Here is a 54742-nt window from a genome sequence, read left to right as displayed (position 1 = left end):
CGAGGTCACGGCGGCCCTGCGGTCGGTCCTGCGCGACCCGCAGCTGTCGATGACGTTCTGGTCGGCCGAGCGCGGCGAGTGGATCGGGGAGACCGGCCAGGTGCGCGCGCCCTTCGCGGAGGGCCGGGTCGAGATCCCGGTCCTGCGAGCCGACGGCCGCCTGTGCGCCGTGGTGAGCACCCGGGCGACCTCGCTCGCCGCCCGCCGCGAGGTGGAGGCGGCGGTCCGTCTCGCGGGCACCGTCATCGAGAACGCCGGACTGCGCGCGGTGGTGCAGGCCCAGGCGGAGGCCGTCGGCCGGGCGCACGCCCGCACGGTGCAGGCCGGGGTCGAGGAACGCCGCCGCCTCGAGCAGGATCTCCACGACGGTGCCCAGCAGCGGCTGCTCGGGGTCCTCACCCTGCTCGCGGTCGCCCGTCAGGGCGCCGCCGGCGGGGACGGGACCGCGGTCGACCGTGTCGAGCGCGAGGTGCGCAAGGCCCTGGCCGAGCTCCGCGACCTCGCCCATGGCCTGCACCCGACGGTGCTGACCCGCGACGGCCTCACCGAGGCGCTGACCGAGCTGGGGGAGCGGCTCGCCCTGCCGGTCGACGTCCGGGTCGGGGTGGGCCGGCTCGAGCCGGCGCTCGAGACGAGCATCTACTACGTGGTGAGCGAGGCCCTCACCAACGTCGGAAAGCACGCCGGGGCGGAACGGGCCTGGGTGCGAGTCGCGCCCGGTGACGTCGGGGTCGACGTGGAGGTCCGGGACGACGGCGTCGGTGGTGCCGACCCCACCGGTCGCGGCCTGCTCGGGCTGGCCGACCGCGTCGTCGCCCTCGGTGGTCGGTTCATCCTGCACAGCCCCGCGGGGGCCGGCACCCGCATCCGGGCGTGGGTGCCGTGCGGGTGATCCTCGCCGACGACGCGGCCCTGTTCCGGTCGGGGCTGGCGGGCCTGCTCACGGACGTCGGCGTCGAGGTCGTGGCCGAGGCCTCGGACGGACCGGGCCTGATGGCCGCGGTCGAGGCCACGGAGCCGGACGCCGTCGTCGTCGACATCCGGATGCCCCCGACCTTCGTCGACGAGGGCGTGGTGGCCGCCGAGCAGCTCCGGCGGACGCGGCCCCGGTTGGCGGTGCTGGTGCTGTCGGCCCACGTCGAGAGCGGCCTCGCGGTCCGGCTGCTCGGCGCCGGCTCCGGCCGGGTGGGGTACCTGCTCAAGGACCGCGTCACCGACGTCGCGGCCCTGCACCAGGCCCTCGTCCGCCTGCTCGACGGCCAGGCCGTCATCGACCCCGACGTCGTCTCCGGCCTGCTCGACCGCCGCGTCGCCCGCAGCCCGCTCGACCAGCTGAGCGGCCGCGAACGGGACGTGCTCCGGGCGATGGCCGAGGGTCGCTCCAACGCCGGCATCGCGGCGGTGCTGCACCTCAGCGAGCGCACCGTGGAGAACCACATCGCCCACCTGCTGACCAAGCTCGACATCGACGCCGATCCCGAGCACCACCGTCGGGTCCGCGCCGTGCTGCTCTGGCTCCGGGACGCCGCGCGGACGCACTGAGGGCTGGGTGCCAGCACCCATCCGAGGTCGGGTGCCGGCACACAGGCCCGCGCCCGCCGCTATCCCTAGCGTCGTCGTCGAGGGGATCGGCGGCGACGGACGGGGAGGGTGGACGTGTCCACCGTGATCATCAGTGTGATCGTGCTCGTGGTGCTGTTCTTCGTGGTCCGCGAGTGGCGGGCCACCAGGACTCCGCCCGCGCCGATCCTGGGTCGCCCCGCGGCGGTCCCGGCCCGCTCCGCCCGGACGCCGGGCCGACACCCCGCCTACGACGTCCCGGTCGGGAGCAGCAAGGACACCGTGCTGCGACGGCTCGGGGAGCCGAGCGGCGGTCGCTCCACCGGGGCGGACATCTTGCGGGGGTCCGAGGTCGTCGCCGGCTTCGGCAGCCTCGGCGGCGGATTCCTCCGGACCGAGTACTGGCTCTACGAGAACGCGCCGCGGGGACACGACACGAAGATCGTCATCAGCGCCCGCGGGGTGCTGGAGAGCCTCGAGGTCGTCCCGCACGCGGGCAACCCGCGGGGCGTGCCGCGTCACGTGATCTCGGCGCCGGACCGGCGGCAGCCGATGGCCGCCCGGTGGGCGGCGGACCGCGAGTCCGTGCTCGGCAACCGGGACGACACGGCCCGCGCGCTGGCGGAGTTCGCCGAGACCGCCGCCATCGAGGACGTCGAGCTGGGTCTCACCGACCGCCAGAAGGACCAGCGGTACGACCGGCCGCACCTCGACGCCGTCCTCGACGACCCCGGGCAGCCCGCGTGGATGCGCGCCCCCGTCGCGGTACGGGCCATCGGCCGTGAGCTCGACCGGCGCGGCGGCTTCTCGCTGATGCAGGACACCTACTACCGCGCCCGGGAGCTCAGCAGCACCCCCGGCCGTGTGAGCGTCGTCGAGCTGCTCTGGGACCGCATCGGCGACTGGGAGCGCTAGGCCCCGAGCATGACCTGCGGGTCGCCGGACCAGAACCTGTTCTCGATCACGAGCCGCGACATGCGCCAGGCCCCGTCGTCGCGGACGTAGGTCATGTCGTAGCGGTTGTCCATCGTGCAGTGGCGGTCGCGGACGCCGGGCGGGTGGTGGATGGCCTGGACGAGGGCCGTGACGCGGAACCCACCGGCCTCGGCGTGCAGGACGCGGACGTTGGTGACGCGGTGCAGCGTGTCCATGGGTCCGACGCTGGCCGCGACGCCGTCGAGGATGCCCCGGCGGCCCTCGAGGACGGGGAAGTCGATCCCCATGGCGCGGGCGGCGGGTCCGAAGTCCAGCGTGGCGTCGGTGGTGAACACCGGGCCGAGGATTGCGGGGTCGTGCTCGTCGATGCCGGCGGCGAAGTCGGCGAGCGCGGCGGCGATGTCCAGCCGGTCGTCGGCGGTGAGGGAACGGGTCGGGGTGGGGGTGGCCATGGAGGTGGTCCCTTCGGTCGATGGGGGACGGCGTCAGCCGTCGACGGTGGTCCAGGGGTCGTAGGTGGGGTCGGCGAGCAGGGCGTGCAGCCGCCGGCGGCGGAACCCGTTGTTGCCGCCGCTGAACAGCGGGTAGGCGAGGGCGTCCTGGAGGAGCCCGGCGAGGGGCAGGTGGTGGCCGTAGGAGTCCACGCCGATGACCCGCATGAGCTCCACCAGCGTCTGGACGGCCGCCTCGGAGCCGAAGATCTTGGTGTGGACCGACAGCTCCTCGGCGGCCGGCGAGCCGCTGTCCACCGCGGCGCAGGCCGCCCGGGTGAGGCCGCGGACGGCCTCGATCCGGGTCTTGACGTCGGCGAGCGCGAACCCCACGCCCTGGTGCTCGACCACCGGGACGAGTCCGCCGCGACGGTCGGTGCGCGCGAACCCGAGGGCGACGTCGAACGCCGCGCGCATCACGCCCGCGGCGCACGCGCCGATGAGGGCGCCGCCGAACGACGCCGCGACGATCCCCAGCCCGTCGCCGACCTCGCCGACCACGTCGGCGTCCGGCACGCGGACGTCGGTCAGGGTGAAGCGGGGCAGCAGGTGCGCGCGGTGGCCGAGCGGGTCGAGGAGCTCGGTGATCTCCAGGCCCGCGATCGGCCCCGGGACGAGGAGCACCGCGGTCGAGCGGCGCGGATCGGGGTCGTCGCCGGCGCGGCAGACGACGCTCATGAGGTCGGGCCCGGTGCCGTCCCAGCCCGTCGCGTGGGACACCCACTGCTTCTCGCCGCGGATCGTCCACCACCCGTCGGCGTACCGGGCCGTCGTCCGCAGCCCGACGTCGAGCCCGGTGCCGGGATCGGCCTGGTCGAGGTTGGCGGTGCCGCCCGGCTCGGACAGCGCGAGGGAGGCGACGGGGGTCCCGGACGTGGCCAGGAACGGGGGCAGGTACCGGGCGTGCTGGTCCGGTGACCCGGCGCGCAGCAGGGGGGTCAGGCCGAGGCCGGTCGAGAACAGGTGCAGGGCGACGCTCGGGTCGCCGGCGACGAGCTCCTCGGCCATCGCCGCGGTCGCGGCCGCGCCCGTCCCGTCGCCGCCGAGCGCCTGGGGGACGAGACGGCGCAGGAAGCCCGCCTCCACCATCTGGCGGTAGAAGGGGCGGGTGGCCCGGTAGCGCTCGGTCGCGGTGGGCAGGGGGTCGGTGACCTCGCGGACGTGGGCGAGGACGTCGCCGGCGAACTCGCGGGCCCGGGCACGGAGGGTCGCCTGGTCGTGGGGGAGGGCGGTGGCGGTCACGGCGGTGGTCCTCAGTGGCCCGCGCTCTGTCCGCCGTCGACGTGCAGGGTCTCCCCGGTCACGAAGGTGGCGGACTCGAGGTAGAGGACGGCGTGCACGATCTCGTCGATCTCGCCCATGCGGCCCACGGGGTGGAGACCGGCGTAGGCGTCGTAGGCCTCGACGGGGTGCATCGGGGTCTTGATGATCCCCGGCGACACGGCGTTGACGCGCACGCCGGAGCCCGCGCACTCGATGGCCAGTGACCGGGTCGCCGCGTCGAGCCCGCCCTTGGTGAGGGACGCGAGCACCGAGGGAACGGCGCTCATGGGGTGGTCGACCAGGGAGGTGGTCAGGGTGACCACGTGGCCGCGCCCCCGCTCGAGCATCGCCGCGACCGCGCGCCGGGTGATGCCGAAGAAGCCCGCGAGGTTGAGGCCGACCATCGCCGCGAAGTCCTCGTCGGTGGAGGCGGTGAAGGGCTTGGCGAGGAACGTGCCCGCGTTGTTGACCAGCGTGTCGACGTGCCCGAACCGCTCCAGCGCCGCGTCGACGACGCGCTCGGCGGTCCGGGGGTCGGTGAGGTCGCCCGGCACGGCGTGCACCTGCGGGTCGTCCGACGGCGCGATGCTGCGCGAGGTGGCGACGACCGCACAGCCGAGCTTGCGGTAGCCCTCGACGACGCCGGCGCCGATGCCGCGTGACGCGCCGGTGACGATGACGACCTTCTGGTCGGTCGCGTTCATGGTTCCTCCTCGGGACGTGCGGGATCGACCGGGCCGCCGGCGGGCGGCCCGGGGGTGTGCTCGGGATGGGGTGTCTCAGGCGCGCAGCGGGCGCGGGCCGCCGCGGTCCCACCGGCCGGACCGGCGGATCTCGCCGGCCGTCATGCCGAACTCGGCCTTGAGAGCCCGGCTCAGGTGCTCGGTGTCGGTGATGCCCCACCGGGCGGCGATCGCCGCGGCGGTGCGGCCGTGCAGCGACTCGTCGACGAGGTCGCGGCAGACCCGCTCCAGGCGTTGCCGCCGGATCCAGGCCGACAGGGTGCTGCCGGTGGGCGCGAGCACCTTGTGCAGGTACCGCACGGACACCCCGTGGGCCCGCGCGACCGACTCGACGGTGAGCCCCGGGTCGGACAGGGACGCCAGGCAGTGGGCGAGCACCCGGTCGGCGAGGTCGTCGCCCGCGCCCTGGGGCGCGATGTCCACCAGCTCGGCGATGACGAGCGAGACGATCGCGTCGGCGAGGTACTCCTTGCTCCGGCTCGCGGCGCCCAGGGTGCAGGCGTCGACCTTCGCCGCGAGCCCCTCGAACAGCGCGCCCACCACGTCACGGGGGCCGTGGTCGGTCCCGACGGCGACCGCCGTCCGCCCGGCGAGCGCGTCGGCGTGCGAGCCCAGCGCCGCGACCGGGACGGTGACGACGACCGCCTCGTAGGGCTCCCAGAACGTGACCTCGTAGGGCCGCGAGGTGACGTAGTTGACCAGGTCGCCCGGGCCGAGCAGGCCGTGCCGACCGTCCTGGGTGACGCCGGCCCGTCCCGTGCGGAGCAGGGCGACGGTGAGGAGGTCGGGGTCGTCGGGCTCGATGAGCCCGGGGCTCCGGGTCAGGACGCACGGGCTGCCGCTGACCACGCTGACCCCGACCTCGCCCGCCGCCGCGCTGCGCACCGAGCTGTGGAAGGTCCCGTCGGCGAGGGGCCGCACCCGCAGCGGAGCGAGCGAGCGAGCGAGGTGCGCGGCGAACCGGTCGCCGTCGTCGGCCTCCGCCACGGCGACCAGGCGGGCGGGCGCGGAGCCCGCCACGGTCCCTGAGCTCACGCGCCACCTCCTCGGCCGACCGGCCGGCCGCACGACCGGGCCGGTGGCACGACTGTAGGAGCGCCCACCCGCCCGCGGCCGCCACCGAGCGCACCGGCAGCCGCCAGATCGTGCACCCGACGGCGCCCGCCGCTCAGGAACTCGTGGCCCCCGGGTCCCCGGTGACCAGGGGGTTGTTGGGGCTGGCCGCGGGCTCGCCCGGAGCGGTGTCGGGGACGAACACCTGCCAGTCGCCGCTGACCATCGTCGGGTGCTCGACCAGCCGGGCGCCGTCGGCGTAGTAGGTCGCGCCCAGCACCATCCGGGGCTGGGTGGTGCGGTTGGCGCCGGCCGTGTGGCAGCAGAGCGTGTGGTGGAAGCTGACGTCGCCGACGGCGAAGGGCTCGTCGTAGAGCGGCACCCCGGCCCCGCGCAGGGCCTGCGCGACCCGCTGGTCGTAGGACGTCCCGACCTTGTCGAACGGCAGGTCGGCCAGGAGCTGCCAGGTGTCCATGCCCCGGGCGAACGACAGCGGTCCCATCGCCGCCGGCACGGGCTGCAGCGGCATCCAGGTCGAGATGACGTCGTGGGAGTCGAGCGGGAAGTGGTGCGCGTCGTAGTGCCAGGGGGTGCGGCCCGCGCCGGGCTCCTTGCACAGGGCGCTGTCGTGGTAGAGCCGCAGCGCGTCGACCCCGAGCAGCGCCGCGCAGATGCCGGCGACCCGCGGGGAGAGCACGGCGGCGCGCACCAGCGGGTCCTCGAGCCACATCATCTCGCGGGCCCGCAGCGAGGAGCCGCTCGCGTCGGCCAGCAGGTCGGTCAGGCGACGGCGCAGGACCTCGGCCACGCCCGGCGACACGACGCGGGGGAGGACGACGAAGCCGTCGGTGGCGAACGCCTCGACCGCGCCGGCCGGGACGTCGTAGGGCGCGGCCAGCTCGGCGACGACCGCCGCGTCGTCGGGCAGGGGACCGGGATCGGGCGCGGCGACCTCGACGAGGTTCACGCCGTCCGTGCCCGCCGTCCCGCTGTTGTCGGCCAGGGACATGTACCAGTCCCACCAGTCCTCGTTGTCCCGGTCCCACGCCCGGGCGACGTCGTGCCGGGCGCCGGCCGCCGTCTGGTCACTGAGGTGCGGGTTCGTGCTCACGCCGCCACCTCCCAGACGATCACGTCGACCTCCTGGTCGAACCCGTAGCGCCCGTCGGCCCGGCACCCGGCGAGGTACTCGCCGACGGCGCCCTCGGACTCCATGCGGTCGAGCGGCACCGAGTCGTCGAAGACGCACCGTTGCAGGAAGCCCTCGACCACCTCCCGGTCCGGGTGCCCGACCCGGTAGCGGATCGTGGTGGTGGACGGGACGGCGCCCGCGGCGACCAGCGCGTCGGTGACCTGCGCGGCCGACGTGAACGGGACCGCGTCCGGGGCGAAGGTGGCCCGGAACGCCTCGGCGAAGCGCAAGTAGTGCGACCCGGTGGTGGCGTGGACGACCGCGCCGAAGCCGCCGGGCCGCAGCGCCGCGTGCATCCGGGCCATCGCCGCGCCGATCTCGGCGGGCGGCACGGCGTACAGCGCGTGGGTCGCCCAGGCGGCGTCGAACCCGCCGACGTCCCCGGGCAGGTCCTGGATGCGGACCTCGTGCGTCCCGCCCACGACGAACGGCGGGCGCAGCACCGAGCCGGCCTCGTCGATCGAGAACCGCGAGGGGTCGAGCAGGTCGACCTCCACGCGCAGCCCGTCGACGGCCTCGGCGAGGCCGCGGCGCACCAGTTCGGCGGGGAACTTGCCGCTCCCGCAGGCGACGTCGAGCACGCGGACGCGGCCGCCGCGGGCGTGCCCACGGAGATCCGCCGCCCAGTCCCGCGCCGCGACCATCTGCCGGTAGTCCTCGAGCGCGAGGGCGTAGAACGCCTCCATGCCCGCCCGGCCCTCCTCGGCCCAGTGGGCGAGGCTCCGCTCTTCCGTCGTGCCGTGCTGGGGCATGGTCGTCCGACCTCCGTGGACAACCGCAGGGCCGGCATCGGGGTGAGCCGGCTCGCTCGCGGGCGATCCGAGCGAAGCACGCACCGTCGTGGTCCGCGACCGGAGCCGAGCGGGGTCTTCCTTCCTGACAGGAAGCCCTGTCAGGATGACGTCGTGGTCACCCGGGCCTTCCAGGGCGCGACGGCGGCGGAGCGCGTGTCGCAGCGGCGTGCGCGCCTGCTCGCCGCGGCCCTCGACGTGGTCGGCGAGCGGGGCGTCCGGGACTTCACGATGACCGCGGTGTGCCGCGCCGCCGGCCTGACCGAGCGCTACTTCTACGAGTCGTTCGCCCGCCGCGAGGACCTCCTCGAAGCGCTGTTCGACCGCGTCGCCGCCGACGCGCTCGACCTCGCCGTCCGGGCGGCCGACGCGGTGCCGCCGGCGCGGCTCGAGGACCGTGTGCACGCCGCGATCGGGGCGACGACGACGCTGCTCGGCGAGGACCACCGGGTGGCTCGCCTCTACCGCGAGGCGATCGGCCACCCCGAGCTGGCCGGACGCCGCCAGGACACGGTGGCGGCCTTCGCCGCCCTGCTGGACCGGCTGATCACCGACGCCCACCCCGACCTGCGCCGCGGGGACCTCCGGTTGAGCACGGTCGTGCTCACCGGCGGGGTCATGGACGCCGTCGGGGCGTGGCTGGACGGCCGCCTCGACGCGGACGTCGAGGCGCTCCTGACCCGCTGCGCCCGCCTCGTGGTGGCCGCGGCCGACCAGCACCGCGCGGAAGCGGCCCGTCCCCGGGAGGATCGATGACGTCCCTGCTGCAGCACCACGTCCAGCAGTACCTGGCGCACGCCGTGGGCCGGGTGCCGTCCACCCCAGGGCCGCTCGCGCCGCCGCCGCCGGGCAGCGGTCTGGAGGCGGTCCCCGGCGACTTCGGCGCACCCCTCGTCGGGCGGTCGCTGGAGTTCGCCGCCGACATGCTCGGCTTCGCCCGCCAGCGCTACGACAAGTACGGGGCCGTCTCGTGGACCGGGGCCTTCGGCCGGCCCATGGTCGCGGTGCTCGGCCCCGACGCACTGGGCCAGGTGGTGGTCAACAAGGACAAGTACTTCGGCAACGCCGACGGCTGGGGCTTCTTCATCGGGCCGTTCTTCCGCCGCGGCGTGATGCTGCTCGACTTCGACGAGCACCGCACCCACCGGCGCATCCTGCAGGAGGCGTTCACCCGCGACCGGCTCGCCGAGTACCTCGAGGTCATGAACCCCCGGATCCGGCGCAGCCTCGACGCCTGGACCACCGGCGACGGCGTCCGCGTCTACGACCGCATCAAGCAGATGACCCTCGACATCGGCACCGAGGTGTTTGTCGGTGACGAGCTCGGCCCGCGCGCCGACCGCGTCAACCGTGCCTTCGTCGCCACCGTGCACGCCGGCGTGGCCGTGGTCCGCGCGCCGGTGCCGGGCGGCTCGTGGAAGCGGGGCCTCGACGGCCGCAAGGTCCTCGAGGACTACTTCACCGCGCAGATCCCGGCCAAGCGCGCGGGCGAGGGTCGCGACATGTTCAGCGTGCTCTGCCGGGCCCGCAGCGACGAGGGCGAGACGTTCTCCGACGAGGACGTCGTCAACCACATGATCTTCCTGCTGATGGCCGCGCACGACACGTCGACGATCACGCTGTCGATGATGTGCTACCTGCTGGCGAAGAACCCGGAGTGGCAGGAGAAGCTGCGCGAGGAGTCGCTCGCCCTCGGCCGCGACGAGCTCACGGGCGCCGAGCTCGACTCCCTGGTCTCGCTCGACCTCGCGATGCGCGAGACGCTGCGGATGTACGCCCCGGTCGGCCAGCTCGCCCGCATCACGGTGCGGGACGCCGAGATCCAGGGTTTCCACGTCCCCGCCGGCACGCTGCTCTCGCTCGGCATCCACGCCACCCAGCGCATGGAGCCGTGGTGGGACCGCCCCGACGAGTTCGACCCCGACCGCTTCGCCCCCGAGCGCGCCGAGGACAAGTCGCACCGCTTCGCCTGGATGCCGTTCGGCGGCGGGGTCCACAAGTGCATCGGCCTGCACTTCGGCGGCATGGAGGTCAAGGCGATCATGCACGCCATGCTGCGGCGTTTCCGCTGGTCGGTACCCGACGACTACGTCATGCCCGTCGGCCTCACCACGGGCCCGACGCCCGCCGACCACCTGCCGCTGCGCCTCGAGAGGCTCTGAGCCCGGCGCGCCCGGTGCTAGCCGCCGCCCCGCCGGGACTGCCCGGGCGGGACGTCGGGCGGCCCGACGGCCCGCCCGTTCGCGCCGCCCCCGTCGCGGCCCGCCTGGCCGGGCGGGGTGTCCGGCGGGCCGACGGCGCGGCCCGGGGAGCCGTTGCCGCTGTTCCCCCCGCCGGGGCTCCCGTTCCCGCCCCCGCCCCCGCCGTTGTTCCCGCCGTTGCCGTTCCCGCCGTTGCCGTTCCCGCCGTTGCCGTTCCCCCCGCCCCGGCCGGCGTCGGCGGGGGCCCGGGACGAGGCGCCGGTCGCGGTCCCGGTGCGGGTGGCGTCCGGCCCCGGCTGCGCCGCGCCCGGCGCCGGCTCCGGGAGTGGTCCCGACGGCGACGGCGACCCCGACGGGATCGCGGCGCAGTACCCGTCGACGTTCGGCGCCCCGCCGGCGGCGCTGATCAGGTCGGCGAACGCGGGGTCGCCGCCGCGGGTCTGGCCGGCGGTCGACCAGGCCCCGCAGGCGGCCACCCGGTCCGCGTCGGACAGCGGGCTCCCGCGTCCGCTCCCGTCCGGCCTCGCGGCGGGGATCGTCGCCGGGACCGACACGGCGGGCGGTTGGTCGTGCAGCACCAGGGCCGCCGCCCCGGCCGCCACGCCCGCGGTGCCCAGGGCGAGGGCGAGGGCGGCGGCCAGCCCGGTCGGCGTGCGCCACCGGGCCGCCCGCGAGGGGGGTGCCGCCGCCGTCACGGGAACGGTCCCGACGCGCTGGGCGGTGACGAACGCGCTGACCGCGGCGGCCTCGCCGGCGAGCTCCTCGCGGTGCGCGGGTCCGGACGCCGCCGCGAGCAACTCGTGCAGCGGGCCGCTGCCCTCCCCGTCGAGGAGCGCCTCCGACTCCTCACGCGTCGGCCGCCCGCTCACGACTGCTCCTCCGCGTCGCCGGACGCCCGTCCGATCCGGCGGGCCAGGGTCTTCAGCCCCCGGTGGGCCGCCACGCGCACGGCGCCGGCCCGCTTGCCGAGGACGGCGCCGGCGGCCTCGGCGCTCAGCCCGACCACGGCGCGCAGCAGCACGGCCTCGGCCTGGTCCTGCGGCAGGGACCCGATGATCTCGACGGCCTGGGCGGTGGAGAGGGCCGCGATCGCCGCCTCGGCGGTGTCACCCGCGGCCGTGAGGTCGGCGAGCTCGGGGATCCCGTGCAGGCCGAGGGGCTCGGCCCGTCGGCGTGTGCGGGCCTTCACGAGGTCCAGCGCCCGGTGCCGGACGATGCTCGTCGCCCACCCGCGGAACCCGTCGAGGTCACCGAAGAACGACGGCAGGTCGCGGGCGATCTGCAGCCACGCCTCGCCGGTGACGTCGTCGGCGTCCTGCCCGACGAGCGCCCGCGCGTAGCGGAACAACCGCGGCTGGAGCTCGCGGTAGAGCGTCACGAACCCCGTGGCGTCACCCCGCATCGCCCGGCCGAGGGCGTCCTCGAGGTCCTCGGCGGGATCCACGTCAGGGCGCGGCGCGGCGCGGCGGGTGTCGTCGCGGGTCGGGCCGGCCGACGGGGTGGGCACCGGACCGGTCACGACGCGCGCCCCGTCGAGCCCGCCCGGCGCCGTCCCCCACGTCGTCGGCGCCGGGCGGGCCGGGCGCCCCGCGGCGGGCCGGGATGGTCCCCGACACCCGCCCGGGGACGTCGTCCCGGGGGCCGCTGCCCCTGCCCGGGCAGCAGCGCCCCGGGGCCGGGGATGCGCCGCACCTCCACCACGGCACACCCCCTCCGGCCGACCCGTCCACACGCCCCCCGACGGGTCGCGCGTGACTCCACACAGGGCCAGCGACACCGCGGTGCGCGCCGTTACACCCCGGCGGCCGACCGGGCCCCGGGATCAGCGATCCCCGGTCCTCGGCGGCGGGTCGGCGACGCCGGGCAGGAACAGCTCGGAGGTCACGGCATCGTCGGACGGGTCGTCGGGCAGCACCGGCGGACCGGAGGCCTCGTCGGCGGGTGCGCCGACGTCGCGGCAGGTGGCGTCGTAGATCGGCGTCTCGCTGGTCACCTGATCGCCGCCGTCGACCCGCCGAGCACCACGACCGCATTGATCAGCAGGCCGCGGTCGTCCACGCGGCGCAGCAGGTAGCGGTACCGGTCGTGCAGCACGGCGCGCCCGTCGGCGTCGTGGAAGGTCCACCGCACCGCGACCTCGACGAGCCGCGACGCCGCCGTCGACACCGTCTCGACCCGGTGGGACAGGGCCACGTACCCCCGCCGCCGGTGCTCCTCGACGACGCCGCGGAAGCCCTCGACGACCTGGCGGGACGTGGCGAGGACCGTCGAGTCCCACTCGGTCACGAACAGCACCGGGGTGACGTGGCACGCCGCGATGGCCTCCAGGTCGCCCCGCAGCAGCGCGTCGGCGTAGCGCTCGAGGAACGCGGCGACGTCGCGCCGCGTCCCGGCGCCGGGCCCCGACCCGGCCGACGAGGGCGCCCGGCGGGCGGCCTCGCGCTCGCGGGGCCGGGGGCCGGGCAGCGCCCGGGTCATCGGCCCGGGCTCGGTCGTCGTGGGGTCACGCGAGCACAGCGACGGACCCCGTCACGAGTGTTACACCCCCGCGCGGCGAGGGCCGGGACGCAACGAGGGGCGTCCCCACCGCGGTGGGGACGCCCCTCGTCGACTCCTCGTGGCGCCCGATCCGACCCCGGCCGCGTCGTGCTGTGCTCTGCGGTGGCCGGTCGGACGGCCGACGAGAACGCTAGGGGCCCGACCCGTTGGCGGGACCCCGCCGTCGGGGAAGTAGTTCCCGCCGGGCCGGTTGACCCGGGTGGGGGCCGGAGTGCCCGGACGCCCGCGGAGGTCGACGTGGGAACCTCCCCGCATGCGCGTGGGCATCCTCACCGGCGGCGGCGACTGCCCCGGTCTCAACGCCGTCATCCGGGCCATCGTGCGGCGCGGCATCCCCGAGTACGGCTACGAGTTCCTCGGGTTCCGCGACGGCTGGCGCGGGCCCCTGGAGGCGATCGCCCGGCCGCTGGACATCCCGGCCGTGCGGGGGCTGCTCCCGCGCGGCGGCACGATCCTCGGCTCGTCGCGGACCAACCCGTTCGCGATCGACGACGGCGTCGGCCGCATCAAGAAGAACCTCCAGGACCTGGGGGTGAACGCGCTGGTGGCGATCGGCGGCGAGGACACCCTCGGCGTCGCGACGGAGCTGCACGCCGCGGGCGTCAACGTCGTCGGGGTGCCCAAGACGATCGACAACGACCTCTCCGGCACCGACTACACCTTCGGCTTCGACACCGCGGTGAACATCGCGACCGAGGCCATCGACCGCCTGCACACCACGGCCGAGTCGCACCACCGCACGCTGATCGTCGAGGTCATGGGCCGCCACGCGGGTTGGATCGCGCTGCACTCGGGCATGGCCGGCGGCGCCAACGCGATCCTCATCCCCGAGGTGCGGTTCGACATCGACCAGGTCTGCGAGTGGGTGCAGAACCGCTTCCGGCTCGACTACGCGCCGATCATCGTCGTCTCCGAGGGCGCCATGCCCAAGGACGGCGAGGAGGTGCTGGTCACCGGCGAGAAGGACGCCTTCGGCCACGTCCGGCTCGGCGGTGTCGGTGAGTGGCTGGGCCGCGAGATCGAGGCGCGCACGGGCAAGGAGGCACGGACGACGGTGCTCGGCCACGTCCAGCGCGGCGGCACCCCCACGGCCCGCGACCGCTGGCTCGCCACGCGCTTCGGGCTGCACGCGATCGACGCCGTCGCGGCGGGGGAGTGGGGCCGGATGACGGCGCTGCGGGGCACGGACATCGTGACGGTCCCGCTGGGCGAGGCGACGCAGCAGCTCAAGCTCGTCGACCCGGCGCTGTACGCCGAGGCCGCGGTGTTCTTCGGCTGAGGGCCCGCCTCAGCGGGCGGCCCGCAGCGTGGCGACGAGGTCGGGGAAGCGGCGCACCCAGCGGCGCTGCCACGGGGTCTGCACGGCGCGGTGCTGGAAGTGGTGGCGGGTCCAGCTCACCGCGTGGTCCGCGGGCAACCCGTCCAGGATGGCCAGGCACGCGATGACCGTGCCGGTGCGCCCCTTGCCCGCGCGACAGGCGGCCTCGACCCGCTCGCCGGCCCGGGCCCGCCGGTGCAGGGCCACGATGGCCTGCGCGGCGTCGCGCGGGTCCGCCGGGAGCCCGAAGTCCGGCCACTCGAGCCGTCGGTGCGACCAGGTGGGTGGTAGTCGACGCCGAGGTAGAGGCCGAACTCCGGCTCGTCCCCGGACGGCAACCGGTACTGGACGCCTCGCCCCCGCACCACCGTGCCCCCGGGGAGAACGAAGGTCGCACGCCAGTCACCGGAGGGTTTCGCGGAGGCCGCCACGGGACCCACTGTGCCCCATTCCTGCCGGACGGTCGCCGACCGGCACGATGTCGCAGACCGATGCGCGCAGCGGCGAGGTCCCGCTGACGGGATCGCTGGGTTCCTGGCGGAGCACCAGGTTGAGGTTGGCGCTCTCGGGCCCGAACGGTGGGTGGCCGGGGAGCCCGAGCTCGGCGCACGCCTGCCACCATCCGTGCTGCCCGACGACGACACCGGGATCGAGCGACCGGTTGAACCGGGCGCGGGCGCGGACCGCACCGTGCGGGGTGTCGATCCACACCCAGTCGCCGGAGCTGACGCCGCGCGCCACCGCGGTCTCGGGGTGCAGCTCGACCTGCGGGTCCGGAGCGCCTCGGCGCAGGCTGGCGACGTTTCGGTGCTGCGTCTCGCAGAACCACAGCGACTTCGCGCAGCTGAGCACCAGCGGGAAGCGGTCGGCCAGGTCGGGGCGCGAGGCCGGGCTCAGGCCTGGCTCCTCGAACGTCGCCACGGGTGGGTAGCCCGCCGCGAGGAAGCGCTCCGAGTAGAGCTCGATCGTGCGCGTCGGGGTGGGGAAGCCGCGCGCCACACCGCCGCTCACCTGGGCGTACTTGCGGTGACGCGTCGTGAGGGGCACGCGGACACCCCCGGGCGCCGCGCGGAGCTGCTCCAGGGTGACACCGCTCGGGGCGAGCTGGTGGCGGAACGCCGCGTCGAGGTCCCCGTCGAAGAAGTGCTCGCCCAGCCCGAGCCGGAGCGCGAGGTCGAAAACGATCCGCAGGTCGGATCGTGCCTCCCCGCGCGGAGGTGCGAGCGGTTCGCGCAGCTGCACGAGAGACTGCGCCTCCTCGCTGACCTCGAACCCGACCCGCAGTGCCGTCGCCTCGAAGGCTCCGGCCACCGGCAGCACGATGTCGGCGAGCTCGGCGGTCGGGTTCATGAAGAGGTCCGCGTGGACGGCGAAGTCGAGGGCGGCGATGGCGTCGCGTCCGCGAGAGCTGTCGCCGTGCGCCATGACGAGGTTGGCGCCGAAGTCGACCAGTCCCCGGGCCCGGTACGGGCGCCCCTCCAGGGCGGCGGTGTAGAAGTCCTCGCCGGTCACGAACTCGAACCGGGCGGGGCCGAGCGGGCGTTCCTCCACCCCGAGGGCCGGCGCACGGTGGGAGCGGGGGAAGACATCGGCGCCGTCGATCGGGTTGGTCGGCACCTTCGGGAACGCGACGTTGCCTCCGGGGACGTCGAGGCTGCCGACGAGGGCGTAGAGCTGGCTGACCGCGCGGATGATCTGGGTGGTGCCGCTGTGCTGCTCGAGGCCCGACCAGGTGTAGAAGGCGAGCGGGCGGGACTCCCACAGGGTGCGGGCGGCATCCTCGATCGCCGCGGCCGGGACCGTCGTGATGCCCTCGGCGATCTCCGGTGCCATCGCGCTGCACCGCTCGGCGACCAGTGCGAACGCAGGTCGACAGGTGATCGGGCCGCGCGGCGTCGCGACCCGGTGGGTGCCGGACAGGGCCAGGCGCTCCTCGCCCACCGCGTACCGGCCCGTCGCCGGGTCGTGCGCCACGGGGGTGCCGGCGACCTCGTCCCAGGCGACGTGGTGGGCCGGGTCGCCGCCGGCGGCGATGTCGTCACCGCGCAGGAGCCGCCCGTCGTCGTCGCGGACGAGCAACGGCGCGTTGGTCCAGCGCCGGACGAAGGCCTCGTCGTACCAGCCGTTCTCGATCATGACGTGCGTGAGGGAGAGGGCCAGCGCCGCGTCGGTCCCCGGCCGGACGCGCAACCAGTGGTCGGCCCTGGTCGCCAACCCGGCGCGGCGCGGGTCGACCACGACCAGCCGGGCGCCGCGCCGGAGCGCGGCGACCGTGCCGGTCGCGTGCGCGAGGCGGGCGATCGAGGGGTTGTACCCCCAGAACAGGATGACGCCGGCCCGGTCGAGGTCGGGCATGTAGCCGCCCGGCACCGGCTCGCCGAACGTGTACGTCGAGGCCAGCGCCCGCCCCCAGCCGCAGAGCTCCATCGACATGCACATGTTCGGACTGCCGAAGCCACGCCGCAGACGACTCACCCAGTCGACCGAGTCGGACATCGCCGAGGTCGACGGGGACGCGCTCGCGAAGACGACCGACTCCGGGCCGTGCTCCTGCGCCAACGCCGTCAGCCGCGCCGCCACCGTGTCGAGGGCCTCGTCCCAGCTGATGCGTTCCCAGCCAGGGTCGGTGGCGCCCTTCGGCGCGGTCCGCCGCAGTGGGTGCAGCAGGCGCTCGGTGTGGCGGGTGATCTCGGGGGCGACCTTGCCCTTGACGCACAGCGCCTGGCCCGTCGGGTGGCCGGGATCGGGTGCCAGCTCGACGAACTCCCCGTCCCGGATCGTGGCCCTCGCGCCGCACTTGGACACGCACAGCGGGCAGAACGTCGCGATGGTCCTGGTCGTCGCGTTGCGGTCCATGGCGCCCCGTTCTCGTGACGGAGGGGAGCCACAGTGTGGGTCTTCTGTGTCGGACGGGCCATCGTCACGCCGTGACTTAGCTCGGATGGCCGAGTCGGTTATTGCTGAATGTGTTCGTGCGGTGATGGCGCCGCCAGAGCCGGGTCTGCAGTAGCTACCGGGAGCACGTCGGAGCAACCTAGGGTGTGAGCCTCGTCACCACCATTGGGAGGCGCCGTGGACCGCCCGCTGCTGACCCCCGCGTCGAGCTACGACGAGCTCCGGCGCCAGGTCGACTTCACCACCATGGACATTCCCGAGCGGTTCAACCTGGGGGTGGCCTGCGCCGATCGGCAGGACCCGGCCGCGCGGGCGCTCACCGTCGTCGAGCGCGACCGCAGCGCCCGCGACCACACGTTCGGCGAGCTCACCGAGGCGTCGAACCGGCTGGCCAACGCACTCGCCGACCTCGGCATCGGACGCGGCGACGTCGTCGGGCTGGTCAGTCCGGCGTCCTTCGAGACCGGCACGGCGTTCGTCGCGATGTTCCGGATGGGCGCGATCGCGCTGCCGCTCTCGGCCCTGTTCGGGCCGGACGCGCTGCGCTTCCGGCTGCGCGACGCGGGCGCGAAGGCCGTGGTGACGGCCGCGGCCAACGCGGACCGCGTCCGCGAGGCGCTCGACGACGGCGGTGCCCGGGTCCCGCTACTGGTGATCGGTGACTCCTACGAGGAGGCCCTGGCCGTGGCGTCGCCGGAGTTCACCCCGGTCGACACGGCGGCCGAGGACCCGGCGTTCCTGATCTACACCTCGGGCACCACCGGCGACCCCAAGGGCGCGCTGCACGCCCACCGGATCGTGTTCGGGCACCTGCCGGCGTTCGAGGCGATCTACGAGTTCTACCCGCAGCCCCACGACGTGCTGTGGTCGCCTGCCGACTGGGCGTGGATCGCGGGGATCATGGACATCCTCGTGCCCGCCTGGTTCCACGGGCTGCCGGTGGTGGTCGACCGCGAGCCGGCGTTCACCGCCGAGCGCGCCGTGTGGCTCATGCGGGAGTACGCGGTGACGCTGACGCTGCTGCCGGCCACCGCGCTGCGGGTGATCCGCGCGTCCGGGCTCGAGGGCGGCGGGTTCGCGTTCCGGGCCGTCGGCTCCGGCGGGGAGGCCCTGGGCGCCGACCTGCTCAAGTGGAGCGAGGAGTTCTTCGGCGCGACCGTCAACGAGGGCTACGGGCAGACCGAGCTCAACGCCTGCATCGGCAACTGCGCCTCGGTCTACCCGGTGCGCCCCGGGTCGCTGGGCAAGGCGCTGCCGGGCTTCACCGCGGTGGTGCTCGGCGACGACGGCGAGCCCGTCGTCGACGCCGTCGGCGAGCTCGCGCTCGACCGGCGCACGCCCTCGACGATGCTCGAGTACTGGCGCAACCCGACGGCGACCGCGGAGAAGTTCCACGGCGAGTGGCTGCTCACCGGCGACCTGGCCCGCCAGGACGCCGACGGCTACGTGTGGTTCGAGTCCCGCAAGGACGACGTCATCAACTCCGCGGGCTACCGGATCGGGCCCGGCGAGATCGAGCAGAGCCTCGGCGGGCACGAGGCCGTGGCCATGGCCGCCGTGGTCGGGGTACCGGACGAGCGGCGCGGGCAGGTGCCGAAGGCCTTCGTCGTGCTGCGTCCCGGCCTGACCCCTTCAGCCGACCTCGCCGACGAGCTGCGGGCCCACGTCCGCGCCCGGCTGGCCGCCCACGAGGTGCCGGCGGCGATCGAGTTCCTCGACGAGCTGCCCCGCACCACCACCGGCAAGATCATGCGTCGCGCGCTGCGGCAGGACTGAGCGTCGACCTACTCCCGCTCGACGACGCGCAGGCCGGCGGCCGGCGTCCACCACTCGACGACGAGCCGCGTCGCCTCCGGGTTCAGGTGGGTGTGCACGACCTCCGCGACGTCGACCCGGAACAGGTCTCCCTCCGCCCCCTCGGTGACGGGGCCGGCGGCGAGAGCCCGTCCGGCGATCTTGGCCTCGCCGGGCCAGCGTGCCTCCTGCCCCTCGACGGGGTCGACCGTCGCGCTGTGCAGGGCGAAGCGCGCGTCGCGGGAGAGGTCGGCGCCCTTGCGGGCGCCGGGCATCGAGCCGAACGTCAGCTGCCCGTCCGCGAACGACGTCTCGATGCCCGAGATGCGCGGGGCGCCGTCGGCCCGCAGCGTCGCGAGGGTGTGGTGCCGGTGCGCCTCGAACAGCGCCCGCACGCGGCGGGCCAGCTCGGGCGCCGCGTGCTCGACGTCCTGCCAGGTGGTCACGCGCCGATCCTGGCACCGACCCCCGACAGTGAACCCCCTAGTCCGCCCCGGGCACCGAGCCCGGCGGGAGGAACTCGACGTCGTGCAGCGCGGACTGCCGCACGACCTCCGCGGGGTCGGTCAGGTCGTGCAGCTGGTCGAACAGCTGGGCGAGCCGGCCCGACGGGCTCACCCAGAACAGGGCGCGGGCGTCGGCGTCGCCGCGGTTGTAGTACGCGTGCGGCAGCCCGCGGGGCATGAGCACGGTGTCGCCCGGCCCCGCCTGCTCCCACTGCCCGTCCAGGTAGAGCGTGAACACGCCCGCCTTGACGTGGATGTGCTCGTCCTGCGTGGGGTGGACGTGCGGCGGCACGCCGGTACCGGGCGGGTCGAGGGTCTCGAAGGCGAAGCTGTGCTCGCCGATCGCCTTGGCCCAGTAGGTGTGGCCCAGGACGTTCCACACCCGTCGCTGCTGGGCCTCGTCGACCCGGATGATGCCCTTGGGGAGGTCACCGAGCACGATCTCGTCGCCGTCGAACACGGACCCTTCCTACCCGACTGACCGACGCCCGCCTAGGACGCCGACACGGCCTTCGACCGCTCGACCGCGAGGCGGTCGACCAGGTCGTTCATCTCGTCGCCGGAGTGGCCCTTGGTCCAGCGGAAGGAGACGTCGCCGCGGTCGTTGACGAGCGTGATCAGCGGCTCCCAGAGGTCCCGGCTGACCACCGGCTTCTTCGCGCTCGTGGTCCAGCCGCGGGCGATCCAGCCCTTCCACCAGCCGTCGCGGAAGCAGTTGACGACGTAGGTCGAGTCGCTGACGACGACGAGCGGGCCGTCCAGCGCGCGCACCGCCTCGAGCGCGGCACGGATCTCCATGCGCTGGTTGGTCGTGCCGGCCTCCCCGCCGCTGTCCTGGCGGCCGTCGCGGGTCGCCCACGCCCAGCCGCCGGGGCCGGGGTTGCCGGAGCAGGCCCCGTCGGTCCACACCTCGAGGGCGCCCTCGGCGGCCGGCATGTCCGGCCGAGCCGGCTTCTTCGGCTTGCTCGCGCGAGCCGCCGCGGGTGCGTCGGCGCAGGCCTCGTGCGCCCACCGCTCGCCCGACCGCGCGATCTGCTCCCCGGGGCTCACGGACGACCCGCAGACCCCGCACGTCGTGGCGTACTTCGCGGTCATCGGCACCGCGCCAGGTTAATCCGGGCGGTGCCGGCGGATCACACCTCGGTCTTGAGGATGCAGATCGCCAGGTGGGCGTCCTCGACGGACTCGCGGGCGGCGGCCGCCAGCCCGGCGTCGGCGGTCGCGGCGACGCGGGCACTGTCGGCGGCCTGCTCGAGCTCGATCACGGCGTCGCGGGCGGTGCCGTTCGACGCGGCCGTCGCCTTGGCGGCCTTCTCGTCGAACTCGCGCACGACGGCGACGAGCACCGGTGACGCGCCCCCGTCGCCGTCGACGGCGGCCACGGCGGACGCCGTCTTCTGCTTGACCTCGTGGAGGCGGCTCACGATGTCGATCATGTTGGTTCCTTCCGGGTGGCGGGGATGTCCGCGCCGGCCGGGGTCGGCCACAGCGTCGGGCCGGTGCGCTCGGTGCGCAGACGGCAGCCGCACGCCGTGGGCGAGCCGGGCAGCGCCAGGACGTGGGTCGTGAGGTGCGGGATGAGGGCGTCGCCGTCGGTCGCGAAGCGGTGCCCGAGGCGGGCGTACGCCGAGAGCTCCCGGTGCAGGAGCTCGCCGAGGGGCCCGGGGTAGCGGAGCCGGGCCCGGTCCGCCGCGGCCCGGTAGTGGTCCTCGCCGAGGAGCGCGGCGCAGGGAGGCGGCTCACCGCCCGCCGTCCCGCCCATCGTCGAGGTCATGGTCGTCGACGCTAGGAGCAGCGCGCTCCCGCCCGCATCGGGCGAACACCCCATCTGCGGGGCCCGGACACCCCACGCGGGTCAGAGCAGGCCGTGCTCGGCGGCGAGGCGCACGGCCTGCGCGCGGGTGTGCACCTCGAGCTTGGCGAAGATGTTCGACACGTGCCGCCCGGCGGTCTTCTCGCTGATGCACAGACTGGTCCCGATGTCGCGGTTGGAGCGGCCGTCGGCGATCAGCACGAGGACCTCCCGTTCCCGGTCGGAGAGCCCGCACGGCCGCTCGGGTGCCGCCCCCGCGTCGGTACGGTCGGTCTCGGTGTCCACGAGCCCGGCCAGCCAGCCGTCGACGCTGTCCGGCCCGAAGTCCAGCCACACCGGCTGGTGGGGCACCCCGTCGACCTCGAGCGGCGCGCCGGCCGGGGCGAAGCCGAGCGGCAGGAAGATCGGGCCGAGGCGGCCGAGGTCGACGACCACCGAGTACAGCCGCCGCAGCGCCGGGCGCCAGCTCATGTACGTGCGCTTGACGTCGAGCCAGCACGCCGACACCGGAACGGAGCGCAGCTCCCCGGTGTCGCGCCCCAGCCAGCGCCGCATGAGCAGCACTCGCTCACCGTCGGCGGGCGGGTGGGCGCGCAGGTGGTCGAGCCAGCGCGCCGCGACCGGGTCGGTGGCCAGCAGCCCGGGGTCGACGGCGCCGAGCTCGGCGATCTGCACGAACGCGGCGACCTCGCCGTCGGGGTCGCGCGCGACGGCGAAGGTGTCGGGGTGGGCCGTCCACCACCGGTCCAGGGCGTCGGCCAGGGGCGCGGGCTCGTGGGCCCGCGTGATCGCCGCGATCGCGGCGCCGTCCCCGGGCCGGGCCGGCTCCACCACGTGGAGCGGCCGGGCGCTGGGGAAGCAGGCGTCCCGCACGACCGGGTTCTCGATGAGGAACATCAGATCCGCGGTCCGCTGCCAGAGGTCGTCCCCGGGCGCGGGCCGCCGCTGCGCGAGGAACCGTGCGGCACGGCGCCGGTGGCGGCGCCGCAGTTCCGGGTCGCGGACGGCGAGCTCGTGGCCGACGGTGTCCCGCACGACGTCGTGCAGCACGAGCCCGTCCGGGGCGCTCTCCACGAACGGCAGCCCGCGCAGGTCGTCGTAGGCGCCGCGGGCGCCGTCGCCCAGCATCGCGGCCAGGAGCGGCTCGGTGATCCGCCGCGTGGTGGACGCCGCCTCGAGGGCGACGGCGGTGTCGGGGGCGAGGGAGTCGACGAACGTCGCGAGCAGGCCGTGGGGGACCGGTCCGCCCGCCGTCGCCGGCGAGACCGCGTCCACCCCGTCACCGGCGCCGTTGCGCGCGGCGGCGGCCGCGAGCTCGAGGGCGAGCGGGTGGCCGCGGGCGAACTCGTCGGCCCGGCACGCCGTCGCCTCGTCGAGCCCGCGCGAGCGCAGGAGGGCGTGGGCGTCCTCGGGGGCCAGCGGGCCCAGGCGCAGCTCGGCGACGTGGCCGGCCCACCCGGGCGCGGTGTGCCAGGCGGTCGCCGGACGGTCTCGCCCGACGAGCACCGTGGTCACCGAGCTGGGGAGCGCGGGCAGCAGCGTCACGCGCAGCCACGCGTCGAGCAGCCCGAGCACCTCGTAGGTGTCGACGGCCACGACGTGCCGTGGTGCGGCACCGAGCGCGTCGGCGACGGCCGGCAGCAGCCCGGCGGCGTCGTCGCCGGGGCCGGGGGACCCCGCGTCCAGCCCGAGCGCTCGCGCCAGCGCGGTGCAGAACCCGCGCGGCGTGGGCTCGACGTCGCAGCCCTCGAGGACCGTCACCCGCACGTCGTCGCCGACCTGGGCGATCGCGGCGTGCAGCAGCCGTGTCTTGCCGATCCCGCCCGGCCCGTGGACGTGGGCGACGAAGGCCGGCTCCGACCCGGCCAGGACGCCCACGAGGGACGCGAGCTCCACCTCCCGTCCGACGAAGCTGCGCGTCGCGTCCTCGGTGACGCGTTCCCCGATCGTGCCCGTCATCGGATCACCTCGACAGCCGTGCCGCCCCGGTGGCCGCGGGCGATTCGTCACGCAGTGTCGAGCATGCTGCGGTCCGTGCCCAGGCAGGGAACCCGTTCGGCCGAGCCGCTGGTGACCGACGGCGAGACCTAGTCGGCGGTCTCGAGCGCCTCCGTCAGCAGGGCGACGAGCGCCGCGTGCTGCGCGTCGGTGGACGACCCGAGCTCCTCGTCGGACCCGTCGAGCGCCACGGCCGCGAGACCGGCCTTGTCGTCGATGAGGGCCGCGATCTTGGTGTCGATCGTCTGCGCCGCGAGGATGCGCCAGGCCGTGACCGGCATCGTCTGCCCGATGCGGTGGCTGCGGTCGATCGCCTGCGTCTGCTCGGCCGCCGTCCACGGCAGCTCCGCCAGCACGACGTTCGACGCGACCTGCAGGTTGATGCCCACGCCGGCCGCGGTCAGCGAGCAGACCACGACGCCGACGCCCGGGTCCTCGACGAAGGCGTCGATGTTGCGCTGCCGCACGCCGGGCGTCTGGTCGCCGCGGATCGAGGAGTACCGCACGCCCTGCTTGGCGAACGTCTCCTCCGCGGCGTCCATGACGTCGACGTGCTTGGCGAAGAACACGACCTTGCCGGCGCTGCGGGCGAGCTGTGCCGCGTAGTCGGCCGCGAGCGTCGCCTTGGCCTGGCCGATGCGGCGCATCATCGTGAAGACGTTGTCGCCCGAGCTCGAGCCGGCCGCGTCCTTCTGCTCCCAGGTGGCGACGCGGGCCACGAGGTCGCGGTCGATGCCGTCGGTCGGCTCCGCGCCCCGCGCGGCGAGGGCGTCGCGGTAGCGGACGACCATCCGGCGGGCCAGGTCGCGCTCGGCGGCCCGGATCGAGCGGCCGGTCGGGCCGTCCAGCTCCACCGGCAGGTCGGCGATGCGACGCTCGGGGATGTCGGCGGCCACGTCGACCTTGCGGCGGCGGACGATGCCCATGTCGACGACGCACCGGCGTGCGGCCGTGGAGAAGCCCGGGTCGGCCGGGGTCAGCCCGGTCGCGGTGAGGGCGTCCATGAGCTCGGCGCGGGGCCGCTTCTCGTCGATCCAGCCGAGGAACTCCCAGATCGCCAGGAAGTCCTCGATGTCGTTGATCAGCGGCGTGCCGGTGAGGGCCATGAGCAGCGGCTGCGCGGTGAACGAGCGGATGCGCTCGGAGAGCGCCAGCACGTGCTGCGAGCGCTGCGAGGTCTTGTTCTTGATGAAGTGCGCCTCGTCGACCACCATCCCGCGGAACCCGAACTCGCGCAGCCACCCCAGGTGCCGGTCGAGCACCTCGTAGTTGACGACGACGATGTCGGCGAACCCGTCGACGGACTCGCCGTTGCCCTGGATGAGGGTCGCGGTGCGGCGCGGGGCCCACAGCCCGGCCTCGCGGACCCAGTTGGTCTTGACGACGTTGGGCACCACGACGAGCAGGGGGTACGCCTTGGCCGCCTCGGCGGCCAGCAGCGCCTGGGCGGTCTTGCCCAGGCCGGGCTCGTCGGCGAGCAGGAACGTGCGGTGGCCGTCGGCGGCGGCGGCGACCACCCGGGCCTGGTGGGGCATGAGCTCGCGCCCGCCGGGCGCCTTCAGCGACGTCGGCTCCGGCAGCTCCATCGACGCGGACCCGTCGCCGGCGCGCTCGAAGGAGCGCAGCAGCGGGTCGAGCAGCTCCCAGCTCGACAGCGGCGTCGGGCGGGCGGCGGCCGGGCGCGCGGCCGAGAAGTCGGGGGCGAGGAACGGGTTGGCCATCTGCCGGGAGCGCACCGACTGCGGCACCACGGCGGGCTTCGCCGGCGCGTCGGGGATCTCCTCGACCGGCGGCGGCTCCTCGACGTGCACCTCCAGGCCCGCGCGCCGCTGCAGGTCGCGCTCGAGGGCACGTGCGTCGTCGGAGACGACGGCGTCCTCGTCGAGCAGCGCGAGCAGCGCGGGGTGGCGCACCGCGGTCTTCGCCAGCGACGTGGCGATGTCGTCCAGGCGCCGCAGACGGTCGTCGCGGCGGTGCTCGCCGGCGCCCTCGTCCGCGCGCACCCGGGCGCGCTCGTCGCGCAGCATCAGCGCGACGGCCTGGAACTTCGTGCGCGTCGCGGACGTGATCCGGCCCTTCTCGAGGGCGGACCGGATCTCCGCGACGCTCTGGGTGAGCACCGACGTGACGTCCTCACGACGACGTCCGCGCCCCCGCGGGGGCTGCCCGGACTGCCCGGGGGCGCCGCCACGGCGACCCCGGTCCTGGGGTCGGCCTCGTCGAGCCATGTACCTCCTCCGGCAGGCCCGTCCGGCTCGGACGGGCACCGTGCTGCGGGTGGCCGCCGGCGTCGGCGCCACCAGGTGCGGACCGGGTGTGGCCCGCGGCGGGCCGACGGCGTCGCCCGTGGGAAGGCGAGGAGACCACCGCGGAGACCCGCACACCGAACAGCGCGGACGCTGCCCGATGTGTTCCATCCTACCGTGCCCCGACCGTTCGGCGACGCGACGCGCGGGGTCCGCCCTCGCCGGAACAGGCGTCGCGGGGTCGTGGTTGGCGCCGACATGCGCATCGGCATCATCGGGGCGGGCAAGATCGGCGGCACGTTGACGCGGCGGCTCACCGCCCTCGGGCACGAGGTCCGGGTGGCCAACTCCCGGGATCCACGGACGCTGGCGGACCTGGCCGCGGAGACCGGGGCGACGGCCGTGTGGGCGAGCGAGGCGGCGGCCGACGCGGACGTCGTGATCGTCAGCATCCCGCAGAAGGCGACGCCCGACCTCGCGCCGGGCATCGTCGCGACGGCGCGGCCCGGCGCCCCCGTCATCGAGACGAACAACTACTACCCCCAGCAGCGCGACGGGCGGATCGACGCGCTCGAGGCCGGCACCCCGGAGAGCGTGTGGGTCTCCGAGCACCTCGGCGTGCCGGTGTTCAAGGCGTTCAACGGCATCAACTGGACCCACCTGCTCGAGCGCGGGAAGCCCGCCGGGACGCCCGACCGGATCGCCCTGCCGGTCGCCGGCCCCGACGGACCGGCCAAGGACACCGTCCTCGCCCTGGTCGACGAGCTGGGCTTCGACCCGGTGGACGCCGGCCCGCTCGAGGAGTCCTGGCGCCAGCAGCCGGGCTCGCCGGTCTACGGCAAGGACTACGCCGCCGACGGCGTGCGGACGGCCCTGGCCGAGGCGTCGCGGGAGCGCCCGGAGGCGTTCAGCGCGGCCTGACGCTCAGCTCGGCACGGCGGCCGTGGGCTCCGCCGGGACGGGGTCCAGGCCGTCCTGCAGGCGCCGCAGCAAGGCCTCGAACGACCCGGCGTCGGGGCCGAGCAGTTCCCGGAACTGCCCGCGGACCTCGGCGGTCGCCTCGTCCCACTCCGCGAGCGCCTGGCGGCCGCGGGGGGAGATCACCACGAGGACCCGCCGCCGGTCGGTGTGGTCGCGGCGGCGCAGCACGAGGTTCGCCGACACCATGCGGTCGACGAGCTTGCTGAGCTTGGGCGCCAGGAGCATCACGTGCTCGGCCACCGTCGTCATCGGGCAGCCGCCCCGGTCGGCGAGGAGGCGCAGGATCCGCCACTGGTCCAGGCTCGACCCGCAGCCGCGCAGCGCCTCCTCCAGCCGCGCGGTCAGGGTCCGCTCGACGAGCGACAGGAGCCGCAGCGCCTCGTCGCCGTCTCGCGGTGACTGCTCCGCGTCGGCCGGCACGCCGACGATGGTAGCCAGGACCGCGCGCGGCAGGACGGTGTCGTGGCGCGCGGCTCCCGCGACCGCGGACGACTCGTACGATCGGAGCAGCACCGCGGCGGGGCGTGGTCGCTAGCGTCGACCCATGGCCGAGCCGCTGCCCCGCGCGGGACGGGCACACGGGCGCGACGTCCTCGACATGGCCCTCGTGATCCCGCTCCAGGGGCCCGCCGGGATCTTCGGACCCTCCTGCGAGAGCTGCGCCGCGCTCGCCGCCCAGGAGATCAACGCCCAGGGGGGCGTCCTCGGCCGGGAGCTCAACCTCGTGCCGGTCGACGGCGGCCGCAGCCCGGCGGAGGTCGCGATCGAGGTGGACGCCCTGGTCAGCGCCGGCGCGGTCCAGGCCGTGACGGGCTGGCACATCTCGGCGGTCCGCGAGGCCGTCGCCCCCCGCATCGACGGCCGCGTCCCGTACGCGTACACGGCGCTCTACGAGGGGGGCGAGCACCGCCCGGGGCTGTTCCTCACCGGCGAGACGCCGGACCTCCAGCTCGGACCGACCCTGGACTGGTTCGCGCACACGGCCGGGGTCCGGCGCTGGACGATCGTCGGCGACGACTACGTCTGGCCGCGACGCTCGGCCGCGTCGGCCGCGCGCTACCTGCGCCGCAACGGCGGGACGATCTGCGACGAGGTGTTCGTCCCGCTCGGGACGGCCGACTTCTCCGCCGCGGTGCACCGCGTCGAGGCCAGCGGCTGCGACGCCGTGCTCATGCTGCTCATCGGCGACGACGCCGTCGCGTTCAACCGCGCCTTCGCGGCGTCCGGTCTCGACCGGGACGTGCTGCGCTTCAGCTCCCTCATCGAGGAGAACGTGCTGCTCGCCTCGGGCGCCGAGTGCACCCGAGGCCTGATGACGTCGGCCGGTTACTTCGAGGACCTCGCGACCAGCTCCGGGCTGGAGTTCGCCGCCACCTACTTCCGCGAGTTCGGCGACGACGCGCCGGTGCTCAACAGCCTGGGGGAGTCCTGCTACGAGGGCGTCCGGCTGCTGACCGAGCTCATGCGGCGGGCCGGGTCGACCGAGGTGCCGGCGATGATGTCGGTGGCCGACGGCCTGGCCTACGAGAGCCCGCGGGGCACCGTCGAGCTCCGCGACCGGCACCTGCGGCAACGGGTGTTCCTGGCCGTCGCCGACGGCCTGAGCTGGGACGTCGTCCAGCAATTGTGACCGTGCGCGGTCCCGCGCCGACCGCGCGTGACCCCCGTTGACGGGCAGCGAGCCGCTCGCTAGTTTCCAAGGAAATCATTTCCAAGCCGCAATACCTCGCGGTGAGGGGAGTCGCCCGATGCCCGTGTACGCCTACCGGTGCGGCGAGGACGGAGCCGTCGACGTCGTGCGTCCCCTCGGGGCCGCGCCGCCGGTGCTCGCCTGCCCGACGTGCGGCGGCGACGCCCGCAAGATGATCACGGCGCCGCGGCTCGCCCTCGGCGACCGCGCGCGCGTCGCGGCCATCGACCGCGCCGAGGCGTCGCGCACCGAGCCCGCGGTGGTCACCGCGCCCCCGCCCCGGCCGGCCCGGCCGGCGCCCCGTCCCGACCCGCGGACCGCCCGGCTGCCACGTCCCTGAGCACGGCCGCACCTCTCGCCCGACCGGCACCCGCCGGCCCGGTCATCCCGTCCTGCCCGCACCCTCGATGGGGGAGTCCCATGTCGCTGACCCGATCGGCGCCGCCCCGTGGCTAGCGTCGGCCTGCTCTTCGTGGGCGCCGTGCTGTTCATCAACGGCGTCATGTTGCTGGGGTGGATCGACGCCCGGTCGGCCGCACCGATGAACTTCTTCGTCGGCGGCCTGCAGATCATCACGCCGCTCTACCTGATCTTCACCGCGAACGGCGATGCGAACACGATCCTCGCGGCCTCCGGGCTGTTCCTCTTCTCGTTCACCTACCTCTACGTCGCGGTGAACCTGACGTGGGACCTCGACGGCACCGGGCTCGGCTACTTCTGCCTGTTCGTGGCCATCACCGCGCTGGTGTTCTCGGCGCTGAACTTCACGCGGTTCGCCGACCCCGCCTTCGGGGTGATCTGGCTGTACTGGGCGTTCCTCTGGACCCTGTTCTTCGTCCTCCTGGGCCGCCGGCGCGAGGGGATCGGCCGCTACACCGGCGCGGTGTGTGCGATCCAGGGGTGGGTGACCGCGTGGATTCCCGCCTTCCTGCTGCTCACGGGCGTCTACGCTCGCATCGGCGTCCCGCTCGCGATCGGCCTCGCGATCTTCGGCGTCGTCGTCTTCCTCGCCCTCGTCCCGTGGGCCCGGCGGCAGCCCACGACCGCCGCGCCCGCGCCCGCCGGCGAGCACGCCGCCGCCTGAGAAGTCCGACCCGCACACCCCAGGGAGAGAACCGATGCCGCGCAAGGTGTTCCCGCTCGACAGCAGCAAGAAGTTCACCGACCAGCAGATCGTCGGGCACAACCGCTGGCACCCCGACGTGCCCGCCCAGGTGCACGTCAAGCCGGGCGACGTGTTCCGCGTCGACTGCCGCGAGTGGTTCGACGGCGCCATCGTCAACGACGACTCGGCCGACGACATCCTCAACGCCCCGCTGAACTCCGTGCACGTGCTCTCCGGCCCGATCGCGGTGGAGGGGGCGCAGCCCGGCGACCTGTTGATGGTCGACATCCTCGACGTCGGACCCATCCCGCAGGAGGACTCCGGGCCGCTGGCCGGGCAGGGCTGGGGCTACACCGGCGTGTTCGCCAAGCGGAACGGCGGCGGCTTCCTCACCGACCACTTCCCGGACGCCTACAAGGTCATCTGGGACTTCCGCGGCGGCAAGGCGACCTCGCGCCACGTCCCGCACGTCGAGTTCACCGGCATCGTCCACCCGGGACTCATGGGCACCGCGCCGTCGCACGACCTGCTGGGGAAGTGGAACGCCCGCGAGCAGGCGCTGATCGACACGAACCCCCAGGCGGTGCCGCCGCTGGCCCTGCCGCCCCAGCCGGACTCGGCGATCCTCGGGTCGCTCTCCGGCGACGATTTCGAGCGTGCCCGCAACGAGGCCGCCCGCACCGCGCCGCCGCGCGAGAACGGCGGCAACCAGGACATCAAGAACTTCACCAAGGGCAGCCGCGTCTTCTACCCCGTGTTCGTCGACGGCGCGAACCTCTCGATGGGCGACCTGCACTTCTCCCAGGGCGACGGCGAGATCACCTTCTGCGGCGCCATCGAGATGGGCGGCTTCATCGACCTGCACGTCGACCTCATCAAGGGCGGCATGCAGACCTACGGCGTCTCCGAGAACGCGATCTTCATCCCGGGCAACACCGACCCGCAGTACAGCGAGTGGATCGCCTTCTCCGGGACGTCGGTGACCCTCGACGGCGAGCAGCGCTACCTCGACTCGCACCTGTCGTACCAGCGGGCGTGCCTGCACGCGATCGACTACCTGACGACCTTCGGCTACTCCGCCATCCAGGCCTACATGATCCTGGGCGCGGCGCCCATCGAGGGCCGGCTGTCCGGGGTGGTCGACATCCCGAACTCCTGCTCGACGGTCTACCTCCCGACCGGGATCTTCGACTTCGACGTCAAGCCCGGCAAGGACGGTCCGGCACGGATCGACCCCGGCATGGGGGTGCCGAAGGCCAGCGCCTGAGGCAGGCTCGGAGACCATGGCCGAGGAGCAGCCGCCGGCCGGGGCGATCGCCTCGGCCGGCAGTGTCGGGAGCGAGGACAGTGTCGCCGTCGCCGGGAGCACGGGGACGTCGAGCAGCATCGCGGTGGCGGGCAGCACGCGCACGGCGGGCAGCGTCGGCGTGGTCCGCAGCGCGGCCACCGTCGGCAGCGTCGCCGTCGCGGGCAGCGTCGCGACGGCCGGGAGCGCCGCGGTCGCCGGGAGCGCCGCCACCGCGGGCAGCGTCGCGGTGGCGGGCAGTGCCGGCACGGCGGGCAGCGCGGGGATCGTCGGCAGCGTCCTGACGCTGCTCGGCGTCGGCCTGCGGCGCTGCGCGGCGACCCTGGCGTGCGTCGACTGCGTCCGCTGCGTCGCGTGCGTCGGGTGCGTGGACTGCGTCGACTGCGTCGGCTGCGTGGGGTGCGTCGGCCTGCGCGGCGCCGTGGGGCTGCGGGGCGTCCGCGCCTGACCTCCGGGGACCGGGCCTGGTCGTCGCGGCATCGTTCTCGTGGCAGTCATCGCACGGAACGCCGCGGAGGCGCACCCTGGAGGGGCGCCGCGCCGTGCCGCGGCGGGGAGGACCGCGTCATGAAGGCTCAGCACACCGTCCGGAGCGGGCCGTGACGTCCGCGGCGAGCTCGTTCACGAGCGGTGAGCGCGGCGCCATGCTCGTGATCGCGACGGGCATCCTGGCCCTGTCCACACCCACGGCCGTGCAGGTGCTGTGGCTGATCGCCGTGGCGCTCTCCGTGGCCTTCTCGCGCGTGAGCCGCCCCGGCCCGGCCGACCCGGCGCCGGGCACGGCCTGATCGGGTCGACCGGTCAGGGCCGCCCGAGCTGATCGATCAGCAGCACCACGAACACCGCGGACACCGGGTCGAGGTCGTCGGGCAGCTCGGCGCGGCGGGCCTCGCGCACCCACCACGCGGTGCCCGTGTCGTCGAGCAGCGTGACGCCCGTCGGCTGCACGCCGCGCCCGTGCCGGAAGCGCAGCACCGGCCCGTGCCCGGGGTGGACCTCCCAGTCGACGGGCGCGCCGGTCCGGCGCCGCGCGGGCCCGGGGTACGCCTCGGCGCGGGCCAGGGTGTAGCCGCGGTCGTCGACGACGGTGTACCAGTCGGCGTCGCGGCCGGGGCCGCCCTGCACGAGCAGGTCGCGGCCGCCGAGGCGCAGCGTCACGTGGGGGAGGTCGTCGGGGTCGCGGGCGGGCAGCGCGACGATCTGGCCCTGACCGACGTCCTCGACCTCGACGCGGCCGCGGTCGTGGCGGCGCGACGCCCACATCACCTCGACGCGTCGCCCCGGGCCGTAGGACGTCATCCCGTCGCCCGGCCCCGCGCGCAGGGCGGCGTGCAGCGCGTGCCCCGCCGTCGCCACCACGGCGAGGAGGGCGGCGGCCAGCACCAGCAGCGCCGGGAGCAGCAGCGAGGTGTCGGCCGACCCGCGCAGCAGCGCGAGGAGCACGACGGCCAGCACGCCGGACAGCAGGGCCCAGGCGAGCCCCGTCCGTGCGCGCACGAGGAACGGCACCGGCGCCCAGAGGGGACGTGACGGCGCGTCGGGTGTCGCGACCACGGTGTCCATGATGCGCCCCGGGATGACGCTCCGTCATCTCGGGGGACTCGTCCGAGTGAGGGAGACGACGTTCGCCGGCCAGGAGCAGCGCTCGGCCGCTACCCCGCCTCGGAGCGTGACGACGCCAGGTATGCCCGGACGACGTCGTCGTAGGAGTCGTCGGCGACGAGCCCGAGCGCGTGGGCCCGCGGCGTCACGAACCGGGGCGGCCAGCTGCCGACGATCGCCACCACGGCCGGGTCCTCGACCCAGTCCACGAGGTCGCTCGTGCCCGCGCCGGCGACGCGGTCCAGCGCCGCGGTCATCTCGCGGGGAGTGGTGGACAGCGCCGGGAGGTTCATCGCCGTGCGGCTGCCCCAGGTGGCGTCGTCGACCTCGGCGGCCCGCAGGATCCCGTCGAGGGTGCGGTGCGGGGACGACAGGGCGACGGGCATGTCCGGGGGCACCGGGCACACCGCGCGCTCGCCCGCGAGCGGCTCGCGGACGATCCCGGACAGGAAGCTCGAGGCCGCGGCGTTGGGCCGTCCGGGCCGCACGGACACCGTCATCAGCCGGACCGACCGTCCGCGGACGAAGCCCTTGCGGGTGTAGTCGGCGACGAGCTGCTCGCCCACGAACTTCTGCACGCCGTAGCTCGACTGCGGGCGGGGGAGGGTGTCGTCGTCGACGGTGCCCACCGGCCCGATCGCGGGGTCGCTGCCGAACACCGCGAGCGAGCTGGTGAACACCAGCACCGGCGGCGTCGCGTGGCCGCGGGCGTACTCGAGGACGGCGCGGGTGCCGTCGAGGTTGGTGCGCATGCCGGCGTCGAAGTCGGCCTCGGCGGCCCCGCTGACGACGCCCGCGAGGTGGAAGACGGCGTCGGCGGCGTCGCCGAGGTCGGACGCCAGCGAGCCCTCGACGTGCTCGACCCGGGGGTCGGCGGTGACGTCGTCGGGCGGGGCGGCGAGGTCGACGACGGTCAGGCGCGTGACCTCCGCCGGCGTCGCCCCGCCGAGCCCGACCGGCCCGGCGAGCAGGCGCCGGCACAGCAGCGTCCCGAGGAAACCGGCCCCGCCGGTGACGGTCACGCGCACGCGGCCTCCTCGAGCCGGTCGACGACGTCGGCCAGGGCGCCGTCGTCACCCACGTTGCCGGCGAACACCACGAGCGGCGGCCCGCTCGTCGGCGTCCACAGGGACACGATGCCGGGCAGCAGCGAGCCGCGCACCCACGCCCGGTCGGCGCGCAGCGCGTCGGTCGCGACGTCCGAGGACGTGATGCCGCCCTTGGCCAGCACGTACGCCGGGGGCCGGTCGGTGACCACGCGGGCGGTGACCGTGGTCAGCGCGGCGCTGACCCGCCGCGCGATGTCGAGGCTCTCCGCCTCGTCGCGGCCGGTCACGAGCGTGCGGGACGTGCTGAGCACGGTGGTGCGGCCCTCGAGCGACGTCGCCACCGCGGCCGCCGTGGCGTCGAGGTCGGCCGTGCCGTCCAGCACGGCCGGGACGTCCACCTCGACCGTGTCGAGCTCGCGGCGGCCGGCGAGGTGCTCGAGCTGGCGGGTGGTCCGTCCGACGTGCGAGCCGACCACCACCAGGCCGTGCCCGCGCCCGACCGCGTCCGCCAGCTCCGCGTCGGCCAGCGGCGGGTGCTCGGGCTGGCCGACGCGGGCGCGGACGAAGGTCGGGCCGACCCGGTACACGAAGCGCGCCCCGTGGCGTTCCGCGGCGAGGAGCGCGAGGACCGCGGCGCGCAGGTCGTCCTCGACGACGGCGTCGAGGACGACGACGTCCGCGTCCGGGATCTCCACGGGGCCGGCGCGCAGGTCCTCGAGCCGGACCTCGGCCACCGCGGCGGCGGGCGTCGCGCCGCCGCTCTTCTCCGCCACCCAGTCCGCGAGCCGCGAGGACCGGTAGCCGAAGGTCGCGTCGCGCGCGAACTCGCTCTCGGCGACGGGGGTCAGGCGGTCGCCGTCGCGCAGGTGGTGCACGCCGTCGACCGTGACCCGCCCGGCGTCGGGGAAGGCGGGGGCGAGGACCACGGTGTGCGGCGTCCCGACCTCGGCGGCGATGACGTCGGTCTCCAGGGGGAAGTGCCCCCGCAGCGTGGAGTCGCTGCGGCTCGCGAACACGAGCGCGACGCCCTCACGGTGGGCGACGTCGAGGCAGGTCCGCACCACCTCGCGGTCCCGCGCAGCGGCGGCGTCGGGGTCGAGGCTGCGGGTGTTGGTGAGCACGAAGAACGCGGGGGTGCCCTGCGCGAGGGCCCAGGCGACGTCGTCGGGCGACCAGCGCGTGAGGACCGGCAGGTCGCGGACCGGCTGGGTGCCCGTGGGGTCATCGTCGAGCACCACGACCGTCGGCGTGCCGGCCAGCGCGTCGCGCACCTGCTCGGCCGGCACCGTCCGCACCGGCGGCAGGTGCTCGAGGCTCGGTGGCACGCGCCGATCGTGCCACCTCCGGGCCCAACCCCGGCCCCCACTCGCGCGTCGTAGGTGACGTGGGTCTGGGCTGGGCGAGGGCGTTCATCGCCGTGATGCTGGTGCTGGCGGTGGGACTGCTGGCGGGTGCGGTGGTCGGGGTGGTGGCGTCCGCGTCGGGAGCGACGACGGCGCCGGGGGCCGGGCCCTCGGAGTCGTCGGAGGCGCCCCCGGCGCCCGCGGCCGTCGTCACCGCGACCCCGGCGACGGGCGCCACGGACGTCGCACCCGACCAGGTGCCCTCCGTGGCGGTCGACCACGGCCGCCTCGCGACCGTCGCGCTCGTGGGCGACGACGGCGCGGCGGTGCCCGGCGCGGTGTCCCCCGACGGGCACCGCTGGACGGCGTCGGGACCGCTGTCGTACGGCCGGACCTACACGTGGTCGGGCAGCGCCGCGGGGGACGGCGGGGCCGCGGTGCCGGTGGCCGGCACGTTCACCACCGTCGACCCGGACCGCCTGGTCGGTGCGCACCTCAACATCGGTGACGGCGACACCGTGGGGGTCGGGGCGCCGATCATCGTGCAGTTCGACCACCACGTGACCGACAAGGCCGCGGCCGAGCGGGCGATGCACGTGCAGACCTCCGTGCCGACCACCGGCTCGTGGGCCTGGCTGGACGACGACAACGGCGGCTCCCGTGCCCACTGGCGCCCGAAGGACTACTGGCAGCCCGGCACGCAGGTGCACGTGACCGTCCACCAGTTCGGGGTGGACGACGGCGACGGGGTGTGGGGCCGCGCCGACGTGACCAGCGCCTTCAGCATCGGCCGCTCGCAGATCGTGAAGGCCGACGTCAACAGCCACCAGATGGTCGTGGTGCGCGACGGCCAGGTCGTCATGACCGTCCCGGCGAGCTACGGGCTGGGCTCCGACCCGAACCGGAACACCACCAACGGCGTGCACGTGGTCATGGCCAAGTCCGAGACCGTGCTCATGTCCAACCCGGCCTACGGCTACGAGAACGTGCCCGAGCACTGGGCCGTGCGCATCGAGAACAACGGCGAGTTCATCCACGCCAACCCGGACACCACGGGCGAGCAGGGCTCGGTGAACGTCACCCACGGCTGCGTGAACCTCTCCACCGACGACGCGCACGCCTACTTCGACACGGCGATGTTCGGCGACCCCGTCGAGGTCACCAACAGCCCGGTCCCGCTGACGCTGTCCACCGGCGACATCGCCGACTGGACCGTGCCGTGGGACCAGTGGACGGGGATGTCCGCGCTCCGGTCCTGAGCACCATCCGTGACTTTCACTGGCCAGATACGGCCGTTCGGGGCGGTGTTGACGCGCCCGCACCGAGGTGCTGCATACTCTCGGTGACATCGTTGGCGATCCGGGAGGGCCACGCATGAGCACCGAGGCTCCCGACCACTCGCGCCCGGCCGGCCCGGGCGAGCCGGTCGAGATGTTCGGGCCCTACCGGCTCGAGCAGCGCATCGGCCGCGGGGGGATGGGCGAGGTGTTCCGCGCCGTCGACACCGCCCGCGAGCGCACCGTCGCGGTCAAGCGCCTGCACGCCGGCCTCGCCGGCGACGACGAGTACCGCGAGCGCTTCCGCCGCGAGTCGCGCACGGCCGCCCGGCTGTCCTCGCCGCACGTCATCCCCATCCACGACTTCGGCGCCATCGACGGCCGCCTCTTCATCGACATGCGCCTGGTCGCCGGCGACGACCTCGCCGACGTCATCGAGGCGAGCCGCGGCCTGGAGCCGCAGCGGGCGGTGGAGATCGTCCGGCAGGTCGCCGACGCGCTCGACGCCGCCCACGACGACGGGCTGGTGCACCGCGACGTCAAGCCGTCGAACGTGCTGATCACCCAGCACCGCGGCCGCGACTTCGTCTACCTGGTCGACTTCGGCATCGTCCGCGCCGGCGGCGGGGCGCAGAGCAACCTGACCGGTACGGGCATGGCCATCGGCACGCTCGCCTACATGGCGCCGGAGCTGTTCGTCGGGCGCGACATGGACCGCCGCGTCGACGTCTACGCGCTGGGCGCCCTGCTGTTCGAGGCGATCGCCGGCCGCCCGCCGTTCCTCTCCGAGGGCCCGGCGCTGATGTACGACCACCTCAACGCCCCCGTGCCGCGGCTCTCCGGCGTCGCGCCGGCCTCGCCGCCCGCGCTCGACGAGGTCGTCGCGCGGGCCATGGCCAAGGACCCCGCCCAGCGCTACCCGACGGCCGGCGCGCTCGCCGACGCGGCGGTGGCGGCCGTCGGGGCCGGCGCGCCCTCGGGTCCCGTCGCGGCGCCCGACGCCGCGGGGCCCACCGCCGTGCGGCCCGTCCCGCCGCCGACCTGGACCCCCGACCCGCGGCCGGGTGCCACGCCCGTCGCGCCCTGGACGCCCGGGCCGCCCGGGCCGTCGTCCTCGGGCCCGGTCCCGCCGCCGCCGGGGCCGCCGAGCGGCTGGTACCCGCCCGTGGCTCCGCCGCCCGCCCCGCGACGGGGCCGGGGGAAGGTCCTGGCGATCGTGGGCGGCCTCCTGGCCGTGCTCGTGCTCGCCGCGGTGGCGGTCGTCGTGGTCGTCGGACGGAACGACGCGCCCCCGGTCGTCGCCGGGCCCTCCGGCCCGTCGACCACCGCTCAGGCGCTCACCGTCGCCCAGGTGTTCCCGAGCGCGACGGGGCAGAACTGCCGGGCGTCGACGGCCCAGGACCAGCTCGGGACGACCACGGGCGTGGACCCGGCCGAGGCCGTCATCTGCAGCTACCCCGGCGTCGCCCCCGACGCCCGCGTCGTCTACTCCCGCTGGCCCGACGCGGCCGCCGCGCGGCAGTGGTACCAGGACACGGTCGCGCTGGGACCGGCGATGGACCAGTACCGCTCCTGGCAGTCCGGCGGGGCCGACCAGGGCCCGCTGTGGACGGTGGAGCGCGACGGCACGGTCTACTCGACGGGCATCTACGAGGGCATGGTCTACAGCTGGGAGATCCGCACCGCGACGCTCGACCAGTGCAACGCCGTCTGGAACCAGCTGCAGTTCCGGCCGCGTACCGAGATCGGCGGCTGAGAGGGGATCAGCGCCGTCGCCAGCCTCGCCGGCGCGGGCGGCACGCGGTCTCGGCGGCCGCCTGGCCGGCCGACCAGCGGCGCCGCCACTCCGGCATCCCGGCCGCGAGCGCGGTCGCGACCTCGGCGTCGCTGCCCCGGCGCAGGGCGTCGGCCCGGGCACGGTCGGCGCCCAGCTGCGCGGCCAGCACGCGCGGCGGCACCTCCGAGCGGTGCACCGGCACGCCGTAGCGCCGGGCCAGGGCGGCGCGCTGCTCCTCGGCGATCGCGGGGCCGGTGACGACGAAGCGCGGGTAGCCGTGGGAGGCGCGCCAGCCGCGTGTGCCCTCGACGACCTGTCCCCACAGCGCGACGACGCCGAGCACCTCGTGGTCCGACGGGCCCCAGTCGAGCCGGCCGGGATCGGCGACGGCGTAGAGGCCGCAGCCGCAGCGGTCGCCCGGCGGCGCGTGGGTCGGCGACGCGCAGAACGCGACCATCGCCTGCCGCGACGGCCAGGGCAGCCCGGCCAGCGGGGCGATGAGGTCCGTACGGCGCTGGGCACGCCGGCCCAGCCGCCACGTCCGCCAGCCCAGCACCGGGTGCGGGACGTCCGGCGCCGGCCCGACGTCGAGGACGTCCTCGCCCGCGCCGCGCGGCTCGCGGGGCGGGCTCGTCACCGAGCGGGCTCGGCGGGGACGTGCGTCGGGGCGTCGTGGGCCGGCTCGTCGCGGACGAGCTCGATCACCGGCTCGGCCGACGGCTCGCCGGGCACGGGGGAGGAGACGGGTTCGGCGGTGAAGCGCTGACGGACGGGTCCGATGTCCACGGGGAGAACGCTGCCACGCGGGACCCCGCGCACCAAGGGTTGGTTGTGCACCATTGACCGCGACCGGGGACGACGTCAGAGTGAGTCCGATCACGCGGCCGGTCCACCACGTCGCCGGCGGTGACCAACGGGAGGGGAACCCCATGGCCGAGCAGTCCCTGTACGAGCGTCTGGGCGGCGTCTACGGCATCGCCGGCGCCGTCGACGTCCTGGTCGACCGGCTCTTCGCCAACGCCAAGGTCAACGCCAACGACAACGTGAAGGCGCACCACGGCGACCCCGCGAACGCGCCGGGCTACAAGTTCCTCGTGACCGCCTGGTCGATCGAGGCCGCGGGCGGGCCGAAGTGCTACTTCGGCGACGACATGGTCAAGGCCCACGACCACCTCGCCATCGACGAGCCGGGCTTCGACGCCGTGTCCATGGAGATCGCGGCGACCCTGAGCTACCTCGGTGTGCCGGACGCCGAGCACCGGGAGTTCATGGACATCATCGAGAGCTACCGCGGCCAGGTCGTCCAGGCGGCCTGACGCCCGGCGACGCGACCGCTCGTCGCTCTCCATGTCGATCTCGCGAGCGTGTCGTCAGCGCGCCCACGTCCCCGCGGCCTGGCTCTGCCGACGGCGCTACGAGACGGCCTCCGTGTCGAGCGCCCGCTCGCGCAGCACCGTCTTCTGCACCTTGCCGGTGGCGTTGCGCGGCAGCGCGTCGACGACGGTGAGGCGGCGGGGCCGCTTGTAGCGGGCGAGGTGCTCGCGGCAGTACTCGTCGACCGACTCGAGGGTCGGCGGGTCGTCCGGGTCGCGCGGCACCACCACGGCGAGCGGGGTCTCGCCCCACCGGTCGTCGGGGACGCCGATGAGGGCGACGTCGGCGATCTGCGGGTGCCCGGCGAGGACGTTCTCGACCTCGGCGCAGTAGATGTTCTCGCCGCCCGAGATGATCATGTCCTTCTTGCGGTCGACGACGTAGTAGTAGCCGTCGGCGTCCTGGCGGACGAGGTCCCCCGAGTGGAACCAGCCGCCCCGGAACGCCTCGGCGGTCTGCTCGGGCTTGTTCCAGTAGCCCGACATGACGAGCGGCCCGCGATAGACGATCTCGCCGACCTCCCCGGGCGCCACGTCGTGCATCTCGTCGTCGACGACCCGGACCTCGACGTTGATCATCGGGGTGCCCACCGACCCGATCTTGCGGACGGCGTCCTCGCCGCGCAGCGTCGTCGTCACCGGGCTGCACTCGGTCTGCCCGAACGACGTCACGATCTCGGCGTCGGGGAACGTCGCGATCATCGTGCGGAGCAGGGCCGTCGACGCCGGCGCCGCGCCCCACGACGCCTTGCGCAGGGCGGAGAGGTCGTAGTGGCCGGCCTCGGCCCGCGCGCAGAGCGCCGCCCACTGCGCGGGCACGAAGAAGCAGGCGGTGACGCGCTCGCGCTCGAGGACCGCGAGCGTCCCGTCGGGGTCGAAGCCACCCGACGGCGGGATGATCGTCGTGCCGCCGGCGAAGAGGCTCGGCAGGAAGCCCGCGAGGCCCGCGATGTGGAACAGCGGCGTGCCCGCCAGCCACACCCCCGGCCCCCCCGGCCCGCCGAGGTGCATCGTCGACGAGAAGGCGTGCAGGTAGAGGTTGCGGTGGGTGAGCATCGCGCCCTTGGGGGCGCCGGTGGTCCCCGACGTGTACATGATGAAGGCCGTGGCCTCGTCGGGGACCGGAAGCTCGCGGTAGGTCGGGTCGGCCGTCGCGAGGACCTGCTCGAGGTCGTCGCCGATCGTGATCACGCGGCGCACGCCCGGCGTGTCGGCCCGGGCGGCGCGTACGACGTCGACGGTCGCGGCGTCGGCCACGACGACGACCGCGCCCGAGTCGTGCAGCGTGTAGGCGACCTCGCCGGCGACGAGCCGGAAGTTCACCGGCACGCAGATGCCGCCCGCCCGCAGGACGGCGATGAACGCCTCGAGCAGCGCCACCGAGTTCAGCCCGATCACCGCGACGCGGTCGCCAGGGACGACGCCCTCGGCCGTCAGCGCGTTCGCCAGCCGCGTGATCCGGTCGTGCGACTGCCCGTAGGTGCGCCGCTCGCCCGTGCCGACGTCGACGAACACCTCCGCGTCCGGCGTGATCCGCGCCCAGCGGGCGAGGATGTCGCTGAGGGTCATCCCCCGGCCGGTGATCTGCCCGGACGTCATGTGGCCATCCTCACCACGTGGCCGCCGACCTGTCACGCTGTCGCCACGACGTCGCCGTCAGCGAATCGGGGCCCTGCCGTGACCGAGACGACCACCGCCGAGCACTACGAACGTGTGGCGGCCAGCTACAACGAGCACTGGACGTACGACCCGGACTACGTGCGCCGGTTCGCCGACGCCATGGTCGACGCCCTGCGCCTGGGCAGCTCCGACGTCATCGCCGACGTCGGTTGTGGCACGGGGCTCTACACGCGGCGCCTGGCCGCGCGCGTGGAGCCGGCGCATCCGGTGCTGTGCGTCGACCCCGTGCCGGCGATGCTCGAGCAGCTCCCGAGCTCGCCGGCGCTGCGGCCGCTGCAGGCCAGCGCCGAGGACCTGGTCTCGGGTGCGGTCCCGCTGCCCGACGGCACGCGGCCGGACGCGATCCTGCTCAAGGAGTCGGTCCACCACATGGCCGACCGCGCGGCGACGCTGACCGGCCTGGCCGGGCTGTTGTCGCGGCACGGGCGGGTGCTCGTGGTGATGCTGCCGCCGGCGATCGGGCACCCCCTGTTCCGGGCCGCGCACGAGCGCTTCCGCGAGCTGCAGCCCGAGCCCGCCGAGATCGAGGGGATCCTCGCCGCCGCCGGGCTGCGCGCGTCGATCAGCTACCGGACGTTCCACGCCGCGATCGACCGCGAGCGCTACGTCCGGATGCTCGAGGCGCGGTACATGTCGGTGCTCTCGGACTTCTCCTCCGAGGAGCTCGCGGAGGGCGTCGCGCAGTTCCGCCACGCCTACCGCGACACCCCGGTGCTGCGCTTCGAGGACCGCTTCGCCTTCGTGGCGGGGTGGGTCCGTCCGGGCTGAGGTCTCGCGCCGAGGGCCTGCGCGACGGTAGGAACGAGCGCGTGAGCCGGATCAACGACGTCGGCGGCATGATCGGCTTCCCCGCGATCGTGGAGGAGGCCGACGAGCCGCCGTTCCACGCCGACTGGGAGGCGCACGTCGTCGCGCTCAACGCCGCGATGGTGCGCCGCGGCGTCTACAACCTCGACGAGTTCCGCGACGCGCTCGAGCGCATCCCGCCGCCGGAGTACCTGGCGGCGTCGTACTACGAGAAGTGGTTCCTCGCGATCACGACGCTGCTCGCCGAGAAGGGCGTCGCGACACCGGAGGAGCTGGCCGGTGGCTGACCGTTTCGCGGCCGGCGACCGCGTCCGCACCCGCACCGTCGACCCGCCCGGGCACACCCGGCTGCCCCGGTACGCGCGCGGGGTGCGCGGCGAGGTGGTGAGCACGGCCGGGCACCACCCGCTCGCCGACGAGCGGGCCCGCGGTCTGACGTCGTCGCCGCGCGCGGTCTACCACGTGCGGTTCGCGGCGAGCGACCTCTTCGGCGAGGGCGACCACACCGTCGTCGTCGAGCTGTGGGAGGACTACCTCGAGCCGGAGGGCGGCCGATGAGCACGACACACGACCATCCCCACGACTCAGCACCCGTCGCCGCCCGCGTGCGGCACGTCGAGGCGCTGCTCGAGGCGCGCGGTCACCTCGACCCGGGCGAGATCGACCGGCGGATCGACGAGTTCGCCGCCGGCGGCTCGCCCGCGCACGGGGCGGCGATCGTCGCGCGGGCCTGGGTCGACCCGAACTTCCGGGAGCGGCTGCTCGCCGACGGCAACGCCGCCATCGCCGAGCTCGGCTACTCGATGGGCAGCGCGCTGCAGGACCAGAAGCTGACGGTGATGGCCAACGGCGGCGACGAGCACCACGTCGTCGTCTGCACGCTGTGCTCCTGCTACCCGATCGCGCTGCTCGGGCCCTCGCCCGGCTGGTACAAGAGCGAGGCCTACCGCTCGCGGGTGGTGCGCGACCCGCGCGGCGTGCTGCGGGAGTTCGGGCTCGAACTGCCGGGGTCGACGCGGATCACGGTCTGGGACGCGAGTGCCGAGTCGCGCTACATGGTGCTGCCCCGCCGGCCCGCGGGCACCGAGGAGATGGGGGAGCGGGAGCTCGCCGGGCTGGTGACGCGCAAGGGCCTGATCGGGACCGCCCTCGTCTGAGGTCCGGTGTGACCGATGTCGGCGCCCGTGGGCGGTGCGTTCGGTTAGCGTTGCCAACGATGACGGAGCAGTCGGCGCTGAGGGTCGGGACGGGTGCCGTCGCGATCACGACGGCGACGGTGCTGCCGGTGTTCCTGCTGGGCGCGCTGTCGGTGCAGATCGGCGACGAGCTCGGGTTCGACCCCGCGGCGCTGGGCGTCGTCGTGTCCGCGTACTTCGGGGTGTCGGCGCTGGTGTCGCTCCCGGTCGGCAAGCTCGTCGAACGGCTCGGGTCGCGGCGGACCAGCCGGATCGCGCTGGTCGGCGCCGCGATCGCGATGCTGCTGACCGCCGGTCTCGCCCGCAGCTTCGGCGCCGTCGTCGCGATCGTGCTGATCGGCGCGTGGACCAACGTCATGGGCCAGCTCAGTACCAACCTCACCCTCGCCCGCGCGATGCCGCGCGCCCGGCTCGGCCTGTCGTTCGGCGTCAAGCAGGCGTGCGTGCCGCTCGCGACGCTGCTCGCCGGGCTGGCCGTCCCCGCGGTCGGGCTGACGGTCGGGTGGCGGTGGGCCTACGTCATCGCGGCCGGCTTCGCGCTGCTCGGGCTGGTCCTGGCGCCCCGCGGCGCCGACCCGGAGGAGCGCTCGGGCGACCGCACCGCCGACCGCGCGACGGTCGCCCTCGCCGTCATCGGCGGCGCGGCGGGTCTCGGCGCGGCCAGCTCGACGGGGCTGAGCATCTTCCTCGTGGCCTCCGCCGTCGACGGGGGCGTCGCGCCCGGCCTCGCGGGCCTCGTGCTCACGCTCGGCAGCGTCGTCGCCGTGGTCATGCGGATGGTGCATGGCTGGCTCGCCGACCGGCGCGCGGGCGGCCACATCACCGTCGTCGCCGCGTGCCTGCTGCTCGGCGCGGCCGGGGTGGTGCTGCTGGCCCTGCCGGGGTCGGTCGCGCTGATCGTCGGGACGGTCCTCGGGTTCGGGCTGGGGTGGTCGTGGCCGGGGCTGCTGCAGTTCGCGGTGGTCCGGCTCAACCCGACCGCCCCCGCCGCCGCGACCGCCGTGGTGCAGGTCGGCGTATACGCGGGCGGCTGCCTCGGACCGGTCGGCTTCGGGCTGCTCGCCACCCACCTCTCGTTCGCGGCGGCGTGGGTCGTGGCCGCGGTGGCGATGCTCGCCGCCGGCGCCGGGGTGCTCGTGGGGCGGCGGATGCTCCTGCGCCACCGCGCGGCAGCCGCCTCCCGCCGCGAGGTGGCGGCGGCCTCCTAGCGCCCGCCCCTCGAAGATCAGCAGTGCGAAAAGCACCTCCGGACGGCCTCGAGAGGTGCCTTTCGTAGTGGTGATCTCGGGTTGGGGCGTCAGGGGCGGGCGGTGCCGTGCACCCGGGCCGCGCGGCGGGCGTAGACCCGCGGCGCGAGGCGCGGCACGAGCGTGCGGACGGGGGCCGGGGCCTCGGCGAGCATGGTGGCGAGGACCTCGGGGTCGCCCTCGTAGGCGAACATCCCGAACACCAGGAGCATCGCGCTCTTCGGCACCGACGCCGCGCCGGCCTCGCCGACCGCGCGCCACTGCGCCTCGGTGAGGTGGGCGGCCGCGAGGGGAAGCAGGGTCCGCTCCTCGGTGTCGAGGTGCTCGGCCAGCAGCAGGTGCAGCTCCCGCAGCGCCTCGACCAGCGCGTCGCGGGCGCCGGCGTCGACGCTCTCCACCCATGCGCGGCGGGCGGCGGTCACGGCACCGAGGGCCCGGTCGAGCCCCTCGTGCTGGGCCTCGGCCTCGGCCAGCAGGGCGGCGGCGCGGGCCGGGGCCTGCTCGCGCAGCGGCGGCCAGAGCAGCGCGTCCTCGCCGGCGTGGTGGTGGTGCAGGAGGTCGCAGAGCAGGGCGAGGTGACGGTCGACGCGGGCGGCGGGGCGTCGGGCCCCCACCGGCACCCGTGAGACGGCGGCCGGGGCGAGGCGGAACTCGCGCAGCAGGGCGGTGTGCACGACGACCATGTCGCGGACGTCGACCAGCGGGCCGCCCGGCTCGGGACGGACCCAGCGGGCCTGGGTGTGGTCCCACCAGCAGCGGGCGGTGTCGGTGGTGTCGGCGATGGACGCAGCGTTGTTCATGACGCCGAGCGTGCTGGGCCGTGCGGGTCGCTCACATCCCAAGAACCTGGGGATTGTCACGCTGGGTATTCCATCTCGGCCGGGCGACGCTCACGATGAGCGCATGGCATCCCCGCAGCGCGCCCTGGCCGACCGGCTCGGGGCCGCGATGGGCGCGGCGTCCGATCTGCCGTCGCTCGCGCAGGCGGTCTACCGCACGGTGGCCCGTCACGTTCCCTACGACTTCGCCTGCTTCGCGACCACCGACCCGGCGACCGGCCTGGTCACCTGGGCGTCCAAGACCCGGGACCTCGGCGTCGGCGACGAGGAGTGGGCCGCTCTCGAGTACGGGGCGCCGGACGTCAACTCCTTCGCCGAGATCGCCGGGCGCCGGCCGCCGGTCGGCGTGCTGTCGATCGACACCGGCGGCCGGCCGGAGACCTGCCGACGCCACCGGGAGTTCCTCGCGCCCCGCTTCGGCTTCACCGACGAGCTGCGCGTGGTCTTCCTCGGGCGCGGTGCCGCGTGGGCGGCGATGTCCCTCTCCCGCGGCTCGGGGGAGCCGCCCTTCACCCGGCTCGAGGCCGACGCGCTCGGCGGCGTGAGCGAGCCGGTGGCCGAGGCGGTGCAGCGGCTCCTGTTCGGCGTCGCGAGCACGCCGGCACCCGACGCCGAGGGCCCGGCCGTCCTCATCATCGACGCCGCCGACCGCGTCACGCACCTGACGCCGGCGGCGCGCACGACGGTCGACGAGCTCGGGGGATGGGACCACGGCTCGCTGCCCGCGAACGTGCTCGCCGTCGTCGCCACCACCCGGGCCTCCGGCGAGCACACCGAGACGCGGGTCCAGACCGGAGCGGGCCGCTGGCTCAGCCTGCGGGCCGCCCCGCTCGCGGGCCCGCCGGGTCACCGGGACGTCGTCGTCACCGTCGAGCCGACCTCGCGGGCGGCGCTGAGCCGGCTCGCGCTCGCCGCCCACGGGCTGACCGCGCGCGAGGAGGACGTCGCCCTGCTCGTGCTCCAGGGGGCGAGCACGCGGACCATCGCGGCGTCGCTGCACCTGTCCCCGCACACGGTGCAGGACCACCTCAAGGTCGTCTTCACCAAGCTCGGCGTCAGCAGCCGGCGGGAGATGACCGCGCGGCTCGTGCTCGCCTGACCCGGCGCGCCGTACGTTGTACGGTGCAGAAGTGCACCACGGCTTCGCCGACACCCGCCACGGCCAGGTCCACCTCGTCGAGGAGGGCGCGGGCGCCCCGGTGCTGCTCCTGCACCAGACCCCGCGCTCGGTCGACGAGTACCGCGACGTCCTCCCGCTGCTCGGGCGCCGCGTCCGCGCGATCGCGCTGGACACCCTCGGGTACGGGCTGTCCGCCAAGCCATCGGGGGAGTGGAGCATCGAACTGTTCGCCGACGGCGTGGTCGACGTGTGCGACGCGCTGCGCCTCGACCGCGTCACGGTCGTCGGCCACCACACCGGGGCGGTGGTGGCCACCGAGGTCGCGGCGTCGGTGCCGGACCGCGTCGAAGCGCTCGTGCTCTCCGGCATGCCCTACGTCGACGCGCGACGCCGGCACCAGGTGGCGACGGGACGCCCGCCGATCGACGCCGTGACCCGCGCGGGCGACGGCTCGCACCTGCGCGCGCTGTGGGAGAACCGGGCCCCGTACTACCCCGCCGACCGCCCCGATCTGCTCGAACGCCTCGTCCGCGACGCCCTCGCCGTGATCGACCGCGTCGAGGAGGGCCACGAGGCGGTCAACCGCTACCGCATGGAGGACCGGATCGGGCGCGTCACGGCCCGGACCCTGGTGCTCTGCGGCGAGCTCGACACGTTCTCGCTGCCGGACGTGGAGAAGATCGTCGCGGCGATCCCCGGCGCCGTGGCGGAGATCCTGCCCGGCACCGGCGTCCCGTCGGTGGACCACCGCCCCGACCTCGTGGCCGACGCCGTCCTGCGCTTCCTCGAGGCCGCGCCCGCGACGTGAGCCTCAGGCCGCGCCGCTCTCCCCGCCCGCGGTGACGAGGGTGGGGGCCGGGGTGCGGACCGCCGGCTCGTCGAGTCCGGGCAGGTCGAGGCTGCGCCGCAGCTCGGCCATCTGCGTGGTCACCCGGCGGCGGTGCTCCTCGAGCTCCGTCGCCGATGCCGTCGCCTCGTCCAGCCGTGCCGCCGCCTCCTGCTCGACGGACCGCGCCCGCTCCTCGGCGCGACGGCGCCGGTCCTCGGCGTCGGCCAGGGCCGCGTCGGACTCGGCGCGGCGCGTCGCGAGGGCGGTGTCGAGGTCCTCCTCGAGACGCCGCCGGCGGGTGTCGGCGTCCTCGTCGCGGCGGGCCCGCTCGGCCGCGGCCTCGGCGCCCAGCCGCTCGACCTCCGCCCGCGTGCGCTCCACCAGCTCCCGCTGCTCGGCCTCGAGCTCCTCGCCGTGGCGGCGCAGCTCGTCGCGCGCGGACTCGGCGTCGCGGCGCAGCGCCCGCGCCTGGGACTCCGCGCCCGCGACGATCGCCGTCGCCTCCTCGGCCGCGTCGGCGAGGCGCGCGCGGCTGCGCTGCTCGGCGTCGGCGGTGATCCCGTCGGCGCGGGCCACGGCGTCGTCGACGGTCCGGCGGGCGCGCTGCCGCGCGTCCTCGGTGATCGCGCGGGCGTCCGCCGCCGCCTCGTCCCGGATCTGGACGGCCTCCTCCTGGGCGAGGCGCAGCAGGTTCGCCAGCCGGGTCGAGAGCCCCTCGAGCGAGAGCGGGGCGTTCGTGAGCCGGTCGACCTCGGCCTGCAGCGTGCGCACCTCGGCGCGCGCCTGCTCCTCGGCGCGGACCATGGCGTCGCGGTCGGTGGTCATGATCTGCAGGTCGGCCTGGGCGTGGTCGAGCGCCTCCTCGACCTGGGCGCGGTCGTAGCCGCGTTTGACGACGTCGAAGCCGGACCCCCACCAGGGGGTGCGACGGGCTGCGTCGCCGGACCCCCCGTCGCTCGTGCTCGTCCCGGTGGCTCCTGCGTCCTGCCGCTGCACGCTTCCTCCCCACGGTGCGCCCGGTCGCTCCCGATCCCGAGCCTTCTCCGCGCCATGGTGGCGGGGTAGAGCCGATCGGCACCCGCACGGTCACGATCGGGCTACGCTCCGCGATCACGACCGCCCGAACGGGACGGACGGGTGGGTCCCACGCGCGCCCGCCCGCCACCTCGCGCAGGATCGCGGCCATGAGCACCCCCGTGACCGGCCCCGTGAGTGTCGACGTGGACGACGCCGGCCTGGCCGTGCTGACCATCGACCACCCGCCCCTGAACCTCTACGACCAGGCGCTGCACGAGGGCCTGCGCGACGCCGTCGGCGAGCTGGAGCGGGCCCGGCCGCGGGCGGCGCTGCTGCGCGCCGAGGGCAAGGTCGTCAGCGGCGGGGTGGACGTCAAGCAGGTCTTCCACCCGATGTCGCAGTCCGGGGACGCCGAGGCGGGCACGCGCTACTTCGCCGAGCTCATCGACCTCGGCCGGCGCCTGCACCACCTGCCGTTCCCGACGGTGTTCGCCGCGCACGGGCTGACGCTGACCTGGGCGTTCGAGGTGGCGCTGGCCTGCGACCTGCTCGTCGCCACGCCCGCCGCGTCGTTCGGGCTGATCGAGGCCACCGTGGGCCTGACGCCGGCGATGGGCGGCACGCAGCGGCTCGCGGCCCGGGCCGGGGTCGGCCGGGCGAAGCTGTTCGTCATGACGGCCGGGCGGTTCGGCGCCGAGGAGCTGGAGCGCTGGGGCGTCGTGGACCGGCTGCTGCCCGAGGACGGCTTCGACGACGCCGCCCGGCAGCTCGCCGCCTCGCTGGCCGCCGGACCCACCCGCGCCCACGCCGCGACGAAGGAGATCCTGCGCCGCTTCACCGAGGACGGCCTCGAGGCGGCCAACGACGTCACCCCGCAGGTGGCCGGCGAGCTCTTCGCCACCGCGGACCTGCAGGGGGCGATGGCGTCTTTCGTCGATCAGGGCCACGGGAAGGCGACGTTCCGGGGCGAGTGAGGGCTACTCGTCGACCCGCATGCGCCAGGCGTCGGTGACGAGCTCGGCCAGCCGGGGCACGTCCACGGGCTCCAGCAGCAGCAGCACCAGCGGGAGCCCCTCGTACGAGGGCGGGGAGAAGAACAGGTCCGGCTCGCCCCGCAGCAGGGCCTGCCGCTCGGCCTCGTCGCCGACGTAGAGGACGGCGACGTCGGTGCGCAGGACGCGGCGCCCGCTGCTGCGGTCCGGGTAGGACCAGACGAACCCGCGGCCGCGCACGCGGAAGTCGAAGCCGTCGCAGTCGATCTCCTCGACGCCCTCGAGGCCGAGTGCGAGCCGGCGGACGTCGTGCACGTCGGCCATGCCCGATTTCTCTCACGACGGCGCCCGGCGTGCCAGGGTCGGCCGGGTGACCGCCGACGCCCGCGAGCTCCTCCCCGCCGCCATCGACCGGTTCGGCACGCGCGTCCACGCGGTCGGCGACGACCGGTGGGCCGCGCCGACGCCGTGCGCCTCGTGGTCGGTCGCCGACCTCGTCGGGCACCTGTGCTTCGAGCACCTGTGGGCCCCGCACGAGCTGGCCGGGACGTCGATGGAGCAGGTCGGCGACCGCTACGAGGGCGACCTGCTCCACGACGACCCCGCGGGCGCCTGGGACCGCGCCGCCGCCCGCTCCCGCCCCCGCTGGACCGCCGTCGCCGAGCACGCGCCGCGGGTGCACACGATCTTCGGCTGGATCCCGGTCGCCGAGTACGCGGAGCAGATGCTGCTGGACCTCACGGTCCACGAGTGGGACCTCGCCCGCGGCGCGGGCCTCGACGAGCGGGTCGACCCGGACGCGGTCGGGCGCGCGCTGGCCTACCTGGACGCCGACCCGGTCATGCTCACCGGGCCGGGGCTCTTCGCCGACCCGGTGCCGGCGCGCAGCGACGGCCCGCAGGACAGGCTGCTCGCGCGCCTCGGCCGACGGGTTCGATGAGCGTCGGTCCGACGGGCCGCGGCCGTGCCCCGAGCGTGCCGGATCCGTCACCCGGGTACGTCCGGCCCCATGACCGACAACACCGGCGCCACCCCCGGGGTCGACCCGGCGTCGCTCGGGGAGGACCCGCTGCTCCACGAGCTGGAGCACCTGCACGGCACCCGCAACGTCACCTTCCGCCACGGCAGCGACGACGCCCTGGCGGCCCACGACCGCCGCACCCGCGAGCTCGAGGCGGAGTACCTGCGGCGCCACCCGCAGCGCGAGGTCGACCCGGCGCGCACCCGGACGGGCGCCCGCCACGAGGGGTGACCCGTCAGGTCCGCCCGGTCCGGTACGGGGTGACCTGCTCGCCGTCGACGAGCAGGTCGCTCTGCACGTGGAACTGGTCGACGTAGTCGACGACGACCGTCACCGGCCGGCCGGCGACCTCGAGGTCGAACCGCTGCGCCGAGAGGAACAGCCGGCCCCGGGCGGCGACCTCGCCGTCGCGCAGCACCTCGAGCCTTCCGGTGAACCACCGGAACCGGACCTCGATCTCGTGCCCGACCCCGTCGACCTCGAGGCGCCAGGCGCGGTTCCCCCTGCTCACGGTGCCCCTGTGCCCCCGCCGGGGGACGATCAACCCGTGACCTCGCGGTGGCGTGTGATCGGGCCCGTCGTGCGCGGCCGGGTGCTGTTCGCGGTGCCGACGCGCGCGCCGCACTACGCCCTGACGGTCGACGACGGCCCCGACCCGGCGACGACACCCGGCCTGCTCGACGCGCTGCGCCGCCACGGAGCCCACGCCACCTTCTTCGTGCTCGGCGAGCGGGTGCGCCGTCACCCCGACCTGGCGGCCCGGATCGTGGCCGAGGGCCACGAGCTGGGCAACCACACCTGGCGCGACGAGCCGACGTGGAGCCTCGCCCCCGACGCGTTCCGGGAGCGGCTGCGCGCGGCGCAGGAGGAACTCACCGTCCACGGGTCGGTGCGCTGGTTCCGGCCGGGGTCGGGCTGGCCGACGCCGGATCACCTCGCGATCGCCCGGGCCGAGGGCCTGCGGTGCGCGCTGGGCAGCGCCGTCGCGATCGCCGGCGCCGGTGCGGGGACGGCGGGCAGCGGGCGGTGGCTCGCCGCGGTGGTGCACCGGGGCGCGGTCGTCGTGCTGCACGAGGGCCCGCAGCGGGCCCGCGTGCCGGCGACCGTCGACGACCTGCTCGCCCGCACCGCCCGCCGCGGGCTGACGGCCGTCACGCTCACGGAGCTGGCCGGCACGGGGTGACGGTCAGGTCGCCGGGGCCGTCCGGGGCGCCGGCGCCCCGACCGGCGGGGCGGTGGCCTGGTCGGGCTCGGTCCCGGGCTCGGTGTCGGGCGAGGCGCCCGTCTCCGCCGACGCGCCCGGCGCGGGGGCGGCGCCCTTGCCGGACGGGCCGGCGGCGCCGATGAGCGCGTCGACCCAGCGGGCGCTCGGGTCGCAGTCGACCAGCACGGCCTTGATGAGCAGGGTGGCGGGGATCGCGAGCAGGGCGCCGAGCGGGCCGAGGACCCAGGCCCAGAAGAGCAGGGCGACGAACGTGATGGTCGTCGAGAGCCCGACGGCGTCGCCGGTGAAGTGCGGCTGGATGAGCGACTGCACGATCGCGTTGAGGACGCAGTAGACGATCACCACCGCGAGGCCGAGCTTCCACCCGCCGACGAGCAGCCCGACGAGCGCGGGCGGGATGACCCCGATGATGAAGCCGATGTTCGGGATGAAGTTGGTGATGAACGAGAGCAGCCCCCAGAGCACCACGAGGGGGATGCCCATGATCGCCAGCGCGACCGAGTCCAGGACGGCCACGATCAGCCCGAAGATCGCGGTGACCACCAGGTACCGCCGGGTGCCGTGCGCGAAGCTCAGCATCGCCTCGACCATGTGCGGCCGGTCGGCCCCGATGGCCTCGAGGCGCCGGCTCGCGCCGCCCGCCTCGGCGATGAGGAACAGCAGCAGCGCGAGGATGAACACCAGGCTGGTCAGCGCCCCGCTGATGCTGGAGAGCAGACCCGCGACCGCGTTGGCGATCTTGCCGATGTCGGCCGAGGACGCCGTCTGCTCGGCGTGGGCGGGATCGAAACCGACCTTGTTGAGCAGGGCGGTCAGCGAGTTCGTGATGCCCTGGATGCGACCGGAGTACTGCGGCACCAGCGCCACGAGCTGCCCGACGGAGGCGATCATCAGCACGACGAGGCCGACCACCGCCGCGAACACCACCAGCACCAGGGTGAGCACCGTCAGCCACCCCGGCCAGCCGAGCCGCCGCAGCCAGGACTGGAGCGGGGCGATGGCGATGACGATCACCAGCGCCAGCAGGATCGGCGCGATCAGCCACGCCCCGACCTGCAGCCCGGCGATCGTGACGACGATGGCGGCGGCCCCGAGCAGCAGCATGAGCGCGCGGGGGATGCCCGCCGTGTTCGGGGGCGGGGGCGTCCCGGCCGCCGGCGCGGGCTCGGGCGTGGCGGAGGGGGTCGACATGCCCCCGAACGGTAGGAACACGATCGCCGGGACGGCTCACCCGCGCGGGGTGAGCACCCGGTGCGGCGCACTGCCTAGCGTCGCCGGGGCGTCCGCCCACGCCCCCGGGAGGCACCGTGACCGCTGCCCCGCCCGACCCCGCGGGGTGGCGCGACCGGCTGCGGGATACGCGCACGCGCTACGAGGCGACGCATCTCGGGCACCTGCAGCGGCGGATCGTCGACGTGCAGCTGACCAAGCAGGCGCTGATCCTGGCCGCCCTCGCCTTCATGCTGCTCGTGCCGGCGATGATCACGCTCGCGGCGGTCGTGCCCCTGGGCGGGTCGGGCGGCGCGGTGACCGGTCTGGTGCGCCGGATCGGCCTGACACCCGAGGCGACCCACGACCTCCAACAGCTCCTGCCCACCGACACGTCGGTCTCGGCGACGACGACGGGCCTCGGCGTCGTCCTGACCGTGGTCCTCACGGTGCGCTGGCCGCTCGCGCTCCAGCACGGCTACGAGCTCGTGTGGGGCGTGCCCTCCGGCGGTGTGCGTGCCCTCTGGCGCCCGCTCGCCTGGCTCGCGGGGTTCCTCGCGATCGCCGCGGCCGCGGCGCTGGTCGACCCCGTCCTCGACGGGGTGGCGTGGCTCGTGGCGATCCTGGTGATCGGCCTGCCGGTCACGATCGTGTGGGCCTGGTGGACGCAGTACCTGCTGCTCGCCGGGCGGGTCCCCTGGACGCGGTTGCTGCCCGGTGCGGTGCTGATCGGCCTCGGTCTGGTGGGGCTCCGGCTCGCGGCCACGGTCGTGCTCTCGCCGGGCATCACGTCGCACTTCCGCGAGTACGGCCCGCTCGGGATCGTCTTCGTGATGCTCTCGTGGTTCGTCGCCTTCGGCGTCGTGATGCTCGGGGGCGCCCTGGTCGGCCACTTCGTGGCCGTGGGTCCAGTACGGCGGCGACGCGCGCCCGCCGTCGCGTCACCCGGCGGGGATGAGGCCGCCGCCGCCGGTCCCGGCGAGAGTCCGGACGAGCCCGCCGCACCGGCGCGTGGCACCCGAGGAGGATGACCGATGGCGACCCTGACGGCATGGAAGTTCCCGACCCCGGAGGGCGCCGACCAGGCCCTCGCGACGCTCGAGCGGCTCCAGAAGGAGGAGCTGATCCAGGTGCTGGACGCGGCGGTGGTCACCTGGCCCGCCGACCGCAAGCGGCCGAAGACCCGCCAGCTGCACAGCCTCGCGGGCGGCGGTGCCCTCGGCGGCAGCTTCTGGGGCCTGCTGTTCGGGCTGATCTTCTTCGTCCCGCTCCTGGGCCTGGTCGTCGGTGCCGCCGCCGGCGCGCTCGCCGGGTCGCTGTCCGACGTCGGCATCGACGACGACTTCATCAACGACGTGCGCACCAAGGTCACGCCGGGCACCTCGGCGCTGTTCGGCCTGACCCAGAACGCCGTGCAGGATCGGGTCGTCGACGCGTTCCGCGGCAGCGGCGCCGAGCTCCTGCACACCAACCTCTCCGCCGACCAGGAGGAGCGCCTGCGCGAGGCTTTCGCCGACGTCGAGGAGGACGCGCCGGCGCGGGCGTAGGACCGGCCGCACCCCCCACGCACGAGGACCCGCCGGGCGCTCCCCGGCGGGTCCTCGCGCGTGTGCCCCGTGCTCGATGTGCCGTGGGTGCTCAGTCCTGGTCGGGCTCCGGCACCTGCCGCAGCGACACCAGCTCGAGGCCGAGGGACTGGATGCGCTCGAGCACGCCGTGGACGTCGTCCTCGTCGCTCGACCAGCCCCGCAGCACGGTCTCCGCGGGGACCTCCTCGACCGCGAGCCCGGGGAAGGCCGCCCGCGCGCGGTCGGACAAGCGGCCGCTGACCCGGATCTCGAAGCGTCCCGCCACGGCCGCCTCCTCGCGCCGGGCGGCTCCGGCGGCCGCCGTCGGAGGCGATCATCGCGCCGCGACGGCCGGGGTTCCTCATCCCGGGCAGGTGAACGGGAGGGGACGGGGCTCAGACGAGCAGGCCCCGCTCCTGGGCCTGCGCCACCGCGCCCCGCCGGGTGGACACCCCGAGCTTCGCGTAGATCGACCGGATCTGGGTCTTGACGGTGTTCACCGAGACGACGAGCTCCTCGGCCATCGTCGGGGCGTCGAGCAGGGAGGGGAGCAGGGCGAGGACCACCAGCTCCCGCTCCGAGAGCGGTGGCGCCGCCTCGGCGGCGACCGCCGCGGCCGCCGCGGCGACCCGCCCGGCGAAGTCCCGCGTGACGGGCCGCTCGGCCAGCAGCGCGCGGGTGCGTGGCCCGGCGAGCGCCGCGGGGCGCACCAGGTCATGGGCGCGGCCGGCGGCGAGGGCGGCGTCGAGCGCCGCCTGCCCCCGCGCGGTGTCCCCGGCCCGCAGCGCCGCCTCCGACGCGACGAGGTGGGCCTCGACGACCAGGGTGGCCGGTGGGCGGGCGCGGCGGTGCAGCGGCGCGATCGCGGCGCGGGCGGCCTCCCAGCGGCCGGTCGCCGCCTCGGTCCGGGCCCGCAGGAGCAGGGTCTCGGGGGCCTCGGGTGCTCCGGGGTCGCCGTCGGCACGGTCGGTGCGGGCCGCGAGCCACGCCGCGACGTCCCCGGCGGCGCGGAGGTTGCCCAGCAGCAGCGCCTCGCGGTGCTCGAGCAGCGCGAGCGCCGCGGCGAGCGGGGCCTCCAGGTGCGCGACGCCGAGCGCGCCGCGCGCCCTGCGGGCCTCGGCGAGCCCGGC

The 54742-nt window shown here is 75.2% G+C and carries 63 protein-coding genes (1 of these 63 cut by a window edge); 30 read left to right on the top strand and 33 right to left on the bottom strand.

The window, feature by feature from the left end; translation table 11 throughout:
• The 3 genes from ABD994_RS12130 to ABD994_RS12120 form a co-directional block, all read left to right on the top strand.
• Positions 1 to 892 carry the 3' portion of a sensor histidine kinase gene (locus tag ABD994_RS12130; protein WP_345414536.1) on the top strand. Its footprint begins 863 nt before the window's first position, so only the last 892 of its 1755 coding nucleotides appear in the window; its start codon lies off the left edge, out of view; it ends in the stop codon at positions 890 to 892.
• Complete coding sequence (locus tag ABD994_RS12125; protein WP_345414534.1) at positions 874 to 1542, top strand: response regulator; 669 nt, start codon at positions 874 to 876, stop codon at positions 1540 to 1542. Before ABD994_RS12130 ends, ABD994_RS12125 begins: the two co-directional genes overlap by 19 nt.
• A gap of 123 nt (positions 1543 to 1665) precedes the next feature.
• Positions 1666 to 2475, top strand: a complete 810-nt coding sequence (locus tag ABD994_RS12120; protein WP_345414531.1) for a hypothetical protein — start codon at positions 1666 to 1668, stop codon at positions 2473 to 2475.
• Here the strand turns inward: ABD994_RS12120 and ABD994_RS12115 are convergent.
• The 6 genes from ABD994_RS12115 to ABD994_RS12090 all read right to left on the bottom strand — a co-directional run bounded on the left by ABD994_RS12115 (position 2472) and on the right by ABD994_RS12090 (position 7990).
• Positions 2472 to 2948 (bottom strand): nuclear transport factor 2 family protein, encoded by a 477-nt coding sequence (locus tag ABD994_RS12115; protein ID WP_345414529.1) that lies wholly within the window; start codon positions 2946 to 2948, stop codon positions 2472 to 2474. The two genes, ABD994_RS12120 and ABD994_RS12115, sit on opposite strands and share 4 nt — an antisense overlap.
• A 33-nt stretch (positions 2949 to 2981) precedes the next feature.
• The gene (locus ABD994_RS12110) at positions 2982 to 4229 is read right to left on the bottom strand and encodes an acyl-CoA dehydrogenase family protein (protein ID WP_345414526.1); all 1248 of its coding nucleotides are present in this window, start codon (positions 4227 to 4229) and stop codon (positions 2982 to 2984) included.
• 11 nt (positions 4230 to 4240) lie between these two features.
• Complete coding sequence (locus ABD994_RS12105) at positions 4241 to 4954, bottom strand: SDR family NAD(P)-dependent oxidoreductase (RefSeq protein ID WP_345414524.1); 714 nt, start codon at positions 4952 to 4954, stop codon at positions 4241 to 4243.
• Positions 4955 to 5029: 75 nt separating this feature from the next.
• Entirely contained in the window at positions 5030 to 6028 is a 999-nt protein-coding gene (locus ABD994_RS12100; protein ID WP_345414522.1) for an AraC-like ligand-binding domain-containing protein, read from the bottom strand.
• 133 nt (positions 6029 to 6161) lie between these two features.
• Positions 6162 to 7157: a phytanoyl-CoA dioxygenase family protein gene (locus tag ABD994_RS12095; protein ID WP_345414519.1), complete on the bottom strand. Its 996-nt coding sequence runs from the start codon at positions 7155 to 7157 to the stop codon at positions 6162 to 6164.
• Positions 7154 to 7990 (bottom strand): class I SAM-dependent methyltransferase, encoded by an 837-nt coding sequence (locus ABD994_RS12090; protein WP_345414517.1) that lies wholly within the window; start codon positions 7988 to 7990, stop codon positions 7154 to 7156. Before ABD994_RS12090 ends, ABD994_RS12095 begins: the two co-directional genes overlap by 4 nt.
• 153 nt (positions 7991 to 8143) lie before the next feature.
• Here ABD994_RS12090 and ABD994_RS12085 point away from each other — a divergent pair, with 153 nt between their 5' ends.
• Positions 8144 to 8785: a TetR/AcrR family transcriptional regulator gene (locus ABD994_RS12085; protein ID WP_345414515.1), complete on the top strand. Its 642-nt coding sequence runs from the start codon at positions 8144 to 8146 to the stop codon at positions 8783 to 8785.
• Positions 8782 to 10191 (top strand): cytochrome P450, encoded by a 1410-nt coding sequence (locus ABD994_RS12080; RefSeq protein WP_345414512.1) that lies wholly within the window; start codon positions 8782 to 8784, stop codon positions 10189 to 10191. Before ABD994_RS12085 ends, ABD994_RS12080 begins: the two co-directional genes overlap by 4 nt.
• Before the next feature lie 17 nt (positions 10192 to 10208).
• Here the strand turns inward: ABD994_RS12080 and ABD994_RS12075 are convergent, their stop codons facing one another.
• The 4 genes from ABD994_RS12075 to ABD994_RS12060 form a co-directional block, all read right to left on the bottom strand.
• The gene (locus ABD994_RS12075; RefSeq protein WP_345414510.1) at positions 10209 to 11099 is read right to left on the bottom strand and encodes a hypothetical protein; all 891 of its coding nucleotides are present in this window, start codon (positions 11097 to 11099) and stop codon (positions 10209 to 10211) included.
• The gene (locus ABD994_RS12070) at positions 11096 to 11749 is read right to left on the bottom strand and encodes an RNA polymerase sigma factor (protein ID WP_345414508.1); all 654 of its coding nucleotides are present in this window, start codon (positions 11747 to 11749) and stop codon (positions 11096 to 11098) included. The genes ABD994_RS12075 and ABD994_RS12070 overlap by 4 nt, the downstream gene beginning before the upstream one ends.
• A 303-nt stretch (positions 11750 to 12052) precedes the next feature.
• A complete protein-coding gene (locus ABD994_RS12065) occupies positions 12053 to 12223 on the bottom strand; it encodes a hypothetical protein (protein ID WP_345414506.1) in 171 nt (56 codons plus the stop codon).
• Positions 12220 to 12708 carry a hypothetical protein gene (locus tag ABD994_RS12060; RefSeq protein WP_345414504.1) on the bottom strand — a complete coding sequence of 163 codons (489 nt, stop codon included), beginning with the start codon at positions 12706 to 12708 and terminating at the stop codon, positions 12220 to 12222. Before ABD994_RS12060 ends, ABD994_RS12065 begins: the two co-directional genes overlap by 4 nt.
• Before the next feature lie 334 nt (positions 12709 to 13042).
• On the opposite strand from ABD994_RS12060, the gene ABD994_RS12055 reads away from it, so the two are divergent.
• The gene (locus ABD994_RS12055) at positions 13043 to 14068 is read left to right on the top strand and encodes a 6-phosphofructokinase (RefSeq protein ID WP_345414502.1); all 1026 of its coding nucleotides are present in this window, start codon (positions 13043 to 13045) and stop codon (positions 14066 to 14068) included.
• A gap of 9 nt (positions 14069 to 14077) precedes the next feature.
• Here the strand turns inward: ABD994_RS12055 and ABD994_RS12050 are convergent, their stop codons facing one another.
• Both ABD994_RS12050 and ABD994_RS12045 read right to left on the bottom strand, forming a co-directional pair.
• Positions 14078 to 14314: a protein-tyrosine phosphatase family protein gene (locus ABD994_RS12050; RefSeq protein ID WP_345414500.1), complete on the bottom strand. Its 237-nt coding sequence runs from the start codon at positions 14312 to 14314 to the stop codon at positions 14078 to 14080.
• A gap of 195 nt (positions 14315 to 14509) precedes the next feature.
• The gene (locus ABD994_RS12045; protein WP_345414498.1) at positions 14510 to 16963 is read right to left on the bottom strand and encodes a molybdopterin-containing oxidoreductase family protein; all 2454 of its coding nucleotides are present in this window, start codon (positions 16961 to 16963) and stop codon (positions 14510 to 14512) included.
• 216 nt (positions 16964 to 17179) lie between these two features.
• Here ABD994_RS12045 and ABD994_RS12040 point away from each other — a divergent pair, with 216 nt between their 5' ends.
• Entirely contained in the window at positions 17180 to 18778 is a 1599-nt protein-coding gene (locus tag ABD994_RS12040; protein WP_345414496.1) for an AMP-binding protein, read from the top strand.
• 8 nt (positions 18779 to 18786) lie between these two features.
• On the opposite strand, the gene ABD994_RS12035 is transcribed toward ABD994_RS12040, so the two are convergent.
• The 7 genes from ABD994_RS12035 to ABD994_RS12005 form a co-directional block, all read right to left on the bottom strand.
• Positions 18787 to 19242, bottom strand: coding sequence for a pyridoxamine 5'-phosphate oxidase family protein (locus ABD994_RS12035; RefSeq protein ID WP_345414494.1), 456 nt, complete (start codon positions 19240 to 19242; stop codon positions 18787 to 18789).
• Between the two features lie 37 nt (positions 19243 to 19279).
• A complete protein-coding gene (locus ABD994_RS12030; protein ID WP_345414492.1) occupies positions 19280 to 19762 on the bottom strand; it encodes a cupin domain-containing protein in 483 nt (160 codons plus the stop codon).
• Positions 19763 to 19794: 32 nt separating this feature from the next.
• Positions 19795 to 20397, bottom strand: coding sequence for a ribonuclease H family protein (locus ABD994_RS12025; protein ID WP_345414656.1), 603 nt, complete (start codon positions 20395 to 20397; stop codon positions 19795 to 19797).
• A gap of 38 nt (positions 20398 to 20435) precedes the next feature.
• The gene (locus ABD994_RS12020) at positions 20436 to 20738 is read right to left on the bottom strand and encodes a hypothetical protein (RefSeq protein WP_345414490.1); all 303 of its coding nucleotides are present in this window, start codon (positions 20736 to 20738) and stop codon (positions 20436 to 20438) included.
• On the bottom strand, positions 20735 to 21076 hold the full coding sequence (locus ABD994_RS12015) for a hypothetical protein (RefSeq protein WP_345414488.1): 342 nt from the start codon (positions 21074 to 21076) through the stop codon (positions 20735 to 20737). The genes ABD994_RS12020 and ABD994_RS12015 overlap by 4 nt, the downstream gene beginning before the upstream one ends.
• 81 nt (positions 21077 to 21157) lie before the next feature.
• Entirely contained in the window at positions 21158 to 23074 is a 1917-nt protein-coding gene (locus ABD994_RS12010) for a LuxR C-terminal-related transcriptional regulator (RefSeq protein WP_345414486.1), read from the bottom strand.
• A 128-nt stretch (positions 23075 to 23202) separates the two neighbouring features.
• Positions 23203 to 25233 (bottom strand): DEAD/DEAH box helicase, encoded by a 2031-nt coding sequence (locus ABD994_RS12005; protein WP_345414484.1) that lies wholly within the window; start codon positions 25231 to 25233, stop codon positions 23203 to 23205.
• A 384-nt stretch (positions 25234 to 25617) separates the two neighbouring features.
• Between ABD994_RS12005 and ABD994_RS12000 the strand changes: the two genes are divergently transcribed.
• On the top strand, positions 25618 to 26280 hold the full coding sequence (locus tag ABD994_RS12000; protein WP_345414482.1) for an NADPH-dependent F420 reductase: 663 nt from the start codon (positions 25618 to 25620) through the stop codon (positions 26278 to 26280).
• Between the two features lie 3 nt (positions 26281 to 26283).
• On the opposite strand, the gene ABD994_RS11995 is transcribed toward ABD994_RS12000, so the two are convergent.
• A complete protein-coding gene (locus tag ABD994_RS11995; protein ID WP_345414480.1) occupies positions 26284 to 26760 on the bottom strand; it encodes a MarR family winged helix-turn-helix transcriptional regulator in 477 nt (158 codons plus the stop codon).
• A gap of 124 nt (positions 26761 to 26884) precedes the next feature.
• On the opposite strand from ABD994_RS11995, the gene ABD994_RS11990 reads away from it, so the two are divergent.
• The 6 genes from ABD994_RS11990 to ABD994_RS11965 all read left to right on the top strand — a co-directional run bounded on the left by ABD994_RS11990 (position 26885) and on the right by ABD994_RS11965 (position 31229).
• Positions 26885 to 27970: a substrate-binding domain-containing protein gene (locus ABD994_RS11990; RefSeq protein WP_345414478.1), complete on the top strand. Its 1086-nt coding sequence runs from the start codon at positions 26885 to 26887 to the stop codon at positions 27968 to 27970.
• A 118-nt stretch (positions 27971 to 28088) separates the two neighbouring features.
• A complete protein-coding gene (locus ABD994_RS11985; protein WP_345414476.1) occupies positions 28089 to 28370 on the top strand; it encodes an FmdB family zinc ribbon protein in 282 nt (93 codons plus the stop codon).
• Positions 28371 to 28478: 108 nt separating this feature from the next.
• Positions 28479 to 29114, top strand: a complete 636-nt coding sequence (locus ABD994_RS11980) for an AmiS/UreI family transporter (RefSeq protein WP_345414474.1) — start codon at positions 28479 to 28481, stop codon at positions 29112 to 29114.
• A gap of 34 nt (positions 29115 to 29148) precedes the next feature.
• Complete coding sequence (fmdA, locus tag ABD994_RS11975) at positions 29149 to 30402, top strand: formamidase (RefSeq protein WP_345414472.1); 1254 nt, start codon at positions 29149 to 29151, stop codon at positions 30400 to 30402.
• Positions 30403 to 30418: 16 nt separating this feature from the next.
• A complete protein-coding gene (locus ABD994_RS11970; protein ID WP_345414470.1) occupies positions 30419 to 30889 on the top strand; it encodes a hypothetical protein in 471 nt (156 codons plus the stop codon).
• Positions 30890 to 31040: 151 nt separating this feature from the next.
• A complete protein-coding gene (locus ABD994_RS11965) occupies positions 31041 to 31229 on the top strand; it encodes a hypothetical protein (protein WP_345414468.1) in 189 nt (62 codons plus the stop codon).
• A 13-nt stretch (positions 31230 to 31242) separates the two neighbouring features.
• On the opposite strand, the gene ABD994_RS11960 is transcribed toward ABD994_RS11965, so the two are convergent.
• From ABD994_RS11960 to ABD994_RS11950, 3 genes are all read right to left on the bottom strand, one after another.
• Positions 31243 to 31995, bottom strand: a complete 753-nt coding sequence (locus tag ABD994_RS11960) for a hypothetical protein (protein WP_345414466.1) — start codon at positions 31993 to 31995, stop codon at positions 31243 to 31245.
• A gap of 98 nt (positions 31996 to 32093) precedes the next feature.
• Entirely contained in the window at positions 32094 to 33071 is a 978-nt protein-coding gene (gene denD / locus ABD994_RS11955; RefSeq protein ID WP_345414464.1) for a D-erythronate dehydrogenase, read from the bottom strand.
• Positions 33062 to 34417 (bottom strand): four-carbon acid sugar kinase family protein, encoded by a 1356-nt coding sequence (locus ABD994_RS11950; RefSeq protein ID WP_345414462.1) that lies wholly within the window; start codon positions 34415 to 34417, stop codon positions 33062 to 33064. Before ABD994_RS11950 ends, denD begins: the two co-directional genes overlap by 10 nt.
• Before the next feature lie 59 nt (positions 34418 to 34476).
• Between ABD994_RS11950 and ABD994_RS11945 the strand changes: the two genes are divergently transcribed.
• Complete coding sequence (locus tag ABD994_RS11945; RefSeq protein ID WP_345414459.1) at positions 34477 to 35694, top strand: L,D-transpeptidase; 1218 nt, start codon at positions 34477 to 34479, stop codon at positions 35692 to 35694.
• A 115-nt stretch (positions 35695 to 35809) separates the two neighbouring features.
• On the top strand, positions 35810 to 37468 hold the full coding sequence (locus tag ABD994_RS11940) for a serine/threonine-protein kinase (RefSeq protein WP_345414457.1): 1659 nt from the start codon (positions 35810 to 35812) through the stop codon (positions 37466 to 37468).
• A gap of 7 nt (positions 37469 to 37475) precedes the next feature.
• Here ABD994_RS11940 and ABD994_RS11935 read toward each other — a convergent pair whose 3' ends face one another.
• Entirely contained in the window at positions 37476 to 38126 is a 651-nt protein-coding gene (locus tag ABD994_RS11935) for a hypothetical protein (RefSeq protein ID WP_345414455.1), read from the bottom strand.
• Positions 38123 to 38275 (bottom strand): hypothetical protein, encoded by a 153-nt coding sequence (locus ABD994_RS11930; RefSeq protein WP_345414453.1) that lies wholly within the window; start codon positions 38273 to 38275, stop codon positions 38123 to 38125. Before ABD994_RS11930 ends, ABD994_RS11935 begins: the two co-directional genes overlap by 4 nt.
• 143 nt (positions 38276 to 38418) lie before the next feature.
• Here ABD994_RS11930 and ABD994_RS11925 point away from each other — a divergent pair, with 143 nt between their 5' ends.
• Positions 38419 to 38805 (top strand): group I truncated hemoglobin, encoded by a 387-nt coding sequence (locus tag ABD994_RS11925; RefSeq protein ID WP_345414451.1) that lies wholly within the window; start codon positions 38419 to 38421, stop codon positions 38803 to 38805.
• Positions 38806 to 38901: 96 nt separating this feature from the next.
• Here ABD994_RS11925 and ABD994_RS11920 read toward each other — a convergent pair whose 3' ends face one another.
• Positions 38902 to 40461, bottom strand: a complete 1560-nt coding sequence (locus ABD994_RS11920) for a long-chain-fatty-acid--CoA ligase (protein WP_345414449.1) — start codon at positions 40459 to 40461, stop codon at positions 38902 to 38904.
• A gap of 78 nt (positions 40462 to 40539) precedes the next feature.
• Here ABD994_RS11920 and ABD994_RS11915 point away from each other — a divergent pair, with 78 nt between their 5' ends.
• The 5 genes from ABD994_RS11915 to ABD994_RS11895 are packed head-to-tail and all read left to right on the top strand — an operon-like array spanning position 40540 to position 43753.
• Positions 40540 to 41310, top strand: a complete 771-nt coding sequence (locus tag ABD994_RS11915) for a class I SAM-dependent methyltransferase (protein ID WP_345414447.1) — start codon at positions 40540 to 40542, stop codon at positions 41308 to 41310.
• Between the two features lie 41 nt (positions 41311 to 41351).
• On the top strand, positions 41352 to 41636 hold the full coding sequence (locus tag ABD994_RS11910) for a hypothetical protein (protein ID WP_345414445.1): 285 nt from the start codon (positions 41352 to 41354) through the stop codon (positions 41634 to 41636).
• The gene (locus ABD994_RS11905; RefSeq protein WP_345414444.1) at positions 41629 to 41907 is read left to right on the top strand and encodes an SH3-like domain-containing protein; all 279 of its coding nucleotides are present in this window, start codon (positions 41629 to 41631) and stop codon (positions 41905 to 41907) included. The genes ABD994_RS11910 and ABD994_RS11905 overlap by 8 nt, the downstream gene beginning before the upstream one ends.
• Positions 41904 to 42506 carry a nitrile hydratase subunit alpha gene (locus ABD994_RS11900; protein WP_345414443.1) on the top strand — a complete coding sequence of 201 codons (603 nt, stop codon included), beginning with the start codon at positions 41904 to 41906 and terminating at the stop codon, positions 42504 to 42506. Before ABD994_RS11905 ends, ABD994_RS11900 begins: the two co-directional genes overlap by 4 nt.
• A 59-nt stretch (positions 42507 to 42565) precedes the next feature.
• The gene (locus ABD994_RS11895) at positions 42566 to 43753 is read left to right on the top strand and encodes an MFS transporter (RefSeq protein WP_345414442.1); all 1188 of its coding nucleotides are present in this window, start codon (positions 42566 to 42568) and stop codon (positions 43751 to 43753) included.
• A gap of 89 nt (positions 43754 to 43842) precedes the next feature.
• Here the strand turns inward: ABD994_RS11895 and ABD994_RS11890 are convergent, their stop codons facing one another.
• Complete coding sequence (locus ABD994_RS11890) at positions 43843 to 44592, bottom strand: hemerythrin domain-containing protein (RefSeq protein ID WP_345414441.1); 750 nt, start codon at positions 44590 to 44592, stop codon at positions 43843 to 43845.
• Between the two features lie 103 nt (positions 44593 to 44695).
• Between ABD994_RS11890 and ABD994_RS11885 the strand changes: the two genes are divergently transcribed.
• Together ABD994_RS11885 and ABD994_RS11880 are read left to right on the top strand one after the other, a co-directional pair.
• Positions 44696 to 45730: a helix-turn-helix transcriptional regulator gene (locus ABD994_RS11885; RefSeq protein ID WP_345414439.1), complete on the top strand. Its 1035-nt coding sequence runs from the start codon at positions 44696 to 44698 to the stop codon at positions 45728 to 45730.
• A gap of 31 nt (positions 45731 to 45761) precedes the next feature.
• The gene (locus ABD994_RS11880; RefSeq protein ID WP_345414437.1) at positions 45762 to 46559 is read left to right on the top strand and encodes an alpha/beta fold hydrolase; all 798 of its coding nucleotides are present in this window, start codon (positions 45762 to 45764) and stop codon (positions 46557 to 46559) included.
• 3 nt (positions 46560 to 46562) lie between these two features.
• Here the strand turns inward: ABD994_RS11880 and ABD994_RS11875 are convergent, their stop codons facing one another.
• On the bottom strand, positions 46563 to 47576 hold the full coding sequence (locus ABD994_RS11875) for a DivIVA domain-containing protein (protein ID WP_345414435.1): 1014 nt from the start codon (positions 47574 to 47576) through the stop codon (positions 46563 to 46565).
• Between the two features lie 188 nt (positions 47577 to 47764).
• On the opposite strand from ABD994_RS11875, the gene ABD994_RS11870 reads away from it, so the two are divergent.
• Positions 47765 to 48571, top strand: coding sequence for an enoyl-CoA hydratase/isomerase family protein (locus ABD994_RS11870; RefSeq protein ID WP_345414433.1), 807 nt, complete (start codon positions 47765 to 47767; stop codon positions 48569 to 48571).
• A gap of 3 nt (positions 48572 to 48574) precedes the next feature.
• On the opposite strand, the gene ABD994_RS11865 is transcribed toward ABD994_RS11870, so the two are convergent.
• The gene (locus ABD994_RS11865; RefSeq protein WP_345414431.1) at positions 48575 to 48913 is read right to left on the bottom strand and encodes an MmcQ/YjbR family DNA-binding protein; all 339 of its coding nucleotides are present in this window, start codon (positions 48911 to 48913) and stop codon (positions 48575 to 48577) included.
• A gap of 46 nt (positions 48914 to 48959) precedes the next feature.
• Between ABD994_RS11865 and ABD994_RS11860 the strand changes: the two genes are divergently transcribed.
• Together ABD994_RS11860 and ABD994_RS11855 are read left to right on the top strand one after the other, a co-directional pair.
• Positions 48960 to 49529: a TIGR03086 family metal-binding protein gene (locus ABD994_RS11860; RefSeq protein ID WP_345414429.1), complete on the top strand. Its 570-nt coding sequence runs from the start codon at positions 48960 to 48962 to the stop codon at positions 49527 to 49529.
• 69 nt (positions 49530 to 49598) lie between these two features.
• Positions 49599 to 49841 carry a DUF6158 family protein gene (locus ABD994_RS11855; RefSeq protein WP_345414427.1) on the top strand — a complete coding sequence of 81 codons (243 nt, stop codon included), beginning with the start codon at positions 49599 to 49601 and terminating at the stop codon, positions 49839 to 49841.
• 4 nt (positions 49842 to 49845) lie between these two features.
• Here ABD994_RS11855 and ABD994_RS11850 read toward each other — a convergent pair whose 3' ends face one another.
• Entirely contained in the window at positions 49846 to 50121 is a 276-nt protein-coding gene (locus tag ABD994_RS11850; protein ID WP_345414425.1) for a hypothetical protein, read from the bottom strand.
• A 36-nt stretch (positions 50122 to 50157) separates the two neighbouring features.
• Between ABD994_RS11850 and ABD994_RS11845 the strand changes: the two genes are divergently transcribed.
• Positions 50158 to 50793 (top strand): polysaccharide deacetylase family protein, encoded by a 636-nt coding sequence (locus ABD994_RS11845; protein ID WP_345414423.1) that lies wholly within the window; start codon positions 50158 to 50160, stop codon positions 50791 to 50793.
• Between the two features lie 3 nt (positions 50794 to 50796).
• Here the strand turns inward: ABD994_RS11845 and ABD994_RS11840 are convergent, their stop codons facing one another.
• Positions 50797 to 52026, bottom strand: a complete 1230-nt coding sequence (locus tag ABD994_RS11840) for an AI-2E family transporter (protein WP_345414421.1) — start codon at positions 52024 to 52026, stop codon at positions 50797 to 50799.
• A gap of 116 nt (positions 52027 to 52142) precedes the next feature.
• Between ABD994_RS11840 and ABD994_RS11835 the strand changes: the two genes are divergently transcribed.
• Together ABD994_RS11835 and ABD994_RS11830 are read left to right on the top strand one after the other, a co-directional pair.
• A complete protein-coding gene (locus ABD994_RS11835) occupies positions 52143 to 53075 on the top strand; it encodes a YhjD/YihY/BrkB family envelope integrity protein (RefSeq protein WP_345414418.1) in 933 nt (310 codons plus the stop codon).
• A gap of 3 nt (positions 53076 to 53078) precedes the next feature.
• On the top strand, positions 53079 to 53591 hold the full coding sequence (locus ABD994_RS11830; RefSeq protein ID WP_345414416.1) for a DUF1269 domain-containing protein: 513 nt from the start codon (positions 53079 to 53081) through the stop codon (positions 53589 to 53591).
• 91 nt (positions 53592 to 53682) lie between these two features.
• Here the strand turns inward: ABD994_RS11830 and ABD994_RS11825 are convergent, their stop codons facing one another.
• Both ABD994_RS11825 and ABD994_RS11820 read right to left on the bottom strand, forming a co-directional pair.
• Entirely contained in the window at positions 53683 to 53898 is a 216-nt protein-coding gene (locus ABD994_RS11825; RefSeq protein WP_345414414.1) for a hypothetical protein, read from the bottom strand.
• A 109-nt stretch (positions 53899 to 54007) separates the two neighbouring features.
• Positions 54008 to 54742 (bottom strand): helix-turn-helix transcriptional regulator (locus ABD994_RS11820; RefSeq protein ID WP_345414411.1); only part of this gene is annotated, 735 nt, incomplete at its 5' end.

This window comes from Actinomycetospora chlora, from assembly GCF_039542135.1.
Lineage (GTDB): Bacteria > Actinomycetota > Actinomycetes > Mycobacteriales > Pseudonocardiaceae > Actinomycetospora > Actinomycetospora chlora.
The sequence above is the reverse complement of the archived record's forward strand: the minus strand, read 5'-3'. Positions and strand labels throughout refer to the sequence as shown.

Excerpts from the sequence above, each read along its gene's own strand:
- ABD994_RS12115 (WP_345414529.1), bottom strand. The coding sequence starts at position 2,948 with ATGGCCACCCCCACCCCGACCCGTTCCCTCACCGCCGACGACCGGCTG.
- ABD994_RS12105 (WP_345414524.1), bottom strand. The coding sequence starts at position 4,954 with ATGAACGCGACCGACCAGAAGGTCGTCATCGTCACCGGCGCGTCACGC.
- ABD994_RS12090 (WP_345414517.1), bottom strand. The coding sequence starts at position 7,990 with ATGCCCCAGCACGGCACGACGGAAGAGCGGAGCCTCGCCCACTGGGCC.
- ABD994_RS12080 (WP_345414512.1), top strand. The coding sequence starts at position 8,782 with ATGACGTCCCTGCTGCAGCACCACGTCCAGCAGTACCTGGCGCACGCC.
- ABD994_RS12060 (WP_345414504.1), bottom strand. The coding sequence starts at position 12,708 with ATGACCCGGGCGCTGCCCGGCCCCCGGCCCCGCGAGCGCGAGGCCGCC.
- ABD994_RS12055 (WP_345414502.1), top strand. The coding sequence starts at position 13,043 with ATGCGCGTGGGCATCCTCACCGGCGGCGGCGACTGCCCCGGTCTCAAC.
- ABD994_RS12045 (WP_345414498.1), bottom strand. The coding sequence starts at position 16,963 with ATGGACCGCAACGCGACGACCAGGACCATCGCGACGTTCTGCCCGCTG.
- ABD994_RS12025 (WP_345414656.1), bottom strand. The coding sequence starts at position 20,397 with ATGACCGCGAAGTACGCCACGACGTGCGGGGTCTGCGGGTCGTCCGTG.
- ABD994_RS12020 (WP_345414490.1), bottom strand. The coding sequence starts at position 20,738 with ATGATCGACATCGTGAGCCGCCTCCACGAGGTCAAGCAGAAGACGGCG.
- ABD994_RS12015 (WP_345414488.1), bottom strand. The coding sequence starts at position 21,076 with ATGACCTCGACGATGGGCGGGACGGCGGGCGGTGAGCCGCCTCCCTGC.
- ABD994_RS12010 (WP_345414486.1), bottom strand. The coding sequence starts at position 23,074 with ATGACGGGCACGATCGGGGAACGCGTCACCGAGGACGCGACGCGCAGC.
- ABD994_RS12000 (WP_345414482.1), top strand. The coding sequence starts at position 25,618 with ATGCGCATCGGCATCATCGGGGCGGGCAAGATCGGCGGCACGTTGACG.
- ABD994_RS11990 (WP_345414478.1), top strand. The coding sequence starts at position 26,885 with ATGGCCGAGCCGCTGCCCCGCGCGGGACGGGCACACGGGCGCGACGTC.
- ABD994_RS11985 (WP_345414476.1), top strand. The coding sequence starts at position 28,089 with ATGCCCGTGTACGCCTACCGGTGCGGCGAGGACGGAGCCGTCGACGTC.
- fmdA (WP_345414472.1), top strand. The coding sequence starts at position 29,149 with ATGCCGCGCAAGGTGTTCCCGCTCGACAGCAGCAAGAAGTTCACCGAC.
- ABD994_RS11970 (WP_345414470.1), top strand. The coding sequence starts at position 30,419 with ATGGCCGAGGAGCAGCCGCCGGCCGGGGCGATCGCCTCGGCCGGCAGT.
- ABD994_RS11940 (WP_345414457.1), top strand. The coding sequence starts at position 35,810 with ATGAGCACCGAGGCTCCCGACCACTCGCGCCCGGCCGGCCCGGGCGAG.
- ABD994_RS11925 (WP_345414451.1), top strand. The coding sequence starts at position 38,419 with ATGGCCGAGCAGTCCCTGTACGAGCGTCTGGGCGGCGTCTACGGCATC.
- ABD994_RS11920 (WP_345414449.1), bottom strand. The coding sequence starts at position 40,461 with ATGACGTCCGGGCAGATCACCGGCCGGGGGATGACCCTCAGCGACATC.
- ABD994_RS11900 (WP_345414443.1), top strand. The coding sequence starts at position 41,904 with ATGAGCACGACACACGACCATCCCCACGACTCAGCACCCGTCGCCGCC.
- ABD994_RS11895 (WP_345414442.1), top strand. The coding sequence starts at position 42,566 with ATGACGGAGCAGTCGGCGCTGAGGGTCGGGACGGGTGCCGTCGCGATC.
- ABD994_RS11890 (WP_345414441.1), bottom strand. The coding sequence starts at position 44,592 with ATGAACAACGCTGCGTCCATCGCCGACACCACCGACACCGCCCGCTGC.
- ABD994_RS11885 (WP_345414439.1), top strand. The coding sequence starts at position 44,696 with ATGGCATCCCCGCAGCGCGCCCTGGCCGACCGGCTCGGGGCCGCGATG.
- ABD994_RS11870 (WP_345414433.1), top strand. The coding sequence starts at position 47,765 with ATGAGCACCCCCGTGACCGGCCCCGTGAGTGTCGACGTGGACGACGCC.
- ABD994_RS11865 (WP_345414431.1), bottom strand. The coding sequence starts at position 48,913 with ATGGCCGACGTGCACGACGTCCGCCGGCTCGCACTCGGCCTCGAGGGC.
- ABD994_RS11855 (WP_345414427.1), top strand. The coding sequence starts at position 49,599 with ATGACCGACAACACCGGCGCCACCCCCGGGGTCGACCCGGCGTCGCTC.
- ABD994_RS11840 (WP_345414421.1), bottom strand. The coding sequence starts at position 52,026 with ATGTCGACCCCCTCCGCCACGCCCGAGCCCGCGCCGGCGGCCGGGACG.
- ABD994_RS11830 (WP_345414416.1), top strand. The coding sequence starts at position 53,079 with ATGGCGACCCTGACGGCATGGAAGTTCCCGACCCCGGAGGGCGCCGAC.